Origin of the sequence: Fibrobacter sp. UWB1 (assembly GCF_002210325.1) — a bacterium.
Taxonomy (GTDB): domain Bacteria; phylum Fibrobacterota; class Fibrobacteria; order Fibrobacterales; family Fibrobacteraceae; genus Fibrobacter.
On the sequence record NZ_MWQL01000020.1, the window covers coordinates 1 to 48,260 of the forward strand.

The window sequence follows — 48,260 nt, forward strand, 5'->3', positions numbered from 1 at the left end:
TCCAGCTCCAGCGAAGAAGAAATTGAAAGCTCTTCCTCCGAAGACGAAGAACTCTCCAGCTCCAGCGAAGAAGATGAAGAAGTGAGTTCCTCTTCTCCAGAACCTGATGACATTTAATTTTATTCTCTAAGATTTTTCAAAATTACTTTCGTTATCTACGATGCAAAAAACCACCGGATTTACCCGGTGGTCTTCTTGTATCTAAATTTCTCAACAACCGATTACAGATCGTCGTCAGCGTCTTCGATATTGTACTTCACAGCCTTGGCACCTTCGATATCGGCTTCTACGCCATCGGAGTTGACCGGAAGAACGATAGCGTAAATTGTCGTTACACTTGTGGAGAAATCGTCAAGGTCAAACCTGTAACTCGTTCCGCTTGTATAGGTGCGATAAGCAAAGTCGTTATCGAGATTGGTCTTCACATAAATGTTGTAGCGGGTAACGTCACCTTTTTTGGGTTCATCCCAAGTCAGGACTGCGTAGTAAGAGTAGTCCGGATCAGTTGCGAACATGAGGTCTTCGACCTGGCCCGGCTTATCAGAGCTAGAATCACTGCCGCCAACCGTAAACGAAGAATTGACCGTAGAAGATGCGCCGTCGACAGAGTAAACCGTTCCACGCACGGTGTAAGAGGCATCCTCAGTCCACTTGCCAGAATACGGGGAAATAGAAACGGTACGCTTGTCCTTGCTCAGGGACACCGAGATAAGGACGTTGCTGCTGCCCTTGGACACGCTCCACTTGGTGGTATTCACGGAGTCGCTTTCCAGTTCCGTTGCATACGTGAAGGTAATGTCAGAAGACACATCGATGCTGTTCGTATTGTCATCGATCTTCACGATCTGAGCGGAGCTCTTCACGAGGCTGATGGAGGAAACGTTGATAATATCGCCAGCGCGCATCGAAGTGCCGCCCACGAGTTTGACATCGTTACCCATATAGGTCTTGGACTTGATCTGTTCCTGGCCCACGGAAATCGTCACTTCGACGCCTTCCGGAAGCTTATCGAACGAGTATTCGCCGTTTTCGCTGGTCTTCGTGGTCAGCTCGCACGGCACGAATTCCTTCGGCAGGTTGGCATAGACCGTCACGCCAGAAGCGCCGTTCGTCTTGCCCTTGTCGTCGGTGAACAGCACAATGCCCTTGGCCTGCACGCCGACCTTGTACATCGGGACAGTCTGGATGACATCGCCCACGCGCGGCACATCGCCGGCGCCCTGTTCTGCAAGATTCACGAGAGCATGGACCGTTGCGTAGCCATCCTTGGAGATCTGGTAGCTATGGTCGCCCAGAGCCTGATTCTTCCACACGGAAAGACCCAGGGAATCCGCAACGACGGCCTTGTCGTCAACTACGGAATAAACGGTCACGCCAGAAAGAGCGGCTCCAGAATGATTGTCTACAACCTTGATAGTGATAGTGCCTTCGGCCTTAGCATCGTCGTTGATGTTAGTGACAGTGCTATCGCAAGCCGCAAGGAAAGCCGCAACGGCGGCAAAAGAAAATGCATATTTAAGCTGCATTTGTCCTCCTCTATAAATATTAATGCAAACAAAATATAACAAACAAGACATATAATGTCAACAACGCTTTACAAGAAAAATATAAGCGGCCCATAAAAAAACTGCCCCGTTCGGAGCAGTTTTTCACATTCAAATAGAGAGATTTTTAAGCCATTACCAAATCCGGACGGACCTTCATTTCGTCCAGTTGAATCTGGTGAAGAACCACGTGACCCTGCATAAGACTTTCCTGCACATCGATAATGCGCTGGTTGGTCGAACCTCTGAACTTGATTTCCAGGGACTTCTTCGCCATAATAAACGGACCGTCAATCAGGATATCCGCAAAAGTCAACAATTCGAAGAGTTCCGGGCGTTCATGCATCAAGTCCATGAGACGTTCATAGGTGTAACCCGTGAAAATCACCAGATTCATGCCACGTTCCTTGATTTCGCGGGCAAGGGGAATTAGCGCCTTAGCCTGGTCCATCGGGTCGCCTCCGCTAAACGTCACGCCATCGAGCAGCGGGTTTTCGTCGATCATGTCAAGGATTTCTTGAATATCGATAAAATGCCCACCCTTGAAATCGTGGGTTTGCGGATTGTGGCATCCAGGGCAATTGTGATGACAGCCCTGGGTAAAAATCGTCATGCGGATTCCGGGGCCGTCGACAAACGATTCGGGTTCGATACCCGCAATGCGCAGCCTCGGAGTTTCTTCTTGTTCCATAACGATTTACACACCGTGCTTCACGCGATCGTTCACTTCGGCACGCTTTGCGTTATTGAAGCGATCGACGGTACCGACGAGGTAACCCGTGATGCGACGGATACGTTCGAATCCGATACCTTCACCGTATTTGTTCAATTCTTTTTCAGACATTATTGATTCTCCTTGCTAGAAAATTGTGATTTCGGATTTCAGAATTCAGAATTATTTTTCAATTCCGAAATCTGAATTCCGCATTCTAAACTTACCTGATTCCTTTGAATGCGGGCATTCCCGGATAAAGTCTACGCAGTTCCTTCAGTTTTTCTTCGGAAATGGCGTGGCCTTCGCTACGTCCGCAACGCGGGCAGCTGTCACCGATCACACCCACGAATCCGCAAACCGGGTCGCGGTCCACCGGGTGGTTGATGGAGCCGTAACCGATACCCACCTTGGCCATGTGCTGCACGATCTTTTCGAAGGCATCCAGGTTCTGCGTCGGGTCGCCATCGAGTTCGACGTAGCTGATGTGACCGGCATTGGTGAGTGCGTGGTACGGGGCTTCCAGAGAAAGTTTCTTGAAAGCCGAAATCTTGTAGTACACCGGAATATGGAAAGAGTTGGTGTAGTAATCGCGGTCGGTAACGCCCGGGATAATACCGAACTTTTTCTTGTCCATGCGCACAAAGCGGCCAGAAAGGCCTTCAGCAGGCGTTGCAAGCAAGCTGAAGTTGAGGCCTAGGCGTTCGGATTCCTTATCGCAGAATTCACGCATGTGGCCGATAATCTTGAGGCCGAGCTGCTGGGATTCTTCGGATTCGCCGTGGTGCTTGCCCGTAAGCATCACCAAGGTTTCGGCAAGGCCGATAAAGCCAATGGAAAGCGTACCGTGCTTGATGACTTCGCCAACGGTGTCTTCCCAACCGAGCTTTTCGGAATCGATCCAGACGCCCTGTCCCATGAGGAACGGGAAGTTCTTGACCTTGCGCTTGCTCTGCACGGCAAAGCGTTCCATGAGCTGGTCGCTCACCAACTGCAGCATGCGGTCGAGTTCCTTGAAGAACAGGTCCACGGACTTCATCTTGATGGCGATACGCGGAAGGTTGATCGAAGTAAAGCTCAAGTTGCCACGGCCGAAGCTGATTTCGCGGCTCGGGTCGTAGTGGTTACCGATCACGCGGGTACGGCAACCCATGTAGGCAATTTCGGTTTCGGGGTGGCCCGGCTTGTAGTACTGCAAGTTGTACGGGGCATCCTGAAAGCTGAAGTTCGGGAACAGGCGCTTGGCGCTCACGCGGCAAGCGAGCTTGAATAAGTCATAGTTCGGGTCGCCCGGCTTGAGGCTGATGCCGTCCTTGACGCGGAAAATCTGAATCGGGAAGATTGCCGTTTCGCCACCACCCAAGCCTTCTTCGGTGGTGAGAAGCAGGTTACGCATAGCCATGCGAGCTTCGGGCTCGGTACACATACCGTAGTTGATGCTGGAGAACGGAGTCTGGGCACCGGCACGGCTGTGCATGGAGTTCAGGTTATGAACGAAAGCTTCCATAGCCTGGAAGGTTGCCTTGTCGGTTTCTTCGTAGGCCATCTTTTCGGCAAACTTCTGGGCGTTCTTCACCGTTTCTTCGCCATAGGTCTTGGAGAGTTCGCGGGCTTCGGCTTCCACGAACTTTTCGTTCGGCACGAGCGTTGCGACCATGCCCATTTCAGCCATTTCGGTATGGAGCTTCTTCACAATCGGCAGGATTTCTTCTTCGGTCTTGCCGGCGAGAAGAATGAGAGCCTTGACCATGTTGGAAAGGTAAGCCTTGCGGTAAGTGATGCGCACGCCGTCGGCCATGGCATAGTCAAAATTCGGAATGGACTGACCGCCGTGCTGGTCGTTCTGGTTAGACTGAATGGCAATAGCGGCCAAAGCAGCGTAGCTACGGATATCCTTGGGTTCACGAAGGTGACCGTGACCGGTGTTGAAGCCGTTCTTGAAAAGCTTCTTGAGGTCGATCTGGCAGCAGGTCATGGTAAGGGAATAGAAATCCAAATCGTGGATATGGATATCGCCTTCCATGTGGGCGCGGCTGTGCTCGGGCTTGAGCATCATCATGGTGTAGAAATGCTTTGCGGATTCGGAACCATACTTGAGCATGGTACCCATGGCGGTATCGCCATCGATGTTCGCGTTTTCACGCTTGAGGTCGGATTCCTTAGCAGAACTGAAGGTAATGTCGCGGAGCGTATGCATGAGGCGAGTGTTGACTTCGCGCACGCGGGTACGTTCGGCACGGTACAGGATGTAGCTCTTGGCGGTATCGGCATAGCCACCTTCGGTAAGAGCCTTTTCGACAGCGTCCTGGATTTCTTCGATTTCGGGAACATTCTTGCCTTCGGATTCAAGTCGGCCCACCACATCGGCGGACACCTTGAGGGCCGTGCTCGTAAGCACGTCGTCGTTTCCCAACAAATTCAACTGACTCTGGGCGGCCTTAATCTGTTCGTCGAGCTCGCCCGATGCGCGGAATGCCTTGACAATGGCGTCGACAATCTTTTCAATGTTGAACGGCATCTCACGGCCGTCGCGCTTCCTTACAGAAACTATCATCTACCAATCCTTGCTGCCCGGCGAATCAGCCCCGAATTGCATAATTGCAGGCGAAACTCGTTTCGAGCATACTTTTTTCTTTCATTTCCGGTATTTACTATATCTTGTGTCTCAAAAGAAGCTCGAAGCACAAGATATGGAAAACAATATAACAAATGTATCTGTCATTGGAAGACATTTTTCAAAAAAACAGCGCTTTTTATGTAAATTTAAGCTTACAAAAACTAGACTTATCAACAATCCAGAAAACAGGCTTTTAAAGCGGCTTTATACAAAGTAAGCAAAATAAAAGCTAACGCCTTTATTTATAAGCAGTTAGCGAATTTTACCCTTCCGGACACTTATCAACATAAAAATGAAAGTTTTTTATAAACTATGTCTTGACAAACACAGGCCTTGTGATTAGCCTGTATTATTGGAGTAATTCTACCACCAAATGAACCGATGCAGAGATGCTTACGGAGTCCGCGATAGACGAAAGAAGGGCGTCTTCGCTATAGTCGTTGAACTTGGCTACCCCCAGGACTTGCCGTCCGTGCATAAGGTCGCTACCGCCGTTTTCGCTGACCGAGATTACCTTGCCAAGCTTGCCGCCAACGCTTTCGGCGTAGCTTTCTGCCTTGTCCATAGCCTTCTTGCCCACCGAGAGTATGATTTCTTTGCGCAAGGAATCTTCGCCCTTGAGACGGGCTGACGTGCGATCGATTTCGACATCAAGTTCTGCAGAAAGGACAGCGACTGCCGCGGCAGCCACAGACCTGGAAGAACAACGAATTGCAAAGGACTGGCTCACCACATAGCCCGTAAGACTGCGGGTACCCTTGTCGTAGGACCATTCCTTACGCATATCAACACTGTTCTGTTCGATATCCGCATTCTGGATATCGAGTTTACTCATTTGTTCAAAAATCGCCTGGCGACGGGTTTCGAGCTGTTTGAAAAGCAGTTCCTTGTCGCGACCGCGCAATTCAAGCATCGCCACCGTCACGAATTCGTTCGCCCCGTACTTGCGGGATTCCGATGCAGACACCTTTACCGTAGACATCTGCGCGTCGCTTACCACAGACGGGACCTTCAAGGATTTCGGCATTGCATTCTGCATTGCATTTTCCTTGTTGGTCGTAAGCAGCAAGAAGCCGAGCAACACGACTAGCAGGACGAGTCCCAATGTAACTTTGTTCATATTCAACCCCTATGACAAGTTCATTTATTTGTTGAAACCAGGTTGGTGACCGTATTAATAAGCAAAGCCATCACGATTGTCGTCGTCATACTGATAAAGGGCAGCCAAGGCCAGCTAAAGATACCACCCAATACAGCCGGCACCCCAAAAGCAGGAATGCCTTGAACAAGAATCAAACTACCCATGCCGCAAATCACGGCAACGACAACAACCCAGCCGCGGAGTTTACCCGCCCCCGTACCGAAGATTTTATCGGCATAGAAGGCAAGCAGGAACATGCCGAGAAGCGGCCCCGTGAAAAGCCCCGTAAAGAAGAGAGCATTCTTGAGAAGGCTCCCCTGCTGGGTTGCTGCAAACAAGGCAAAGAAAATGCCCAGCACACCCCAGACTACCGTCCAAATCTTGGCACGCTTGAGTCCACCGATTCCGGCGTTTTCGTCCCAGCCCAAAAAATCACGTTCAGACGTATTGCCCAAGGAATTGATGGCGCTCGAAAGGCTACTCATGGCAGCCGCACAAATGGCTGCAACAATCAGCCCCGTCACGCCCACCGGAAGTCCATTTACAATAAAGTAAGGAAACACATCGTTCTGTCCCAAGCCTTCAGGAAGCACCGCCGCATGGGCTTTCTGGTAATAAACATAGAGAGCGGCACCTACCCAGTAGAACAAGATAGAAACGGCACAGCCAAGCACCATCGAAAGAATGCTTGAACGGTTCGCCGCCTTCACGTCTTTACAGCTCAGGTAGCGCTGCACAAACTGCTGGTCGCAACCGCGAATGGCAATTTCAAGAACCGCATAGGCAAAGCCCGCCGACACAAGCGTGCGCGCATTCGAAATATCCATCGAGGCGTCCCACCACTTGGTCTTGCCCGCTTCGCTTGCAAGGGCCGCCATTTCGCCAAAGCCTCCGACCGCATTCGAAATCAGAATCAGCACCAGCACGCCGCCGCCAAAGAAGACGACAAACTGCATCACGTCGGTCCAAATGACCGCCTTGATACCGCCAAACCAGGTGTAGAATATTGCCACCGCCGCCGACACGATAATTGCAAGTTTCAAGTCGATATGCAAAATCTGCGCAAGCACAAGCGACGGCGCAAACAGGAGGATTCCCGTACGCAACAGCAAGTGCAAGCAATAGAATATAGCGGCAAGCCTGCGCACCGGGCGGGAGAATCGGACTTCGAAAAGTTCGTAGGCGCTGTTAATGCCAGAAGTCCGGAACTTGGGGATAAAGACAAGCCCCACTACCACAATGCTAATGAAGGCGCCAATCTGGAACATGAGGAACGTCATGTTGTCGCCATAAACATCGGCAGGTGCCCCCAAGAAGGTCGTCGCACTCACGGACGTCGCAATAAGGCTAATGCCCACGGCCACCCACGGAATGGAGCCGCCGCCCAACATGTATTCCTTGAGATTCTTATTACCGCGCGAGACAAACAAGCCGATCGCGATTGAGAGTAACAAGTATGCGACTAAGACAATCCAATCGAGCGCGGTAAACATGCTATACACTCACGGGTTCAGATTCTTGTTTTTCGAACTGCACGACCTGGTTGCGACCGCCTTCTTTAGCGCGGTACAACGCCTGGTCGGCATTGTTGATGGCCTTTTCCAAGTCACCGTTAAAGTTCTGAGTCAGCAAGAACGCGCCGATACTTACCGTCACGCGCAAGGGTTCTGCCTGGTGTACATCGAACACGAGCTTTTCGACCGACTTGCGAATGCGTTCAGCAGTTTCGATCATGCCGTCGGCATCGGTATCGATCAAGGCGACCACGAATTCTTCGCCGCCAAAGCGGGCCACCACGTCAATTTCGCTGCGGATTTCTTTACTGATGGTGTCGGCAATCCCCTTGATGACCACGTCACCAATCGGATGGCCATAGGTATCGTTCACATGCTTGAAGTGGTCGATATCCATCATCAAGAGGCCAATGCTGTACTTGGCGCGGTCTGCACGAATTTTTTCGGAGCGCAATTTTTCAAACATGGTCTTCTTGTTGATGAGACCCGTATGTCCGTCGCGCATGGCCTGGTCGCAGCCCAGTTCAAACTTGCGGGCGCGATTGTAGGCAAAGCCTGCTACGCCGGCAAAAGCCTTGAGCAATTCCTTTTCATGATCGTTGTACGGCATGGAGCTGCTGCTTTCAAGGCAAATCGCAATTTCGGCGGTATCGGAACCATGTTCAGCCGCAATAGGCATGACCAAAATCTGGCGCAGGTTCAGGTTCTTGCGTTCCGAATCGTTCAAGCGCGGCAGGTAATCCTTGAAGCCCGGCAAGAACGAGCGTTCCATGGGGCGGTTGCGCATCAGGGCCAGCACAAACACACCCTTGTCCGAAAGCGTAAACTTCTTGTTCGCAAACTGCTCGGCATCTACACCGTCGCAGTACACCACGCTACCATTCATGTCGTCGCCCGGATCCATGGCAAGAATCGTGAGGCGGTCGTAGGCCATGTTCGCCTTCACGTAATTGATAATCTGCTTGTAGATGTCCTTGACCGACATGTTCTGGAAGAACTTGCGCAGGTAGCTGTAAAGTCCGCCATACTGCTGCAGGGCAATATGCTTTTGTGCCGAGTAGAAACCCTTGTAGTCGAGCATCGAAATAGCGCTTGCGATAAACTTGAGCGCATTAGCCGTCATGTCGTTAAACGCATTCGGGTACACGGAATCCATTACAAGTGCACCTACGCGAAGTCCAGAGGCATGATCAATCATGGGCACGGCCACCACCGACTTGATGGCAGGATTGTCCACATAGTACATCACGCTCTTCGCACCCGGAAGGTCACCTTCCAGAAGGCGGTTCACGTTACTGCGGAACAGCTGGCCCAAAAGACCGGACGTTTCGGTAATGCGCGTGCGGAGGTTCACCGAAATTTCCTTGTCATTTGCAAAATTGCGAATACCCCATTCCCTCTGGTTTTCCATCTGCGTAAACACGATGACAGAATTCACATGCGGAACCACGATCTTGAGCGCAAGCAGCATGTCGGTCATGGAACGGTTGATGTCAGCGTTAGCGCGGGCCCAAACCTGGCTCACCTTGAGGGCGGCTTCGGGTTCATTGGCCATACCCCTAGGCGCATTGGAAAATTCGTTCTGCAAGGTCGGCGTAATAATCGGGTTGTTCGTCGTCGAACGCTTCTTGAAAATCGTCGGAATGGGAGCTGTTGGAGGCTGCTGGGAATTCGGGCCGGCAAGGCGCGGGCGGTTCATGCAGGCAAGCACAAACGCAACGACGGCGAAGGGAATCAGGAACAGGAACATTCCCCCCTGGAATGCAAGGCCAAGCAAAAGGCCCGCGACCACGAATAAAATTTCAGCAACAGACATATCTTTCCCACTATAAACGGAAGGAACGGTACAGCATTACGACCGAGACGCCGCCATATACAAAGTGGCTAATCCATGCCGCCCAAAAAGGCGAAAGCGCACCATTTTCTCCCATCTTTAAGCCGATTCTTTCAAGAATATAATAGCTAAAAACAATCAAGAGGCCAACCCCGAACTTCTGGGAAAGGCCCCCAGAGCGACTATAGCGGTGGCAAAGCGCTGCTCCGATGAGTAGCACAATCAAATTCATCCAATGGGCGGAACGCTTAAACTGGAGCGCGGTTTCCATAGCCCGGGTATCTTCGCCCGAACGGCGCAACACGTTGATTCTAGCCATGACCATCTTGGAATCCATTTCATCGGCGGTCTGGCGTTCGTTAATCAAGTCGCCCGGATAAGTCGTTACCTTGTCGCACAACTTTTCGCGATGAATCGGGTAAACGTTAACTGTACCGTCTTTATGGAATTCACGGCGGAGCCCGCGTTCAAATTGCCAGCAGCCCGGCGGCGGGTCTATGCTAGAAAGCCTTGCAATCGAATCGAGCGAATCCTTGGGAGCATCTTCAATCCAGCGGACCAGTTTTGCATCGTAACGCTCTACCAGGCGGCCATCTTCGCGAAGGAGCAAAACCACGTCGCGGCCAAAGCGGCCCTTGCCGGAATAATGCCTAAAGAACCAGCTGGCCCGTTCGCTGTCGATAAAGGTAAAGTCGCGTTTTTCCTTGATGCGCGGATTCTTCTTTTTCTGGGCGTTGGTCTCCATGGTTTCAAGGCGCTTGTGGTTCGCGTCAGGGAGCCAAAGTTCGCTCATTTCGTAAGAGGCAATCGATACGATCACGCCGAACACGAAAATCGGAATCAACGTCTTGAACGGCGCCTGGCCGGAACTCTGCATGGCACTCATTTCCAAATGACGCGTCATGTTACCGATCGAGGCCAGCACAGCAATGAACAAGGCCACCGGCGAAATCAGGTAAATCATGTAAGGCAGGTAGCTTACATAATAGTCTATCGCATCCTTGGTGTCGCGGGCAAGCCAAGTCTTGATGTTACCCACAAAGTCAATGACCGCAAACATAAGAATCGCGCCCAAGAGCACCAGCAGGAACATCTTGAGAAAATTCCACATCATGTACCGGGAGAATTTCATCCAATCCTCCTGGTAAAGAATCCGAATATCTTCTTGAAGAACCCGCCCACCGCGCGAATCGCCCTAAAGAACTTGGAATCGCCCGAGAAACGGTCGCGCACCATGGCCACCGTAATGAATATGCCGAAGGTGCCTATGATAATGTTCGACGCCCACATAGCAAGCACCGGATCTATCAAAAGTCTATCGGCCATGTTTTCGCCGCCAATCAGGCAAATCCAGTAAATCACGAAGAACGCAAGGCTATAAAGAATACCCGTACCGATACCGCCCTTGCGCGCCATGATTCCAAGGGGGGCGCCAATCAGAACAAAGATAAAGCAGGCAAAACCGGTGCTGTACTTCTTGTGGATTTCGACCGTGTACTGCGCCTTGCGCTTGAGTTCCGTTTCCATGCGGCTGTATAATCTTTCGGTTGTGCGAAGCGCCGCAATTTCTTGCACGCGGAGTCGCTGCAAGGACCGCCTACGCTGGATAGAATCAATCTTTGTCCCGCTTTCGACCGATTTCGGAACAATGGAATCGCCCATGATATCTTCGCGCAACGTCACAAGCGTGTTCAACCTTTTTTCGAGCGCCTGATCCCTGAATTCGACATAGCGTTTTTCGGCATCTTCCACCACCTCGGTCATCATCTCGATAGGCATTTCGCGGTCGCTACGGTAACTGCGGCTACGGCGTTCCAGGCGGTCATCCACGTTCTTCATGGCGAGGTCTTGCGAGAAATAACGAATGCGGAAGTAGTTTTCGGGGTTATCGGCATCGGTCATGTGCGTTTCGCCACTGCGCAAGCGAAGCATAAGGGTTGCACCGTTGTCTTCGTATTCCATGGTCGCACTGTCGGCATACACAATACGGGGCGCCCCCTTCTTTTCCATTTCGAAAATCTGGATTCCGTACAAAGTACCCGATACCGGATCGATGCGATTCACCCACAATTGAACATCGGGGAACTGCGTAATGAGCCTGCCCGCATCAATAAACACGTGCGGTTTTTTACGCGACACGGCATTCATGAGTTCGACCGAACGGTGGTTCGCTTCGGGCAGCACCCAGTTGTTGAACACCACCATCAAAACCGAAATCAGCATCGATACCAAAAGTACCGGACGCATGAGCGAAAGCGGAGAAATGCCCGCCGCCTTGCAGGCCGTAATTTCCTGGTCGCCCGAAAGTCGACCGAAGGCCATGAGGCTTGCCACAAGCACGGCCATCGGAATAGACAGCGAAAGCATCCACGCCAGGTTTAGTGCGAAGATTTCAAGAACAGTCGAGGCAGGAAGCCCCTTGGAAAGCACATTATCGAGGATTTTGACTAAAAAGTCCACCACGAACAGGAACGTGATTCCAAAAAGAGCCGCCAAAAAGGGGCCTATGAGCTCTTTCAACACGTAGCGGACTAAAATCATTTTTCTGAACTTACAAAATTTTCTACTTTACGGGGGTAAAATTAGAATTAACCAAAGAAAAAAAATGAACCTGTTCAAAAAGATTCCCCTATTCCTTTATCTTTTGGCCCTTGCAATCGCTTTTATAGGTTGTTCGTCTAGCGGGCAGACCAAGATGAAACACACCGAATGGTGCCGAATTCGCTATGAAGGCGCAGAGGAACTTTTCAAGAAAGAAAAATACGGCCGAGCAACAGACAGGCTCGAAGAAATCCTTTCGACATGCGCCGGCACGGGCTACATGGAACAGGCCCAATTCTTGATGGCCGAAAGCTACTTCAACATGGAAGACTGGATCGAAGCCCGCGGTGAATACGGCAGCTTCATCTTGAACTTCCCGGGTTCGCCGTTCATTGAAACCGCCGAATTCCGCAAGGCTATTTCTTCGTTCAACATGGAATTCCGCGTGAGCCGCGACGAAGCGAACACGACGATTGCCATGAGGGACTTTGAACGCTACCTGTCGAACTATCCCGATTCCCCGCTGCGTGACTCGGTGAACTACTACTACGACCTGCTTGTCGAACGCTTGGCCGAGAAGGAATTCCAGACCGCAAGACTTTACCTGCGCATGGACAAGTACCAGGCCGCCGTGATCTACTTCAAGGAATTCCTGGAAACCTACCCCAAGAGCAAGCGCCGTACCGAAGCCTTGTTCATGATTGCCCAGGCCTACAACGAACTTGACCAGTTCGAAACCGCCAAACTCTACTTGAACATCGCCCGCAACGAAGCAAGCCCCGACGACAAGAAAATCCAGAAGCAGATTGCAAAGACCGAAAAGAAAATCGACAAGGCCGAAATTGCATTTGCCAAGCGCATGAAAAAGGATTCCCAGAAGAAGCGTTTCTTCAAGGAAGACCGCGAAATGCAGAACTAGTGAAAGATGTGAGATGAGAGATGTGAGATGTGCAATTATTCATTTCACATTACACATCACACATTGTGTCAACCTAAGTGGAGTGAAACGGAATCGAAGGATCTGAATAGGTGAAACATCTTTTGCACATCCTCCTTGTGGCGATTCTTGCCGCATCTGCCATGGCCGCCGAAGAGACTTCGACCCGCGACCGTTCCAGGCTTTCGATCTTTTTGCAACCCGCTGTTTCCTTCTTGGATTTTCCGGAACGCAAATACTTTCAGGATGCAATCGACACGCTCTATTACAGCTTTAAACAAGACGCCGTGACCGAAAGCGAATCGCTGAGTGTCGCCAAGCAGGACTTCCAGAAGGTGAACTTCTGCTTCCCGATTTCGGCTGGGCTCCAATACCAGCTTTTCAAGGACAACTTCATTAGCGCAGGCGTAAGCTTTATTTACGACAACGAATCGGTGGTGCTTACCGACCGCAAGAACCGCACCCACAATTACAGCTACACCATTCAGGGCATGCCGCTCTTTTTGGAATACAGGCTCGGCATTCCCCGCAACTTCATGACGCTTTCGGGCGAAAGCCTGTTCAGCATTGCCGTGCGCTGGTACTGGGTATTGCCCGGCACCGAAATCTATACGACCTGGGGCCAAATGGATGCAAAGACTCCGCTCCTTGGCGCAGGCTTTGGCGTAAGCGTCGGCTACCTGATTGCGAACTGGAAAAATTTCAACATTTACGGCGACGTCGGATTCAGCAGCATCAAGGTGGAATCCGAAAAGAAGTTCTCTAAAATTGTCCCCGACGGTCCCGATAAAAAAGCCAAGTGGAATATCGGTGGACTCACCATGCAAGTGCGCATTGGCTTTGGGCTGTGGAACGAGCCTGAGAGCGTCGAAGATAAAGATGACGATGACGACGATGATGACAAGAAATCCCCGGAGGAATAATGAGCTTTATTCCGGGCGAAAAGTTGCATTACGCCGAGACGCATTTCAAGTTTAAACTCCCGTGGTCGCTGCTGTATAAGCCGTGGCCCGAAATTTTGGTCGATGTCCCATTCCAGTTTGTACCGGGAGTCGAGCCTACCGTTTGGATTGTGGTCCGCGACGCGCATCGGTTCCCGACGCTTATCGAGAAGGCGGAAATCAACGGCAAGACCTTTGAATTACAGATACAGGCGAAGGAGCAATTCGGCTTTTACCCCGTGAAACTCGGGAATCTGGAGCCAGGCGTACATGAACTGGACTGCAAGATTTACGCCAAGCGGATTAGCGAAAACGGCGAGCACACCGAGACGAAAGTTTTTACCCGCTGGAATTACCCCGGATTAAAGCCCAAGCCCTTAAAAATTCAAGTGCTTGCCGAAGAGCCGCCGAAAGCCCCAGGATTTGTCGCCGGCGAAATGCATTGCCACACGCATTATTCTGCAGACCATGTGGAACACGGAGCCTCGCCTGCCGTATTGCAACAGGCGGCCAAGGCCGTCGGGCTTGACTTTGTAAGTTGCACCGACCACGCCTACGATTTTGCCTACACCACCGAAGACTATACCAAAGAAGCGGACACACCGCTCACCCGCTTTGACGCCTTGCGCGAAGAAGTCCGCAAACTGAATCAGAATGCAGATATGCCACTTATGATTGCCGGCGAAGAAGTTTCGGCAGGCAACTCCAAAGGCGAAAACGTGCACATGACGGTACTCGGGCCAGAATGCTATTTGCCCGGTCTCGGCGACTGCGGGCGAAACTGGCTCGAAAACAAGCCTACCTTCAAGATTCCAAAACTTTTGGAAATGACTGCGGCGCATTGCTTTGCAGCCCACCCGATGCAGCCCATGGGCTACCTCGAGAAATTCATCTTCCGTCGCGGCTACTGGAGCCACAAGGATTTGAATCTTGAAGCCAACCACAAGATTCGCGGCATCCAATTTTGGAACGGCATTCGCGACGAAGGCTTTAAGCTTGGAAGACAGTGGTGGATCGAGGAACTCGGCAAAGGAAATTTCTTGCTCCCGATTGGCGGCAACGACGCTCACGGCGACTTGAACGACACGACCGCCGTCGCGACCCCGCTGGTTTCGCTGAAGCATAGCCGAGACCATGTTTTCGGGAAAGTCCGCACAGTTGTGAAATTGGACTCAAGTGTCATCCTGAGCGAAGTCGAAGGATCTAAAAAGAATCTTTCATTAGAAGCTTTAAACGAGGCTTTCGCGGGCGACAACTGCTACATTACCGATGGCCCGGCTCTCTGGTGGGAACGCGGCGAAAAAACCGTGACTTTCCATGCTCGCAATACGCAAGATTTCGGCGGAGCCTTCCGTTACATCCGCATTTTCGGGCGCAAGCGTTCTGCAGGCGGCAAGCTCGCCAAGAACGAAACCGTCTGCATAGAAAGCCTGGTATTGCCGCCCGCCAGCACAGACATTACCGTCAATAAAGATGACTTTGCGTACTTGCGCGCCGAATGCGAAACCGCAACCGGCAAGTTCGCAATGACTTCGGCCGCCGTACTTTAGGAGGGACTCATGCCACGCTTTATATCGCCCATGCGCCCCCGCTACATGCGTTCCCCGTCGGATATACCTAAAGAAGGCTTGCAGGTACAATCCATAACGCCGACTCCCGAAGCATCGAAAAATGCAGAAACGAATGCGGCTTCGGTGAGTGATACGCAGGATTCGCCCGAGGCGCAGGAGCCTGAATACCCTGAAATCGTGTGCGTGTCCGAAGGCACGTTCCGCCAGATTCGCGACGACAGCCTGGTACTCCTTTCGCAAGGAATTTCTCACAGGCTCTTGCGCAGTATCGAAGGCCCTTTTTTGATTTTCGTTTTGCCCGAGCACGAAGAATTTGCACGCCTACAGTTGGCTCTTTACCGCAAGGAAAATCCGCCTAAAGAAGAAAACCCGCCGATTCCCTTGAGTTTTAGCTTGCAGCCGCTCTGGATTTTGCTTGCTCCCGTGATATTCACGCTAATCGATTTTTCAGACAAAGTAAGTCTTCATTCACGAGGAATCTCGGATGCTGGCAAGGTCCTTAAAGGAGAATGGTGGCGCGCGCTCACGGCACAGACCTTGCACGGCGACACGCGGCACCTAGCGTCGAATTTACTCTGCGGCTACATCGTGATGAACATGATTACCTTCCGCATTCCGCTGCTACGGCTTGCGCCGTTTATCGCCGTCGCGGCCGCGATTGCAAACATTTGCGTCTCGCTTACGGTAAAGACCGACTTTCGCTCGCTCGGTTTTTCGACATTCGTATTCGCCGCCATCGGTTGCCTCTCGGTAATTGAATTCAGGCTCATGCCCAAAGAAACCCACGGCCTGCTCCGGCGATTCGCGCCGCTCTGCGGCGCGGCATCCCTTGCCGTATTCCTCGGGCTCGGCGAAAACGCCGACATTCTCGGACACGCCTACGGATTTATTGCCGGACTTTTCTGCGGATTCATTCCCAGCAAAAAAGCGCTCCGCTGGGGAACGCCGCTTTCTTCCGTCGACGGAATCGGGCTATTGCTTTACTACGCGTTCTACGTAATCGCGTGGAAAATGGCGATGGCATGAAAAGCCGCACGAAGACCCGTTATTTACACATACAAAAAGGCGGTCTTAGACCGCCCTTAAAGTAAATTTCAATTTCTTTAAATAATTCCGAAATCCGAGTTCCGTATTCCGAACCAACTAGATGTTCAGGAACTTCTTGGCCTTGTCGGCATAAGCCTGGTTGTCGCCGTAGACCGTGAGAATGCGTTCTGCAGTCTGCTTGGCCTTGTCGGCAGCACCGAGCTGTTCGTAAACAAGAGTGAGCTTCCACATGGCGTCAGCAACCATCGGGACCTCGTCCACCGGTTCGTCCTTCTGGAAGCGGTCTTCCTGGTCGCCCGTGCGCTTTGCAAATTCAGAGATGTACTTTTCCAACAGACCGGCAGCGGCAGAGTAGTCACCCTTTTCGATCTTCACAGAGGCAAGACCGTGCATGGCAGCCGAACGGACTAAAGCAACAGAACCGGCATTGTCGAGGCTCTTCTGGAAGAACACAGCAGCGGCGTCAAATTCGCCAGCCTGGAACTTGATGTTGCCAGCGTAAAGAGCTGCCTTGGCCAGAGCCACACCGGAAAGCTTACCGGAATTGATCTTGGATTCGAATTCCACGAAAGCGGAGTCATTCTGATTCGCATAAAGGAGCGTCATGCCCGGACCAAGGAGTTCGGCCTGTTCGGCAGCAGCAGCCTTGCGATAATCACGGAACTGCACCACGCCCACCACAATGACCATCACAACTACGATAGCAGCAATGACCTTGGAGCCGTGTGCGACAAAAAATTCCTTAATTTCAGAATTGTTGGTATTCGATTCGTTTGCCATATTAAACGTCCATGTTAAATTTCGTGCTCCAATCATAGAAAATTTTTAATGTATTGTCAGCACACCTTGACAAATTAGGGCCGTTTTGCTAATTTTGGCCTACCATGCCACTCTAGCTCAGCTGGTAGAGCAGCTGATTCGTAATCAGCAGGTCGGCAGTTCAAATCTGCTGGGTGGCTCGAAAAAATCCCGCTCGTTGAGCGGGATTTTTCAATTTTTAGGGTACTTTGTATATCTTGACCTTAAAGGTGTAATCGCCATCATTGCCTTCGGTTGCATTGGTAATCGCGAAGGCGTAGAAGCCTTCACCCGTTTCAGCATTGTAGGTTGGGGTCTTGGCGACGTAAATTTGGTTGAAGTTCTGAATCATGTTCGTCAGTCGTTCAGCATCGATAGTCTTGAACTTGAAGTCGCTGACATAGGCAGTCGCAGGGACACGATCTGCATTTATGTCTTCCGGCCAGATATCCACTTCATAGTCATCGGTGTAAGGCGCAAAATCTCCGTTAATAATCGGGGAGAATAAGAGACCCGAGCCGCTTTTCGCAGAAAGTTCCGGATTGTTCCTGTCGCCGGCCTTTTCGAAGATTATGTCTGCCGTTGCAGCTCCTGCGGCAGGCACTGCAACGCAGTAAACTAGGTCACCCCCCGGATTCACGTTCGTAGAAAGTTCAACCTGACAAGTTGTCATCGGGATTTCTTTAACCTGAACGGCCGAAGAAGAGGAACGCACATCGCCGCAATAATCGTATGCATCACGTTCAAACGGAATGATTTCGGTTCTCTGGAAAACTCTGTCGCCGGAACTAGCCGTCACAGTAACGATTAGACTGTACGTGCCACATTCCGTAAAGCCCGGATCCAGCAGATCAATGGTCACAAAAGCAGAATTCTTGGAAGTCAGGTCAATGGCATTTTGCGTTGGGAAAGTGATTTTGTTAGAGTTGACAGGTACGTTAACAGCGACCATGTTACCCGGATTACCCTTACCGATCAGATATTCGATTCCGATAAAGGCTATGTTGAAAGAGCTGTCCACGGCGGCAGAGTCGCCGACAACGTCCAGACTGAATTGGCCTTTGAAACGCGCTTCATCACCAACAATACGAGAAGAAAGCTCCGAGGCCGTGATAGTAAAGTCGCTCTGATCAGGAACAACAATCACTAACTCACTGCTACTGGATTTTTCAAAAGAACTACTAGAATCCGTCTCATCATCCTCAACAAAGCTACTGGACGATTTTTTCTCTTTCTTCGAAGAACTAGACGATTTTTCCACAGCAGAACTGCTTGAAGCTTTCTTTGAAGAGCTGCTAGATTCGGCTACAGACTCATCCGAAGACGACAAAGCTCCCGTTCCATCTTCCGTCACAACAGGAGAAGAATCGTCAGAGCATCCAAAAAACATAAACGCTGCTACAAGACTCACTGCAGCAAAGCCACGAATAGATAGACTTTTCATTTTACAATTCCCCACAGGTTAGTTACCTTCACAAAGGTAACTAAAATTATAACAATGCGGAATTACTTTTATACTAGATATGAAAAATCCCGCTCGACGAGCGGGATTTTTTTTCATTTATTTTCTAGCAGCTAACTCTTCAGGAGTGCGAGCAAGGATATCCCAATCGCCGCGCTTGATAATCTTGTAGGCGTAGCCCTGTTCGGTAAGGAACAGCTGGCGGTTCATGGCGAATTCCTGTTCCTTGGAATCCTGCGTCACGATGCTGTAGAAATGCGCCGCGCCACCGTCGCTCTTCGGGCGGAGCACGCGACCGAGGCGCTGGGCTTCTTCCTGTCGGCTACCGAAGGTACCCGAAATCTGGATGAGCACGTTGGCATCGGGCAAGTCGATGGCGAAGTTCCCCACCTTCGAGACCATCAAGTTCTTCTGCGTTCCGTTACGGAAGGCGGCATAAAGCTTTTCGCGGTCCTTGTTCGGCGTCTTACCCGTAATCAGCGGAATCTGCAAATCTTCGGAAAGGGCTTCGAGCTGGTCGATGTATTGGCCAATGATCAGCACGCGGTCATCGGGCTTGTCAAAGTACTTGAGCAGGCGTTCCACGATGTCCGTCTTTTCGGGATTTGTAGATGCCAGCGTAATCTTTTCGCGGACAGGCGCAAGCGCATACTTCATCTTGAGTTCCGGTTCCATCGGAATGCGGATTTCGTTACAGTCGGCGGTTGCAATCCAGCCCTGGGCCTCGAGAATACGCCACGGAATGTCGTACTTTTTCGGGCCAATCAAGCTGAACACTTCGGTTTCCTTGTGGTCTTCGCGCACGAGCGTTGCCGTAAGGCCCAGGCGGCGAGTGGCCTGCATTTCAGTACTCAAGCGGAACACCGGAGCCGGCAGCAAGTGCACTTCGTCGTAAATCATCAGGCCCCACTTCTCCTGGCTAAAGAGCGGGAAGTTTGCAAGTTCCTTCTTGACTTCTTCCTCGGTCAAATCGTCAATATCGGCATCGGCTTTTTCGTCGGCCTTCTTGGCACGCTTGCGCTGCGTCAGAATCTGGTAGGTCGCCACCGTCACGGGGCCGATTTCCTTGACTTCGCCGGAGTATTCCTTCACCTGGTCGAGCGTCAAGTCCGTCTTGTCGCAAATTTCGCGAATCCACTGACGGCTAGCCGAAATGTTCGGCGTCAAAATCAAAGTCTTAGTTTGTACCAAAGCCATCGTGGCAAGGCCAATCACCGTCTTACCCGAACCGCAAGGCAGCACAATCACGCCCGAACCGCCCTTTTCGGAACCGCTCGCGTAGAACACCTGGGCAGCTTCCTTCTGGTAGTCGCGCAGGGCAAAAGGCTTGCCGCCTACCGTCGTTTCGCGCAAGTGAATCGGGAGCGGATCGCCCACGGTATAGCCGGCCAAGTCTTCGACCGGGAACCCAGCGTTGGTAAGCGCCATCTTCAAGTGGCCGCGACGTTCCGGATCTACTTCGGCATGCAAGTCATCGATAAAGTGAAGCACGTACGGCTGCACTTCTTTAAGGTTGCAGATTTCGGTGAACATGTACTTGTCATCGGATTCTACAATCAGCTTGTCGCCTTCTTTTTTCAGGCGAAGCAGCCCGTAACGAGACATGTAGTCTTCGATTTCGGTCACCACGGATTCCGGAATCGGGAACCGGCTCTGGCTTTCGAGACGTTCCAAAACTTCCGGTGCACGAAGTCCCGTTGCAGCCGCGTTCCACAAGCTTAGCGGGCTAATCTTGTAGGTGTGTAAATGTTCTGGGCTCTTGACCAATTCGGTAAACGGTGCAATCGCATCGCGAGCCGCTTCATAAGTGGGGAGATCGACCTCCACCATGATTTCCATATTACTCTGAACAATAATGGCGCCATTCGGATTCATAGGCGCCAAATTTAGTAAAAGTTACGTAATTAGAGTAGTGTTGTAGGGTTAATTTTATATATCTTTATATTGTAAAAAAAGAGGTTTTTTTGAGCCAGTTAAAATTGAATGGAAAGACCGAGACGCTTTGCATTTTCGGTCATCCTGTTGGTCATAGCAAGTCGCCTTTGATGCACAATGCCCTTTTCGAAGCATTAGGCATCAATGCGGCCTATTTGCCCTACGCCCCGGAGCCCGAAAACCTGGCCGACGCCATCAAGGGTTTTAGGGCCATGAAGTTCCGCGGGGCAAACGTCACAATCCCCTACAAGACCCCCGTGATGGACCTTGTGGACGAACTTTCGGACATTTCGAAGTTTACCGGCAGCGTCAATACGCTGTACTGGAAAGACAGTATTGTCGGGGGCACATTATGCGGCACCACAACCGACCCCTACGGATGCATCCGCAACCTACAGGAATCGGGCGTAGAACCTTCGAACAAGAAGGTCGCCCTGCTCGGAAACGGAGGAGCAGCCAAGGCAATCGCCTACACGCTCGCCGAAATGCAGAACCAGCTCACCATCGTGTGCCGCAACCGCGAAAAAGGGACAGCGCTCGCCGACAGCCTGAACCAGTTCTTTAACGGCAAGGCTCCCCAGGTCCAAGTTGCCACGTTCGATGAATTTCCGGTCGTATCCAAGGATATCGAAATCATCATCAACGCAACCTCCGTGGGCATGACTCCAAACGAAGACCAGTCTCCCCTGACCGAAGAATCCTTGCACCAAGGTCAGGCCGTGATGGACATCGTGTACACGCCGCCCATGACCAAGCTTTTAAAGACGGCCCAGGCAAAAGGCTGCAAGGTGGTGACCGGCGAAGGAATGTTGGTGCACCAGGGCATCGAAAGCTTTAGAAAATGGTTCCCCGAAGAAACTAAAAACAAGACGAACGACGAACTCGCACAGATTATGCGCAAAGGAATGCAGGGCTAACATGAACAAGCACATCTTTTTCACCGGATTCATGGCAAGTGGAAAATCCCGCACCGGACGCGCCCTGGCAGAACGGTTAAACCGCCCCTACGTGGATACCGACGCCGTTATCGTCGAACGCGCGGGTAAAACCATCAGCGAAATCTTTGAACAGGACGGCGAAGCCAAGTTCCGCGAAATGGAACGCGATGTCGTCGCCGAATTTGCCAAAAAAGAAACCCCGCACATTATTTCTTTGGGCGGTGGCGCACTCACGCAGCCGGACAACCTCAAGGTCATCCGCGAAAACGGCACCATCATTCGCCTGTGGGCAAAGCCCGAAGTGCTTTCGGAACGCATTGGCCGCAAGAACACGCGCCCGTTGCTTGCAAACCTCTCCGACGAAGAACGCCTTGAAAAAATCAAGGTGATGCTCAAAGAACGCGAAAAGAATTACGCGAACGCCGATTTTAGCGTGGAAAGTTCCGACGAATACACCGAAGACCACGTGATTGAACGCATCCTGTACATCCTGAATTTCTGGAACAGCCATGCGCTGGACGTGTGCCCGAGCAGCGGCGGACGCTACCCCATTTTTATCGGCAAGAACATTATTCCCGAAACAGGCGTATTGCTTGAAAGCCTCAAGCTCATGCCGAGTCATGATTTCTTGGTCTGCACCGACACAAACATTGCCAAGGTGCAAAGCCAGATGATTGGCGAACTGAGAGGCCAGGCCGGACGTTGCCCGATTTTCAAGTTCCAAGCCGGCGAAAAGAACAAGACACTTCACAACCTGAACCAGCTGTTCAGCTTTATGCTCCACCGCGGCTACACCCGCAAGAGCTGCCTGTTGCAGTTTAGCGGCGGCGTGGTCGGCGATATGGCAGGCTTCGGTGCTGCCACCTACCAGCGCGGCATTCCGTTTATCCAGTTCCCGACAACGCTTTTGAGCATGGTCGATAGTTCCGTGGGCGGAAAGGTTGCCGTGAACCACCCCGAAGGCAAGAACATGATTGGCGCATTCTACCAGCCGAAAGCGGTGGTCTGCGACCTCGCGGTGCTCAGCACCTTGCCCGAAACGGAATACCTGGCGGGCCTTGCCGAAATCGTGAAGTACGGCGTGATTTACGACGAAGAATTCTTCCGTTATATGGAACAGAATGTCGAGCGTATCAAGGCTCACGACCTCGACGTATTGAAGCACCTGATTTACCGCAGCTGCGCCATTAAGGCCGAAGTCGTCGGCATCGACGAAAAGGAAGCTGGCCTGCGCGCTATTTTGAATTACGGGCATACCTTCGGGCATGCTATCGAAAACTTGACGCACTACAACATGTTCACGCACGGCATTGCCGTATCGCTTGGCATGCGCGTGGCCGCCCGCGCGGCAGTTCTCCTCGGCAAAATCAGCGCCGAAGAAGAAGCTCGTCAGAACAAACTCTTGGACGACCTCGGATTCCCGAAGAAATACGATATCGACGTGGATGCCGCATGGGACGCCATGGCTGTTGACAAGAAGGCAGAAAAGGGCAAACGTGTTTACATCCTTCCCACGAAGATTGGAGCCGTGGAAAAGGTCGTGAACATCGATAAAGATATCATTACTCAAAGCTGGGGAGCTATTAAATGAATTCGGAATTAGGAATTCGGATTTCAGAATGATTTTGCAATTCTGATTCCTTATTTCTAATTGCCAACAACTATGGACTAAGGACGAATATATGAGTATTCTTGTAACCGGTGGAACAGGTGCCCTGGGCTACCACATTCTGTCGAGCCTCGTGGGAACGACGCACGATCTGTACAGCTTTAGCGACGAACAGCCGCAGCCCTGGCAGAAGGTCGATGGCGTCGAATACCTGAACGGCGACTTGCTGAACTTCAAGCACATGCAGGACGTGATACAGTTCGTGCAGCCCACGCACATTTACCACCTGGCGAGTCAATCGTCGGTGGGGCTCAGCTACAAGAAACCATACGAAACGCTGAACATCAACTTGCTCGGCACGCAGAACTTGCTCGAAGCCGTGCGCCAGAATTGCCCGAAGGCAAAGGTGATGCTTTTAAGTTCTAGCGAAATTTACGGCCGCACCGATCATCAGCTTACCTACTTGCACAAAGAATCGGACGCCCCGAATCCGCTTACGCCTTATGCAACATCGAAAGCTTGCATGGAACTTTTGGGCAATCAGTTCAAGAACGCTTACGGACTGCACGTGGTTTTCGCGCGTCCCTTCCACTTTACGGGCCCGCACCACAGCCGCCGTTTCGTGATTCCCTCGATTACTTACCAGCTTGTCAAAATCAAGTATTACGGTGCAGAGCCGACCATTTATTCGGGCAGTCTCGACATTAGCCGCGACGTGATTGACGTGCGCGATGTGGCACGCGGCATGATTCAACTTTTGAACCAGTCCGAACCGGGCGAAGCTTACAATCTTTGCTGCGGAAAATCCTACACGTTCCGCGAACTCACCGAAATGCTGGTGGATATTTCTGGCGTGAGCGTGGACTTCCGTTTCGATCCGGGTTACGAACGCAGTAACGACATTCCGCTCCTTATCGGAAACCCTGAAAAAGCCATGAGCAAGGGCTGGAAACCAATGATTAGCATCGAAGACTGCCTTACCGACTTGTTCAACGAAATGGTATTACGCCGCCGTACAGAGCTCAAACTCGGCATGGGACAGGATTTGAGACTCTAATTCGGATTTCGGAATTCTGAGTTCGGAATAGAATATGAAAAAATGAATTGTCATTGCGAGGAACGAACGTGACAAAGCAATCTATACTGATAGCGATTATGGCAACACTCTGTGCATCGTTTGCTTTTGCAGGTGATGTCGTGGCGCCACAAGGCTCTGTGCGCAGCGTGTCAGTCGAGGACTTTATGCCGCACCAAAATAACGCTAAAGAATTCAACGAAACATGGAGCTATCAGTTCGTTTTCGACAACGGCACTCGCGCCTTCATCAACTATTCCACACTCCATATTCCGGGCTCCGGCAAGAAAGTCGCTTGCGACATGAGCTTCTGGAATTTCAAAAGCAAAACGTACACCGTAGGCCGCCAGTACCCGCCCGAACGCCTTAAAGCCGACAAGGCCTCGGCTACAATCGACATCAAGGGCGAATACAAAATGGAACACAAGCCGGGCAAAGATCACCGCGTGTACTTTACCGCCGACAAGGGTGGCAAATTCCTGCTTGACGTGACCTTTGAATCGGCCGAAGTCGGGAAAGTCCCCGGCAACGGCGTGTGGAAAATCGGCAAGGAAAGTTTCGGACAATACGTGCACATTCCTTACGGCCGCGTTAAAGGCAAAATCGCCTACAATGAAGACACGATTGCCGTGAAGGGATACGCCTACATGGACCAAACCTGGCAAACCGTGCAGGCAACTGACCTGGCCGTACGCTCCATCAACTTTAGCACAAGTGCAAAGTCGCCGCTGTTTGCAGGCCGCATCTCGCTCACCGAAAAAGGCGAACCCTTCGGATATGCGCTCTACAAAGACGAATCCGGAATCAAAGTCGCGCACCCCAAGACAATCAAGGACGGCAGCGACAACTATAGTGGCAAAAAATTCGCAAAGAGCGACTTGACCTTCGAATGGCAAGACGCAAGCGTTCCCGCACTCAAGTTCAGCGTGGCAAAGACGCTCCAGAAGGCAAGCCTTTTGGACAAAGTAGACGGCTGGTTCGCCAAGAAGGCCTTCAAGATTGCAGCTGGCGGCGAAGTTCTATTTTACAGGGGTAGGAGCGACGCAAGCCACGGAAAAAAGATTGACTGGTGTATTACCGGAGTTAAAGACTAATGACTAAGTTTCGCCCATGCATTGACCTGCACGACGGACGTGTAAAGCAGATTGTAGGCAGCTCGCTGAATGACAGCGGCACGGGTCTCAAGACGAATTTTGAAACGGACCGCTCCCCCGCCTGGTTCGCTGAACTCTATAAGAAAGATGGCATTAAGGGCGGCCATGTAATTATGCTCGGCAAGGGCAACGCAGACGCCGCAAAAACAGCACTCGCCGCCTACCCCGGCGGACTGCAAGTCGGCGGCGGCATCACCGCCGAGAATGCGAAGGAATACCTGGACGCAGGCGCTAGCCACGTGATCGTGACGAGCTGGATTTTCCCGGAAGGCAAGCTGGACCGCGAACGTTTGGAATTGCTCTCTAAAACGGTCGGCAAGGAACATCTGGTGCTCGATTTAAGCTGCAAACGTGTGAGTTCCGCGAAGAAAAAGCAATTTGTCCCCGACGACGAAATCGACGATCCGGACGAAGCACACCCCCGCTGGAAAATCGCCACGAACCGCTGGCAGACATTGATAGACATCGAAATCAACGAGGAAACGCTCGAAGACCTTTCGCGTTACTGCGACGAATTCCTGATTCACGCCGCCGATGTCGAAGGAAAGCAACAGGGCATGGATGACGAACTGATTATGTTCCTCGCCGAGCACAGTCCCATTCCTTGCACCTACGCCGGCGGCGCCAAGTCGCTTGAAGACTTAAAGCACTGCAAACAAATTTCTAACGGAACGATTGATCTCACCATCGGATCGGCCTTGGACCTGTTCGGTGGCAAAGGAGTGAAGTATGCCGACTGCGTCAAATTCAACAAAGCTTAAAGCCTCCGACGTTTTAGATACGCGTCCGGCTATCTTTGGACGCACCGTCACGAGCACCTTCAAGAAGATGTTCGGTTTTAAGCACCAGCCTCCCGGAAACCTGCGCACCGGCATGATTCCGCCCATCGTTTTCGGCTCGCTGTTTCTTAATTTACCGAAACTCTTGAAGTTACGATTCTATTTGAAAAAAGAACGCAAGCAACACCCTGCCGATGATGTGCGCATTCTTTTTTATTCCGACAACCTAGACGAAACCAACGGAATTGCAAACAACTTAAGAAACGTGATTCCCTACATGCGCGCCCACGGCATGCATGCCTTCCTCGCCGGAAACGCCTTCAACACGCGCCCCTGCGGTGTCGTCGAAAACGGCTACTGTATTTTACTCCCGCGCCTATTCAGCATGGAACAGCTCGGGTATGCGAACAGCGAACTGGCCATTCCGCGCGTGGGTCCGGTACTTAGGCTGCTCAAGCGCTACCCCGTCGACTTGATTGAATTTGAAACGCCAAGCCCAGGAGCATGGCTCGTATGCTTCTGCGCCAAAGTTGCCGGCATCAAAGTCTTTAGCCATTACCGCACCGACGTTCCGACTTACACCCGCACGCTCGTGAAAGCAAAATGGATGTTCCACTTTGTGCTCTGGCTCATGAAGATTTTCTACGGCATGACCAAGCCCGTGGTAAGTCCCTGCAAGGACTACGCCAAGATTCTCACGACGCAGTTGAAGATACCCGAAAACAAGGTGCAGATTTTGCCCCGCGGTCTCCCGCTCGAAAAGTTCTCGCCGGCCATGCGCGGCAAGGGCGTCTGGGAAAAGTACAACGGCGCAACCGAGGCAATCCAGAACGAAAACCGCAAGGTGCGATTCTCGTTCATCGGGCGCATTTCTAAAGAAAAGAACTTGGAATTCTTGAACGGAGTCTGGAAAAAATTTGCCGCCAAGCACAACGACGTAGAACTCATGTACGTGGGTTACGGCTGGTACCTCGAAGAAATCAAGAAGTTCTTTGAAGGCGACAACAGCGTGCACTTTGCAGGCGAACAGGGCGGAGAAACACTCGCAAGCCTTTACGCCGATTCCGACTTCTTCTTGTTCCCGAGCGTTACTGACACATTCGGAAACGTGGTCGTCGAAGCCATGTCTACAGGCACGCCCGCGATCGTGAGCAATTACGGCGGCCCGCACGACATCGTGATGGATGAAGCCGCAGGCCGAATCTTGCCGATTGACGAAGGCGCCTGGCTGAACGCTTTGGAAGAATGCCGCAAGCTTTACCTCGAGCAACCCGAAACCTACGCCAAGATGCGCGAAACGGCCCACGAACGCAGCCTCAAGTACACCATGGAATCTTCGACCAAGGCCCAGTTCGAATTCTTCAGGAAACTCAAACGCGAAGCATACGGAATATGAGCAATGAGCTCGGTGCCACGCACCTCTGAGGTATGAGCGTCGCTATTAAAAACATGGATAAGGCGATCTTAAAATATTTGCGAGATTGGTTTCGTAAGAATGCGGCTGAGTTACCGTGGCGCTTGAGCGATTTAGACGCCCCCCGCGACCCGTATGCGGTGTGGATTAGCGAGACCATGCTACAGCAGACGCAAGTGTCAACCGTCCGCGAATATTTCGTGAGGTGGATGAAGCGCTTTCCCGATATAAAAACGCTCGCCGTCGCATCCGAAGAAGAAGTCTTTAAATACTGGCAAGGTTTAGGCTATTACAGCCGCGCAAGAAACATTTTAAAGACAGCAAAAATCGCCGCAGAGCGCAAGGATTTCCCCCGCACGCGCAAGGAACTGGAGGCTTTGCCCGGCATCGGTGCTTACACCGCAGGCGCAATCCTAAGTCTCGCCTACCACGAGCGCGAAGCGATTCTCGACGGCAACCTGGTGCGCATTTTTTCGCGACTTTACGCCCTCGATTTTTTACCGACGGAATCCAAGGACGCTCAAAAAATCTACTGGGATTACGCCCGCGAAGTCACCGACTCGCCCAAGGCTTACATGCATAACGAAGCCCTGATGGAACTTGGCCGCACCGTCTGCAAAATCAAGAACCCCGATTGTGCGAACTGCCCGCTACAGGAATCTTGCCGTGCCGCCAAAGAAAATCGCACCGCCGACTTTCCTCCCGCCAAAAAACACATTCAAAAAGACTGGCACGGCACCGTACTCGTCATCGAAAGCGCCGACCACAAAATTCTAGCCATTCACGGCGGGCAAAAATTTTTCAAGAACCAGTTCACGTTGCCGCATTTTGAATCGCCGCGCAACGCCACCTCGGGCCTCCCCGCCCAAGCCGAAGACTACATCAACGCCGACAATGTCTGCGCAGTCAAGAACATCGGCAAATTCAAGCACAATATCACCGTGCATAAAATCGAATGCGATGTCCTGCACATAAAGCTCCGCGAAAAGGCTCCCACGCGCAAAGCATCTGCAAATACGACACACGAAATTCAGTGGATTAAGCGTGAAACAGCCCAGGATTTTTTCGCGAACAGTTTCTGCCTAAAAGCATTGGCGAAACTTTAGGCAAATGTGAAATGAGTAATGTGAAATGAATAATTCCTCATTACACATCTCACATTTCACATCTTTAATTACTTCTTCTAAAACGTCTTCTTCGCCTGGCAAATAAAGCGGATGCGGTCATAGCCGCCGTTCACCGTTTCCATCACTTCGTCGGCAAGCACATGCATGAGCGTGCCCGTCAGGGAAATACCATACTTCGGGAACATCTGCGAGAACGAGGCGTCCCAAGTCCAGTCGCCCTTCACGACCATCGGGTTCTTGCTGCGCAAATTCCACTTGGCATCGCTCCTGTAGCGAATCGAGTGTGAAATCTTGAAAGTCTTGTTCAAGAGCCAGTCGCCCATAAAGCCTGTGTAGAATTCCGCCGGAGTCACTTCGGCATTGTCCACCGGGCCTTCAATGTGTTCAAAGCCCGCCATCGCCGTAAACTTGAACATGTCGCGGTACCAGGTATTCAGCCACAATTCCGCCGTCACGCCTTTAATCCAATCATCGATACGAGAAACATCGCCATAGCGCGTGGTCAAATCGTATTTTTCACGATAGCGGATTTCCTCGACATCAAAAGTTTCGGCCCCATGTTCTGCCCACAGGCTTCCGCGACCACCGATAGAAACAAAGCCACCCAACGTATCCACATACGAGACATAAGCCTGAATCAAGTTCATCTGTCCATCGGCTGTCAAGTCAATTTCGCGGCCATCATAAAATTCTTTCGTATCGGCAAGCGGATTCAAGCGTGAGCCCGAAATATTCTTGACGCCCACCACGACACCCATGTTTTCGGGCGCCGGAGCCACAAACTGGATACTGTCCTGCACAAGCCAATCGCGTTCATTCATGCCAAAAGTCACATCGGCCGTCAAGCGCCCTACCGGTTGCACGCGCAATTCCATAAACGGCCACGCCACGCGATCTTCTTCAAGTTCGGTGTATACCGTCCCCTCGTCATCCACCGCGCGGAAAGCAAGTCCTGCCGCCACCTTGAAAACTCCCTTTTCGCAAGCCTTGCCGCACTTGTAGTAAACGGAGCCGTTCACTTCTTTGCGGCTACCCTCTTCCTTATCGTGCAGGTTTTCGAACTCGATATCTTCGTAGGCGACAGTCATCGACAAATCCTTGATGTCGGCGCGCGCTTCTACACGGGGTTTGTAATGCGAAGGAATCCAGCGAGAAGTCGCCGTATACGTCCAGAGGTATTCTTCGCCCGCCAAGACCGAGGCGTTCACGAGCGAATTCGTGTAACCGAGACCGCCGTAGGCCGAACTGAACATCGCCCAGTTTGCACCCAGGTGAGTGTAGTTGCCATTTACCATATCGCGGCGGTAAGCGTAGGCGCCACTACAAAAGTGGTCATCCTGGAAAAGCCTCGCCGTTGCCCATAAGCCCTTGTAAGTCGGACTGCGGAAACCGCCTTCCAGAATCGGCGTTCTATTTTCAGGTCTATTCTCTTCAGTGATAAAATCCTGGTAAATCAGGTCGCCCAGTTCATTACCCGTCTTAAGCCATACACCCGGTTCAAGCGGAGTCCACGAAGGCGTACCCGACATGCGGTTAAAAATCAAGCGGTCGCGCAATTTTGCAGGCGACCAAAGTTCGCTTTCCGAATGCACGCCACCAGCGCCCATCACTCTATCAAACGCAAAAGTCGGGCCACCAATCAAAAAAGTTCCGTCGGCGCGCGTTTCATATTCCATGCCTTCCATTTCGGCAGGCACCTGAGCCACGGCAATACCCGAAGCCAAAAGAAGCGGCAAGGTCAAAGAACGATATTTCATTACCAAAGCTTCCTTTCTACATAAATGCCTGCATACAACATATCAGAACGCTTAGGCAAGGTCCAAATTTCTTCCCACATGAAGTTAAAACCCACGCGGAATTTTTCAAAACTCCAAAGAACCACGTTCAATCGGGCAAACCAACCGAATTCCGTTTCGTTGTCGCCCAAAGTGCCACCCGGTTCATCATAGATTTCATCTTTCACGATGTCATCATCTAAATCGGCACGAGTCCAGTTACAAGCAAAACCGCCACCAAGAACTATCGGGTGAATCGCCGGGAATCGCCAATCGAGTCCAAGCTTGCCCGAAGCCTGGTGCACGCCGTCATACGGTACCACATCTGGACGCGGCTTGAAATACGCGTAATGGAACATCACTACGCCATCGACATTTTTCCAGTACGAATAGCGAAAATTGAGTCCGCCATACATCGTATTGTAAGTGGCATCAATCAAGTCGCCAAACGGATAAACCTCGCCGCCTTCAATTCCAAGATACACCTTCGAAAACGCGATATCTTCTACTTTGGTTGAATTTTCTTGGGCCAGTGCAGCTAGCGCAAGGCTCGCAACCAGCAATAAAAGTTTTTTCAGCTTCCCCATAAAATCCTTTTTATTTTCGGCGCAATGCCTGAGCAAAGAACCCATCAAAGCGTAAATCTTCGGTGCCCGGGAACACCGACTCGCCCTTTTCAAATTCCGGATTTTCCTTCACGAACTTGTTCACAATCTTGGTCGTTTCTTCCGGGTCCGGACTGCAAGTTGCATACACCAGAATTCCACCCGGCGCAAGCCTTGCCGAGGCGGCCTGCAAAATTTTGTACTGCAGTTCTGCCAGTTCCTTGATCGATTCTGGCGTCATGCGGTATACCGATTCCGGACGGCGCGCAATCACGCCCATGTTGCTGCAAGGAACGTCGAGCAATATCCTGTCAAAGGGAGAAGCCTCTCCCTCGCTCGCACGATTCCGTTGCTCGCAACCCTCTCTAGCGGGGGTACCCGCAACGCCCCCGAGTAGATCACGGCATTCCACGCGCACATTCGTAAGGTCCAGGCGGTCCACGACATCGCGCATCTTGAGCACGCGAGATTCCGACACATCGCTTGCTAGAATTTCAAGAGAAGAATCCATTTCGGCCATGAGCGCCGCCTTTCCGCCAGGGGCCGCGCATGCATCCCAAACCTTAAGGCCGGGCTTCAAGTCCAGCAGTTTCACGACTTCGTAAGCCGAGGGATTCTGCATGCTGAATTCGCCGTTCGCAAAGGCTTCCGATTCCAGAATCGTCTTAAGTTTCGCATCCGCGGGCACTTGAATGTAGCGGTCGTAAAGAATGCTTGCGCCCGTGAGCCCGAGCTTTTGGGCAAGCACCGGCGCAGAAGTCTTCTGCAGATTCACCCGAATCCATTCCACGGGGCGCTCAAGCGTCGCCTTGGCGAGCGCTTCGGCGCGTGTACCGCCATAAATGTCGAACCACCTGCGCACCAGCCATTCGGGCACCGAATTCTCGATGGACACGCGCCGCACCTTTTGAGGTGGGAGCGCCGGCAGCCCGGACTTGCGCGCGGCATGCAGCACTGCATTCACCAGCCGCGCGGAACCTTCTTGAAGGTTCGCCGCCTTCGCAAGCTCCACGCTTGTCGAAACGGCGGCATGGTCCGGGATTTCCATAAAGAACATCTGGAATATTCCCATTTCAAGCACCGTCGCCACTTCAAGCGAGGGCATTTTCTTTACGAGAGTCTTTAAAAAGTATTGCAGGTACAAATGCCTACGGCATACGCCCAAGGCAAGTTCCATCGCGAAAGGCGAAAGTCCGCTTTCCTTGATAAAGCTACCGTCCTTCTGCCAAAGCACAAGGACGCGGAATGCATCCATTCTCTCTTTCAGCGATTCATCTAGCAAAAGCAAAGTCCTTCGCGCTTCTGGATTCCGCGCATAAAGTCGGCCACCGGCATCGGCTTCTTGCCCTCGGCCTGAATCTCAATCACTTCGAGCACGCCTTCGCCCGTGCCCACGTAGAATCGGTCATCCTTGAATTCCACCGCGCCCGGGGCGAGTTTCGGGCCATTCTCCGGCGTATCCGTCTTGCGCAGGTAAACCATACGGCCACCCAACTTTCCATAGCCACCCGGCCACGGATTGAAGGCGCGAATTCTGTTGTGGATTACTGCAGCGGGCAAATTGAAATCGATCAAGCCTTCTTCTTTTTTCAGCTTCGGGGCGCCACTGGCCTGGGCATGGTCCTGAGTCAAGTCCTTTTCGCGACCTTCCAGCAACTGGTGAATCGCATCGTCCAGCGCTTCGCAGCCAGGCGCAACCATCTTTTCCAAGAGGCTTGCCGTCGTATCCTGATGGTCAATCACCACCGTCTTTTGGGCAAGAATCGGGCCATGGTCCATCTTTTCATCCAGGCGGAACACAGTCACGCCCGTTTCTTTAAGGCCATCAGCAATCGCACGCTGCACAGGGGCAGCTCCGCGGTACTTGGGCAACAAGCTGCCGTGTACATTCACCGCGCCATGCTTAGCAACCGCCAGAATATTCTTCGGCAAAATCGAATAGGCAACGACCACAAAGAGGTCCGCATCGTAGGCGCGCAGGGCGTCCTCGAATTCGGGCGCTTTCAAGTCGGTCGGCTGGAGTACGGGCAGCCCGTATTCGAGGGCCAGTTGTTTCACTGGCGGCGGCGTTAGCACACGCCCACGCCCTGCCGGTCTGTCGGGTTGCGTCACCACAGCCACCACGTCAGCAAATTCCGATTCCTTGAGATGCTTCAAAAAACAAGCCGCGAATTCCGGCGTTCCCATAAATACGATTTTCATAACATGAAATATAGAATATACTTTTCTACATTTGCACCCGTCATGAGAATACCGCTCCAACTTGCCGTGATTTTCGCCATTTGCGTCGCCGGGGAATTTCTCCACCGCATCGTAGGCGTGCCCCTCCCGGGGAACATTATCGGCATGGTCCTGCTCTTGATTTTACTTTGTTCAAAAATAATCAAGCCGGAGCAGATTTCGGGCGTTTCCAGTTTCTTCCTGAACCACCTGGCGCTTTTCTTTTTACCGCCGAGCATTGCCATCATGGCCGTCGGCGACGAAGTCCTTTCCAAGTGGCCGCTTTTGCTGTTCCTCTGCATTGCCTTCACACTCGTCACCATCGCTGTCGGCGGCCGTGTCACGCAATTGTTCATCCGTAAGCAAGAATACCGTGAAAACTTAGCCTTGCGTGCAGAACGTCTCGCCGATCGAGCATCCCATAACAAGGCAAACGGGGGGCAAAAATGAACGCCATCATCAATTCTCCCCTGTTCGGAATCTTGCTCACGCTAGTCACCTTCGAAATCGGTGTCACCATCAGCAAAAAATTCAAGTATTCCTTCCTGAATCCGCTCCTAATCGCAAACATCCTGATTGTAGGATTCCTGCTCATTACAGGAATCAGCCTCGAAAGTTACAATGTGGGCGGCGACTACATTTCCGTCATGCTCTCCCCCGCCACCGTAGTGCTCGCGGTTCCCCTCTACAGGCAGATTTCCAAACTCAAGCAATTCTGGAAACCGATTCTCGCCGGAATCTTTGCAGGTAGCCTCACCTCTCTTGCCTGCGTCATTGTCGTAAGCAAGCTTGTCGGTCTCAGTGAAACACTCATGCTTTCGCTCTTGCCCAAGTCCATCACGATTCCCATGGGTTCCGTCGTGTCGGCTCAAATTGGCGGCATCCCACCAGTCACCATTATCGCCATCACCATTACAGGAATCACGGGGGCCGTTTCCGCCCCTGCCGTATGCAGGTTCTGCCGCATCAAGCACAAGGTCGCCCAAGGTATCGCTATCGGCACCGCAAGCCATGCGCTTGGCACCACCAGGGCTATGGAAATGGGCGAAGTCCAAGGCGCCATGAGCAGCCTTTCCATCGGAGTCGCGGGTCTATTTACCGCTATCGTCACCCCGATTATCATTAGCCTTATTTAAAAGATTTTAGGCCTTTCCCACCAGAATTTCGGCGACAATACTTTCGCCTTCAGGAATTTCGCACAGTTTTTTCAGCTCATCGTGATAGAAAAACCGCTCACAGCGAGTCTCCTTGCGAAGCATTTGCCCCGACAACTTCATCGATTGCGCTATATAGCCCGCATTCAAATTCATGTAACGGTACGCGCGTTCACCAAGCAAGTTGCAAGATTCGTTCAAATCCGCCGTAAGCAAGAGCGCAAATGCAGTATTCTCGGCCACTTCGGGCACCGCATGACACTTGGCAAATTTCTTGATGTTCAATATCGCCGACTGCATAAACACCGACTTGCGAACAGGCACATAGCGATAAACACCCGGGTACACAAACATCACGTCAAAGGAGATCACCCAGATTTTTAGAAGCCCTGCACCGAACAAATTGATTTGCCCGACTTCAAGCCAGCGGAGCATACTCGAAAAATCATCCAGGTCAAAACCCACTTTTCTAAACGGGTGCTGATTCCTCGAAGACATTTCAATATCTTCAAGCTTACCCAAGTAGCTTGCCGCATCGTACTTGGCAGGCGTCAGTGGGAATTCTTCGCCCGGATACGCCTGGGCCGAAAGTCTACGAATGCGAATACATTTCGTAAGATCAGTAATGTTTTCGGCGCGGTTCTGACGCATGAACAAAGCCGGGTATCGGGCCGGATCGTAACCGATTTCCGTTTCCATCTCGCTACGGTTCGAATAAGCCGTCTCGCCGACACCTTCGTCCACAGAATCAAATGCCAGTTCGCTGTATTCCGGAAACACAGCCAAAGCTGCCAGCGGAATTTCCGTTACAGGCAAGTTGAGCGTCACCGCAATTTCGTCATCGACAAAACCGCCCAAAGCAAAGACCTTTGCACCCTTCGATTTCGAATGGAGCATGACACTTGCGGCACAGGCACCCACGTCTTGCATCACCTGCGCATAAGCCGCTTCTCTATAATGCCAGACAGAGCGTTCCAAAAGGCCCGTAAAAATATAAATCAGCGGAGCTTCTTCTGCAAAATCCTTGTCCGGGAAGGCGGCCACAATCTTTTTCATTTCTTCGCGGCCACCCACGCGAACCAATTGCCCCACCACATCGGGAACCTTGCTTTTGCCTACAGCATCATAAGCATAAACGCCATCGGGCACCTTTCGGCCTCGCACGACAACGTACACGCCCACCGGTTTTAAATTATCGCCAGACACGTAACCGAATGCAGGAATTTCACCTTGATGTAAGTCGATTCGATTGCAACCTTTATAACGGCGATCCGGATTTTTCTGTGATTCCCAACACACATCCACAGGCTTTTCCTTACGGACAAGGCAAATGGATTCGTGGTATTTCTCAGAAAAAAAGCGCATTTAAACGAAATAATAGCAAAAAAAAAGCCCAAAAAGGTGCAACACACCCGATACACCTACGCAAAAACAAGCCAATTTACTAAGTTCATTTTGTCTATTTAATAATAGATTTAAGGCAAAAAGGGAATTGGGACAACCCAAGGTTTCAAACACAATGAGGTTCACATGAATTTCAAAACTAAATCAAGTTTAGCACTCTCTGCAGCAGCGCTTCTTTTCTTGAGTGCCTGCGGCGACGATTCCAGCAAGACGGCTGCCCCCGACGAACCAGCAGTAAATCCGACTGATTCGACGACTATACCCACCCCGCTTCCGACGGATTCCACCACGGTTCCGACAGATTCTGCCGCCAATCCAACCGATTCATCTGCAGCGACAAATCCGACAGTGGATCCGTCTACCCTTCCGGCTGAAGGCCCCATCACGCTTCCCGAAGGCAAGGGCCTCCTGGTTGACGACTTCGAAGACGGCGACAATCATTCTGCAACCATCGACAACTATTGGTACACTTACAGCGATAACGACAACGACGGTGCCTCTGTCATCACGACCCCAGTAAACGAAGACGGAGACATAATCGCCGGCGCCGTCAACAACGGGTCCAAATACGCCCTGCAAGTCAACTACACGCTCGACAAGGGCGAATACGCATACGACCCGTATGTGGGTTGGGGCATTCAGGTTGCCGAAGACGATGCCAACGGTCGTTTCGGTGGCATTACCTACTGGTACAAAGGTGGCGCACACGAAGTCCACATCGAAATTTCCGATGTCACGGACTACGACGTTCACCTGGCAAAGGTCAAGGCCTCTCGCACCTGGACCCAGGCTGTTATCCGCTTCAAGGACTTAGTCCAAGGCGGCTGGGGCACTGAAGTTCCATTCGATGCCAAGCACATCAGGGCTATCAGCTTCCAGGCCAAGGGTAACGCCAAGGTCACTAGCGATTCGCTCTTTATCGACAACATTTACCTGCAAGACACTTCTGAAGTCGAAGCGGACAAGCCCGACATGACCATCAACGATCCGGTCATTCCGACGGTTGAATTCACCGAAGCCGAAATCACAGTCACGAGCCCGCTGCAGGCAAAGGCCATGAAGTACCTGAACAAGGGTATCAACTTCACGAACTGGCTCGAAAATGCCGACGGCAAATTCAAGGAATTCGTCTTTGACGAAACCGACATCAAGCTTTTGGCCGACAACGGAATCAAGAGCCTTCGCTTGCCCATTGACCTTGACCTGTACGCCACCAACCGCGACGCATTCGTCAAGGACACCACGGGAACCGTCGCACTCGACTTTGACGACAGCACGCTCTTTACCGTTCTCGATTCCTTCGTGGAATGGACCGGCAATCACAACATGTCGTTCGTGATCGACTACCACGAATACGACAACAGCTACAACGCCACCAGCGCCAAGGATAACAAGTATATCCAGATGATGGCCGAAACCTGGAAGCACGTAGCCACCCACTATGCCGAAAATACCCGCGAAGACATCTTCTTCGAATTGCTGAACGAACCCGACATGAGTGCCGGCAAGGTGACCGCCGCCCAGTGGACAGTCGCCGCCCAGGCCATGATCGATTCTATCCGCAGCGTCGACAAGAAGCACACGATTCTCTTCGGTGATGCCCAGTGGTATTCGATCAGTTTGCTCGCCAAGCGCACCCCGTTCACCGACGACAACATCGTCTACGTGATTCACACCTACGAGCCGTTCGCCTTCACCCACCAGGGTGGTTCCTGGACCGACTACGCCACCATCAAGGGAATCCCGTTCCCCTACAATCCGGCCAAGTGGTCTACAGTTTCTGGCGACTTCGGTGTCACCAAGAGCACTCAGAGTTACGTGAAATCAAATATCAAGAACTACTACAAGACCGGCAGCAAGGAAGCCATCATGGAACAGATTCTCAAGGCCAAGAAGTGGGCTGCAACCAACAATGTTCCGGTCATCATCAACGAATTCGGCGCATTGAACCTCCGCTCCACTGCTCAGGATCGCTTGAACTACCTGACCGCCATGCGCGAAATCTGCGACACGCTCCAGATTCCTTGGACACACTGGGGTTACACCGGCAACTTCTCGCTGTTCGAAGGTGATCTCAAGGGAACCAAGCTCATCGACGGTATCGACAAGGCCCTTGGCCTCGGCGCCGCTGAATAATAAACTTCAACATCATTAGCTCCTTGGGCCGCGCAACCATTACAGGATGCGCGGCTTTTTTACCCCCCCCTTTTTTGTATATTTTAAACACTATGCGTGCGTCTATTTCGAGCCTTTTATTTTTATGTGTTGGAGCAGCCTTTGCCAATGGTTTTTATGGCAACAATAGCGACATTCGCTGGAAGGCCGCAAGCACAGACCACTTCAACTTTATTTACCCGGCCGAATACAGTTCGCATGCTGCAAAAGTTTCCGCCTACGCCGAGGCGGTCTACGATTCTGTCGTCACCCGTTATCATCGCGACTTGCCTGGCCGCGTGAGCGCGACTCTCAACAATGCCCTTTACAGTAACGGTAACGCCATCCCAAGCGAAAACTCCATCAACCTTTGGCTAACCAACTGGGACTTCAAAATCCGCAGCAGCCACGGTTGGCTTTCGGACGTAGTCACGCACGAATTCAGCCACTTGGTCAGTATCGAAAACGCGAGCAAGTTCAAACCGAGTATTTACGGTTTGCAAATCAGCTATACCGACTACTACAACGAACGCACCACGCAAGATTTTGCGAGCATGATTCCCTTTACGCTGCAGCCGCTTTGGTTTGCCGAGGGTACGGCCCAGTACGAATCGAGCCGCATGGGTTTCGACGCCTGGGATACCCACCGCGACATGTTACTCCGCGTGGCAGCCCTGAACGATAGTCTGCTCACGCTCCCCTACATGCACGAATTTTCGGAAAATTCGCTGTTTGCAGAACTTGGTCCCTACACGCAAGGCTTTTCGCTGGTGCGTTACATCAGCCAGAAATACGGCGAAGACGCCATGCCGAAAATTTGGCACGAAATGTCCAAGTACAACCGCATGACTCTCGATGGCGCTATCAAGAAAGTGCTCGGCATAAGCGAACAGGAGCTTTACGACCAATGGAAACAGGAAATCACTGAAGCCTATAAGGCGCAGCGTGACAGTCTCGGCACTCTCGTCGAAGGCACCAAGATGACCGAAGGCTCCTTCTGGCAAGACTTCCCGATTGTCGCAGGCAAGAACCTGTACGGCGTTTCGAATTTTGGCGGCCCCTGGTTTGACGGCGGACTTTTCAAGATGCCGCTCAGCCCTAAAGACACGAGCAAAAAGGACGAAGTCATCGATGGCGTCGAAATCGGCGAAATCACCGTCGAAAACGAAACCGCAGACTCCACGATTGAAATCGGCGACTACGCCAAGCACGCATTCAAACTCAAGAAACCTTGGCTCGACAAGGGTATCGATGTCCACGAAGACAGCGTGCAAGGCCCGATGCTTGCCTACGTGAGCTACCAGAACCGCGACAAGGATGGCCACGCCCACTTTGACATCGCCGTAAGCGACACCAACAAGAATTCTGTTTCTGTCACCTACCTCGCCGACGCCGTGTATCCCGCCATCGATGCTCAAGGCACCACAGTCATCTTCGCCATGCGCGAACCTTACAGCACGCGATTCAAGCTCGCCAAAGTTCCGTACCCGAAAAATATCAAGGATTACACCTCCGAAGATCCGGTTGACCTCTTTGTTCCCGATTCCAAATTCAACTACTACAACATTTACAGCCCCAAGTTCAGCCCCGACGGCAAGCGCATCGCTTTCGGATTTTTTGACGACAAAACCCGCGGCATTGCCATCATCGATAGCGACGGCAAGAATTTCAAGATAGTCAGCACCGAAGGTTTTGATGAACGCGACGTAAACTGGATTGACAACGACAAGATTGTCTTTGCCAGTAACCGGAACGGCATTTTCAACCTAATTGAAAAATCGCTCTCCAGCGGAAGCGAACGCCCGCTCACCAACGTAGTCGGCGGCGCCTTCACTCCGGCCCTCGCAGGCGACACACTCTACTTTACCGAATACGACAAAGACGGTTTCTCGCTTTATAAAATGCCCTATGGCGCAACGCCGATGGTAAACGACACCGCCGTTACCGTAACCGAGCGCGACAGCGTCATTCAAATCGCCGACACAAGCTGCGTTGAAACGGCAAAAGATACAAACGTCATTGCGAGCGCCGAAGAAGCGAAGCAATCCACAGACTCTGCGCCCTGCGTTCCGCAAATCGTCCTCCGCGATTCCGTTCTGAAAATTGCAGACACCACGCGCACCGTCTCGCAAAAGCCCGCCGATGCACAAATCACACTCCGCGGTACACTCCCGCCCCGTATCGAAAAGCCGCTTGAAATTGCAGACATCGAATTCGCCGGCATCGAGCGCGACTACAAGCCAATCCCCTATATTCCGCTGTTCGTTCCGATGATAGTCTTTAGCGAAAATGCGCCCGACCTTACCGTGTTTGGCGAAGGTCAGCTCAAGGCAAAGGCAGGCCTTGCCGCTATCCTTTCGGACCCGCTCAAAAAGAACACTGTCCAAATCGGATTCTTGCTCGAAATCGGCAACGGCATTGACTACATCAACGGAGACGGACTCAACCCCAGGCAAGAAAAAGAATTCTTCGTGTCTTGGGAAAACCACAGCACTCCGCTCGACCTCGGACTTTCGTACACTTACGCAAACTATACCAGCAAAGACACCATACGCTACGAAGACGTTCGCGCCAACAACGGAGACAGCCTCGGCGTCAGCCATTACGCTATTTCGATGCAGTCTATCGTCGCAGGCGCCGGTTACAGTATTTTCAAGAGCATCGACACCTTGCAGGTGGCCGCCGGTTACGACTGGGCAAACTTCAACCTGTACGAAGACAATTTCGACTGGACATACCAGAACCGCTTTACCACACTCGTCGCACTCGGTCTCTACGGCGACCACGCCGAAGACACCGAAATCAACGGTCAGGGCAACGGGCTTAGGCTCTTCTACCAGTACAGCAATTCCGACTTGTTCCGCCCGGGTACCTTCGCCGAAAGCTTTACCGTTAACGCAAACGGCAAGATTACGCCCAAGTACCGCAACTTCAACATTCACGAAGTCGGCATCAATCTTTACGGCAGTATCCAGAGTCCGCTCACCGGCGCCCGCCTAGCGGCCGGCGGCAAACTTAGCGGCGTGTACAAGTGGAATACCGACGCCAAGCAGGACACGCTCGATTCGTACTACTACAATCCTGTATTCATCGAAGGTTACCCTTACTTGCGCAATTCCGAAAACTACACGCTCGCCGGCATGCGCACCGCCATTGCCGAACTCCATTACCTCTACCCCGTTTACGACGACTGGCGCAAGAGCGCATGGATATTCGAGACCCGCAGTTTCTACATCGACTTGTTCTCGCAGATGGGCGCCGCCTGGAACGGCAAGTGGTTCGACACCGACAAGTTCACCGACCACCGATTCTGGGACCGCTCCGTGGGCTTAACCTTCCGCATGAGCAACCGAATCTTCTACAGCGTGCCGTTCGACATCTCGCTCACGCTCGCCCGCGGTCTGAACCGCATCGACGAAGACGAGAATTTGCATGGGGGTAAAAAGCTTACGCCCATTGACCTTCCGGCAATACCCGAAAGCATCGCCCCCACCCGCATCAAATTCGCCATTGGAATGGGATTCACAAATACATGGCAGTAAGCCATGTATTTGTAGCTACATCTGAGGCTCGGTCATGTACAAACCTTCGGTTTGTCCGCGACTCTCGCCTTGCGATGTAGATCCAAATAGTTGGCAGTAGCCAAGATTTTAACGCACGTTTAACCTGTGGACTTCGGAACCAATCTTTACTAGATACATTCCCGAGTTAGGAACTTTAACATTCGTAATTCCATTTACGGTTCCGCGAGTCATTACTTGCCCCATTGCATTGAATACTGCAAATGGTTGCAATTTAGAACTTGACATTTGAATAGCAGAGCCTATACTTTGAACATAAATTTGCGCAGCCATGCGAACAGGGCGCAATTCCATATTATAGTAATATGGTTCAAAATCATCTTTTAAGCAATCATAACGCAACTGGCATGCAAGACGGACATCATAAGATTTCCATCTAACTTTTTCATAGGCACTGCAATAACACTTTTCATAAGCATTGTTACAAAAGCATTCAACATCAGGAATCGCACAATCATATCTCAAATCAGGATAGAAGAAAATATTCAGCGTATTCTCAAACTTCAAAGGAACCAAATCCGTTTCTCCATATGCAAAACCTGATTCTCCAACAGGAGCTAGCCTTGTGGAATCAGTCTTTTTATACAAATAAAGTGAATCCGGTGAAATAGAACAATGATTCCATGAATAACTAAACCATCCTTTATTTTGTTCATCCGGTTTCATTTCCCAATATTTCAAGGAATCTTTAGCATCTACAAGAATAGGGATTTCATCAATCCATTCCTTATAATCTGGAACCAACACATACATTTTCTTTGAATAATATTCAAAGGAATCATCTTTTGAATAATAAATATCTTGACGAATATCATTATATGCAAAACCATATTCATCAACACCATCAACGATTCTCCAAGACAATTCCGAAACGAAATAAACCGTGTCAACTAAATCGCTCATCATTTTTAATGGGAACGAATCATTCGTCTTGGAACAAAAACCGTCACTAGCTATAGGATCTTCAAAAGAAGTATCACGAGAAGAATAAATTAGCACCGAATCTGGAATAGAATCTTTTTCCCATGTATAATGATACCAACCATAATATTCCTCGGCATCACGTTCCATAGGTATGACATCACCATTTGCCAAATTTTTAATAATTGGCGGCGTTTCAAGCCATTCCCTATATTCGGGCACAAGCAGATAAAACGTAAATGATTCTGCCTGCAGAAAGGCTATCGCGGACAATACCAGCAGGATTATTTTTTTCATTATAACCCTAAAGTTCGCCGTATTTTTGTTTGGGCTTGATTTCGCCGGGAAGCAACTGTCCCGGACTTGTGCGCTGGCCGTCCTTACCCGTAAAGTTCGGATTGTAGGGTTTGACCTGCGCCTTCTTCTGTTCGGCCTGCAAGTCCAGCATATGCCGCTCCCATTCCTGCATGGCCTGGTCCAGTTCCGCGCGGGCATTGAGCATCAGTTCTTTCAACTGCATCAGCTCCAGCATCTTGTCGCGCTTCATGATCCACAGCTCTTCTTCTTCGGGCATGCGCTCAATGTTAAAGAGCAAGTTCATGTATTCTTCTTCGGCTGCGCGGTATGCCTTCTCCATTTCCTTGTAGACCATGTAGCGGTCATCCACCATCGTCTGTTGCGGCGACGGATGCGACGCACACCCCACCATGGCGAGAGCCACAAGGAAAAACAATTGTACACAAAAAAACTTACGCATAGGCCATTAAAATGTGCAATGTGCAATGTGCAATGTGAAATGTGAAATGTGAAATGAATAATGAACAATTAATAATTACACATCTCACATCACTAATTATTCATTCTCTTCCGCTTTCTTGAGCGTATAAAGTCTTTCGAGTGTAATCTGGCTCTTGAAGGTCGCGGTGTCCTTCGTGTCGGGGTTCACCATGGTATGCGTTCCGACCTTGACTTCACGTTCCTGGCAAGGCACGCCCGTCGTCGGGTCAATCATGACCTCGAACTGGGTCTGGTATTCCGCCTTAAGGCCCTTGTTGTACTTCTTGAACTGTTCGGGAACAATGCCGCTATTCACGTGCTGTTCCCAAATGTAGTACGGGAAGTTTTCCTTTTCCTGCAGGTACACCACATAGTCCAGGCAGCGGCGATGGTCGCGGTTTTCAAAGCCCTTCACCACCACGGAATCCACCTGAATCAAGGCAAAGTTCAAGCGGCCCTGGTCCTTGAGCATCTGCGTAATGTTACCCTTGGTCGGCACTTCGCCCAAAAGCATGTGGTCCATTTCCCAGCGGTGCTTTTCCAAGCGTCTCAAGTGCGGCTTGTAATCCGGATTCAAAAGCTGCTTGCGCCACACTTCGGGCATCGGGATACGTGCAAGCAGGGAATCGTAGCCGTCTTCAAGGCCTTCGATAGTCTTTACTTCGCGATCAATGGCAGCCATATCCACAGACTTCACGCGCCAAGCCAGTTCCGAAGGCATGTAGTTCTTCAAGTAACCGCGCGACTTGTCCATCACGTAATCGCGGTGCACCTTCAAGGTATCGCCCGCATTGGAATACGTCAGGTTCACATAAGCGGCCGTCACCGTCCCCATCTGTTCGTTACCCTTCAAGTCAATTGTCGAAAAATATCCTTCGGCATAAAGTTCCACCACAACAGGGGCGTCCACCTTATAGCTCACGTTCACTTTGGATTCACCGCAACCGCCGATTACAAGGGCAGCTGTGACTGCACATAGAATTTTCTTCATGAATTACCGATTTTTAGTAAGTAGAATCTGTTTGGACAAAAGCACCTTGCCATCGCCACTGACTTCAATGACAACCGGGCCCGGTTCCTTTTTGCGGCACAGTTCGCGGGCCGTCATCACGCCCATATGATGGCGGGACTTGCCCTGCAGCGTATAGACCCACTGCTTGTCGCTAACGGCCACTTCGTGGTCCCAAATCTTTTCGCCCTTGTGGGCAATCGTGCCTTCGTAAAAGGTCGTCTTAAGCATCGAAAAGTCAAAGCTCTTTCCGTAACGGAACTGCACAATCAGCGGGTCCCTCATTTCGAACTCGCTCATGGTATCGGCCACGACATCAAGGGCCGGATTCCATTCTCTTCCGCATACGATAGCGGTATCCTCAACCGAACATCCTGCAAACAGGCTAGCCATCGCCGCCACGAATGCAACGAACCATTTTTTCATACTTGCCTCCTTGTATGCGCTTTTAAACTAGTAAAATACCAGTTTGTCGGCTATCTCGAAAGCACAAACAACATTTCCAAATGGGGTGTCTGGGGGTAAAAGGCGAAACCTTCGGCCTTTTTCAGGGCAAAACCGCCCTCCCGGAACTTCGCAAAGTCCCTTGCGAGCGTCACCGGATCGCAAGAAACATAAATCAGGCGGTTCACCGAGCTCTTGATGATGGCCTCTAATGCCGTTGCAGGGAGCCCTGTCCGCGGGGGGTCCACAATCAAGGTTGCAGGCATGTCCACCACGTTCTCGGCAAGCCAATCTTCTGCGGGGGCAGACACGTTCTCTATGTTTATAGGGACGGGGGACACCCCCGTAACGCCCCCGTTCAAATTCACGCGGGCATGCGTCAAGCAGCCATCGTCACGTTCCACGGTCGTAATCTTTTTAAAGCGGTCCTTCAAAATCGCCGCAAAGAATCCGACTCCGCTGAACAAGTCAATGAGCCAGGCGTCACTCGCCTCGCCGCTTGCAATACCCTCATCAACTGCATTCTGCACGGCGGTTACAAGCTCCGGCAGCAAAGCCAGATTGCTCTGGAAAAACACCGAAGCGTCCGAACGGATTTTCTTGCCGGCCATTTCGACAACACTCACGGCATTCTTTTCGAAGTCGGCGGCAGGCATACCCTTGTAGTAATAGCTGACCTTGCCCGCACCGTTATCGAACAAATTCACGTCCAGCTCAAAATTTCTGGGCGGGCGCTTGGACGCCTTCATCGATTCTTCAAAAATTTTTGCCGCATTTTCTTTCAGGAACGCATTGAGTGCGGGCGTTAGCACCGGACAATTTTCAAACGGAATAATCCCATTGCTTTTTTGCATACGGAATCCGTAGCTGACCTTGCCGCTCTTGGCGCGGGCAATCACCACGCGGGCGCGGTTCCTGTAGCCCCATGCAGGCCCGGTATGAATCCTGAAGTCTTCCGGCAATTCTACGCGGGCGATTCGCCTAAAGTTTTCGCGTTCTACAAGCACAGAGCAAGCGGCCTGTGCAGAACTTTCCAGATGTTGCAAGCTGCACCCGCCGCACTTGCCGTAAAGCACACATCTCGGCTCCGCGCGGTCTACACTTTTTTCCGTGACTTTAATCACCCGACCCCGCGTAAAATCTTTCTTATTCTGCAAGATTTCCACTTGGCAAAGTTCGCCCGCAAGCGCCCCTTGCACAAAGCACACGCGTCCATCAGGCAGGCGGGCCATGCCTTCGCCACCCTGCACCATCTTTTCTATGCGGAGCTCATAAATCACAACGCAAATATAGTAATGAGTTGTGAGTTATGAGTTGTGAGTTGTGAGTTGCGAGTTATGAGTTGTGAGTTATGAGTTTAAGTTTTCAGCCGTAACCACTTTCTACCTTCCGCCCCCTACCTACTAATCTTCAAAAGGTCTAGATTTATAGAAAACAAACAAGGATGTTATTATGGAGTTCAGAAAAATTCTTTCCCCCGTTCTCGCGATGACTGCTCTTGGTGCGAGCAGCCTCTTCGCAGCAACAGCCTACATGAACCAGGTCGGTTTCTTGACCAAGGGCCAAAAGCAAATGGCCGTTGTCGGCGCTGAAGGTAAAGAAATCGTTTTCAAGACCTCTAGCGGCACCGAAGTTCTAAAGGTCACCGCCCCCGAAGCCCAAGTCTGGATTCCTGCAGGCGATACCGCCGCATCCCTGGTCGATTTTTCCGAAATCCAGACCGAAGGCAAATACCAAGCCTATATCGATGACGAGCCGATTGGCCACCCCATTACCATCGGTGACAAGGCTCTCGAAGAGGCCGGCAAAGCCTCTATCAAGTTCTTCTATTTCCAGCGCGCCTCTACCGCTCTTGAAGAAGAATACGCCGGCATTTACGCCCGCGCCGCAGGCCACCTCGATACCGCCGTCAAGTACCACCCCTCTACCGGCAAGACCGACACCGAAGCAACCTTTAACGGTTCCAAGGGCTGGTACGATGCCGGCGACTACGGCAAGTACATCGTGAACTCCGGCATTTCTACCTACACGCTCCTTCAGCTTTACCAGCAGAACAAGGAATACTACGACACCCTCAAGCTGAACATTCCCGAAAGCAGCAACGACATCCCCGACCTCCTGGACGAAATCCGTTGGAATCTGGACTGGATGCTCACCATGCAAGACGATGACGGCGGTGTGTTCCACAAGCTCACCACCAAGCAGTTTGCCGGTACCATCATGCCCGAAAAGGGAACCGCACAGCGCTTTGCAATCGGTAAAGGTATCGAAGCTTCCTGGGATTTCGCAGCCGTAGTCACTCTCGCTTCCGAAATCTACAAGCCCTACGATCCTGAATTTGCCCAGAAGTGCATTGACGCCGCACAGAAGGCTCGCATTTGGGCATTGACACACCCCTACGAAATTTACGAACAGCCCAGCGACGTGGGCACGGGAACTTACACCGGTTCTGTCGAATGGGCATCCAAGCTTTGGACCAACATCGAAATGTACCGCGTCAGTGGCGACACCTCCGTGTCAAGCATTATCAAGTCCCTTCCGATCAGCAACAAGAAGGCCGTTCTCCAAAGCTGGCAGAACAACTACATGCTCGGCATTTTCACCATCGCTATGAGCCCCGACGCCTTTGAAGCCGAAATGGTCGACTCCGCTACTTCCATCATCACCACAATGGCCGATAACTATGTCAAGTCTCTCGACAACAACGGCTACGGCGTAGCCCTTGCCAAGGGTGACTTCTACTGGGGTTCCAATGGTGTTGCCGCCAACAAGGGCATGGTTCTCATTCACGCCTACATTCTGACAAAGGACGAAAAGTACCTGAATGCAGCCCTGAGCATCGTGGACTACATTCTGGGCCGCAATCCGCTCGACAAATCTTACCTTACCGGCTACGGAGTCAATCCGGTCATGAAACCGCACCACCGTCCGAGCCAGGCTGACAGCATTGACGCTCCTGTTCCGGGTATGATTGCCGGTGGTCCGAACGCATCCGCTACTGACTGCGCCAAAAAGTACAACAACCCCGACGCCGTCGCAAGATCTTACTACGACAACTCCTGTAGCTACGCCACTAACGAAGTCGCTATCAACTGGAACGCCCCCTTCGCCTACGTGATCGGCAGCATCCAGGCAATCGCAGCCACTGGCAAGTCCTACGACATCAAGACTCCGGTCTCGGCCAAGTACGAACTTACCTCTATTCCGGCAGCCCGCAACCGTATCAAGGCCGCTCCGCAGGCAAACAGCAAGCGTCTCGTGCTCCGCGGCAAGAAGGTTCAGGTGGAATACACCGACAGAAACGGAATCAAGAGCTACTTCAGTATCGGCGGCAAAAAGGTCCGCTAACTGAAACAAGATCCTCCCAATCCCACCCAATACAAAACGAATGCAGCATCATTTGATGCTGCATTTGTTTCATACTCAAGAATCTTTTTTGTCACACTGATTCGAATTTGCTAACGCAAATTCAGGTAACGTATATTTTCTTTCGCAAATTCCTCTAAGGGGGTAAAAAAATAGGATG

General features: G+C 51.5%; 38 protein-coding genes and 1 tRNA gene. 17 read left to right on the plus strand and 22 right to left on the minus strand.

The features are described 5' to 3' along the window. Positions 1-221 precede the first annotated feature (221 nt). The 9 genes from B7988_RS12815 to B7988_RS12850 form a co-directional block, all read right to left on the minus strand. Positions 222-1,526, minus strand: coding sequence for a hypothetical protein (locus tag B7988_RS12815; protein ID WP_088658230.1), 1,305 nt, complete (start codon positions 1,524-1,526; stop codon positions 222-224). 145 nt (positions 1,527-1,671) lie between these two features. Continuing rightward, positions 1,672-2,235: an anaerobic ribonucleoside-triphosphate reductase activating protein gene (gene nrdG, locus B7988_RS12820; protein WP_088658231.1), complete on the minus strand. Its 564-nt coding sequence runs from the start codon at positions 2,233-2,235 to the stop codon at positions 1,672-1,674. Between the two features lie 6 nt (positions 2,236-2,241). Then, the gene (gene nrdD, locus B7988_RS14960) at positions 2,242-2,388 is read right to left on the minus strand and encodes an anaerobic ribonucleoside-triphosphate reductase (RefSeq protein WP_072798566.1); all 147 of its coding nucleotides are present in this window, start codon (positions 2,386-2,388) and stop codon (positions 2,242-2,244) included. 91 nt (positions 2,389-2,479) lie between these two features. Further along, on the minus strand, positions 2,480-4,810 hold the full coding sequence (locus tag B7988_RS12825; protein WP_088658232.1) for an anaerobic ribonucleoside triphosphate reductase: 2,331 nt from the start codon (positions 4,808-4,810) through the stop codon (positions 2,480-2,482). A 412-nt stretch (positions 4,811-5,222) separates the two neighbouring features. Further along, positions 5,223-5,993: an SIMPL domain-containing protein gene (locus tag B7988_RS12830; RefSeq protein ID WP_073320008.1), complete on the minus strand. Its 771-nt coding sequence runs from the start codon at positions 5,991-5,993 to the stop codon at positions 5,223-5,225. A gap of 20 nt (positions 5,994-6,013) precedes the next feature. Next, positions 6,014-7,507, minus strand: a complete 1,494-nt coding sequence (locus tag B7988_RS12835; RefSeq protein ID WP_088658233.1) for a sodium:solute symporter — start codon at positions 7,505-7,507, stop codon at positions 6,014-6,016. Position 7,508: 1 nt separating this feature from the next. Then, positions 7,509-9,344, minus strand: coding sequence for a sensor domain-containing diguanylate cyclase (locus B7988_RS12840; RefSeq protein ID WP_088658234.1), 1,836 nt, complete (start codon positions 9,342-9,344; stop codon positions 7,509-7,511). Positions 9,345-9,354: 10 nt separating this feature from the next. Next, positions 9,355-10,494, minus strand: a complete 1,140-nt coding sequence (locus tag B7988_RS12845) for an LptF/LptG family permease (RefSeq protein ID WP_073319998.1) — start codon at positions 10,492-10,494, stop codon at positions 9,355-9,357. Next, entirely contained in the window at positions 10,491-11,903 is a 1,413-nt protein-coding gene (locus tag B7988_RS12850; RefSeq protein WP_088658235.1) for an LptF/LptG family permease, read from the minus strand. Before B7988_RS12850 ends, B7988_RS12845 begins: the two co-directional genes overlap by 4 nt. 64 nt (positions 11,904-11,967) lie before the next feature. On the opposite strand from B7988_RS12850, the gene bamD reads away from it, so the two are divergent. From bamD to B7988_RS12870, 4 genes are all read left to right on the plus strand, one after another. Continuing rightward, positions 11,968-12,822, plus strand: coding sequence for an outer membrane protein assembly factor BamD (bamD, locus tag B7988_RS12855; protein ID WP_088658236.1), 855 nt, complete (start codon positions 11,968-11,970; stop codon positions 12,820-12,822). 110 nt (positions 12,823-12,932) lie between these two features. Further along, positions 12,933-13,763, plus strand: a complete 831-nt coding sequence (locus B7988_RS12860; protein ID WP_139261040.1) for a hypothetical protein — start codon at positions 12,933-12,935, stop codon at positions 13,761-13,763. Next, a complete protein-coding gene (locus B7988_RS12865) occupies positions 13,763-15,331 on the plus strand; it encodes a PHP domain-containing protein (protein WP_073319986.1) in 1,569 nt (522 codons plus the stop codon). Before B7988_RS12860 ends, B7988_RS12865 begins: the two co-directional genes overlap by 1 nt. A gap of 9 nt (positions 15,332-15,340) precedes the next feature. After that, positions 15,341-16,378, plus strand: coding sequence for a rhomboid family intramembrane serine protease (locus B7988_RS12870; RefSeq protein WP_249268998.1), 1,038 nt, complete (start codon positions 15,341-15,343; stop codon positions 16,376-16,378). Positions 16,379-16,495: 117 nt separating this feature from the next. Here B7988_RS12870 and B7988_RS12875 read toward each other — a convergent pair whose 3' ends face one another. Further along, positions 16,496-17,179, minus strand: a complete 684-nt coding sequence (locus B7988_RS12875; RefSeq protein WP_088658238.1) for a tetratricopeptide repeat protein — start codon at positions 17,177-17,179, stop codon at positions 16,496-16,498. A 106-nt stretch (positions 17,180-17,285) separates the two neighbouring features. Between B7988_RS12875 and B7988_RS12880 the strand changes: the two genes are divergently transcribed. After that, positions 17,286-17,358 (plus strand) — tRNA-Thr (locus B7988_RS12880). A gap of 38 nt (positions 17,359-17,396) precedes the next feature. Here the strand turns inward: B7988_RS12880 and B7988_RS12885 are convergent. Together B7988_RS12885 and B7988_RS12890 are read right to left on the minus strand one after the other, a co-directional pair. Further along, positions 17,397-18,641, minus strand: coding sequence for a hypothetical protein (locus B7988_RS12885; protein ID WP_141225675.1), 1,245 nt, complete (start codon positions 18,639-18,641; stop codon positions 17,397-17,399). Between the two features lie 117 nt (positions 18,642-18,758). Next, the gene (locus B7988_RS12890) at positions 18,759-20,534 is read right to left on the minus strand and encodes a DNA repair helicase XPB (protein ID WP_073319975.1); all 1,776 of its coding nucleotides are present in this window, start codon (positions 20,532-20,534) and stop codon (positions 18,759-18,761) included. A gap of 89 nt (positions 20,535-20,623) precedes the next feature. Between B7988_RS12890 and aroE the strand changes: the two genes are divergently transcribed. From aroE to B7988_RS12925, 7 genes are all read left to right on the plus strand, one after another. Further along, the gene (gene aroE, locus B7988_RS12895; RefSeq protein WP_249268999.1) at positions 20,624-21,511 is read left to right on the plus strand and encodes a shikimate dehydrogenase; all 888 of its coding nucleotides are present in this window, start codon (positions 20,624-20,626) and stop codon (positions 21,509-21,511) included. A 1-nt stretch (position 21,512) separates the two neighbouring features. Further along, a complete protein-coding gene (gene aroB, locus B7988_RS12900) occupies positions 21,513-23,123 on the plus strand; it encodes a 3-dehydroquinate synthase (RefSeq protein WP_073319970.1) in 1,611 nt (536 codons plus the stop codon). A 91-nt stretch (positions 23,124-23,214) separates the two neighbouring features. Next, positions 23,215-24,198 (plus strand): GDP-mannose 4,6-dehydratase, encoded by a 984-nt coding sequence (locus B7988_RS12905; protein WP_073319967.1) that lies wholly within the window; start codon positions 23,215-23,217, stop codon positions 24,196-24,198. 98 nt (positions 24,199-24,296) lie between these two features. After that, complete coding sequence (locus B7988_RS12910; RefSeq protein ID WP_073319964.1) at positions 24,297-25,310, plus strand: hypothetical protein; 1,014 nt, start codon at positions 24,297-24,299, stop codon at positions 25,308-25,310. Then, positions 25,310-26,131 (plus strand): phosphoribosylformimino-5-aminoimidazole carboxamide ribotide isomerase, encoded by an 822-nt coding sequence (gene hisA / locus B7988_RS12915; RefSeq protein ID WP_073319961.1) that lies wholly within the window; start codon positions 25,310-25,312, stop codon positions 26,129-26,131. Before B7988_RS12910 ends, hisA begins: the two co-directional genes overlap by 1 nt. Beyond that, complete coding sequence (locus B7988_RS12920) at positions 26,100-27,545, plus strand: glycosyltransferase (RefSeq protein ID WP_088658240.1); 1,446 nt, start codon at positions 26,100-26,102, stop codon at positions 27,543-27,545. The genes hisA and B7988_RS12920 overlap by 32 nt, the downstream gene beginning before the upstream one ends. Before the next feature lie 122 nt (positions 27,546-27,667). Beyond that, on the plus strand, positions 27,668-28,669 hold the full coding sequence (locus B7988_RS12925) for an A/G-specific adenine glycosylase (RefSeq protein WP_249269000.1): 1,002 nt from the start codon (positions 27,668-27,670) through the stop codon (positions 28,667-28,669). Positions 28,670-28,746: 77 nt separating this feature from the next. On the opposite strand, the gene B7988_RS12930 is transcribed toward B7988_RS12925, so the two are convergent. Genes B7988_RS12930 through fmt form a run of 4 tightly spaced genes read right to left on the minus strand, consistent with a single transcriptional unit; the run spans position 28,747 to position 33,272 of the window. Continuing rightward, entirely contained in the window at positions 28,747-30,447 is a 1,701-nt protein-coding gene (locus B7988_RS12930) for a hypothetical protein (protein ID WP_088658242.1), read from the minus strand. Continuing rightward, entirely contained in the window at positions 30,447-31,052 is a 606-nt protein-coding gene (locus B7988_RS12935) for a hypothetical protein (RefSeq protein ID WP_141225676.1), read from the minus strand. Before B7988_RS12935 ends, B7988_RS12930 begins: the two co-directional genes overlap by 1 nt. A gap of 10 nt (positions 31,053-31,062) precedes the next feature. Next, positions 31,063-32,358: a transcription antitermination factor NusB gene (locus B7988_RS12940; protein ID WP_249269001.1), complete on the minus strand. Its 1,296-nt coding sequence runs from the start codon at positions 32,356-32,358 to the stop codon at positions 31,063-31,065. After that, positions 32,346-33,272, minus strand: a complete 927-nt coding sequence (gene fmt, locus B7988_RS12945) for a methionyl-tRNA formyltransferase (RefSeq protein ID WP_088658245.1) — start codon at positions 33,270-33,272, stop codon at positions 32,346-32,348. Before fmt ends, B7988_RS12940 begins: the two co-directional genes overlap by 13 nt. A gap of 42 nt (positions 33,273-33,314) precedes the next feature. On the opposite strand from fmt, the gene B7988_RS12950 reads away from it, so the two are divergent. Further along, positions 33,315-33,740, plus strand: a complete 426-nt coding sequence (locus B7988_RS12950) for a CidA/LrgA family protein (protein WP_088627525.1) — start codon at positions 33,315-33,317, stop codon at positions 33,738-33,740. Continuing rightward, a complete protein-coding gene (locus B7988_RS12955) occupies positions 33,737-34,426 on the plus strand; it encodes an LrgB family protein (RefSeq protein ID WP_170930661.1) in 690 nt (229 codons plus the stop codon). Before B7988_RS12950 ends, B7988_RS12955 begins: the two co-directional genes overlap by 4 nt. Before the next feature lie 6 nt (positions 34,427-34,432). Here B7988_RS12955 and B7988_RS12960 read toward each other — a convergent pair whose 3' ends face one another. Beyond that, entirely contained in the window at positions 34,433-35,809 is a 1,377-nt protein-coding gene (locus tag B7988_RS12960) for a nitroreductase family protein (RefSeq protein WP_088658246.1), read from the minus strand. Between the two features lie 165 nt (positions 35,810-35,974). Between B7988_RS12960 and B7988_RS12965 the strand changes: the two genes are divergently transcribed. Both B7988_RS12965 and B7988_RS12970 read left to right on the plus strand, forming a co-directional pair. Continuing rightward, positions 35,975-37,984 (plus strand): carbohydrate binding domain-containing protein, encoded by a 2,010-nt coding sequence (locus tag B7988_RS12965; protein WP_088658247.1) that lies wholly within the window; start codon positions 35,975-35,977, stop codon positions 37,982-37,984. A gap of 92 nt (positions 37,985-38,076) precedes the next feature. Then, positions 38,077-41,544, plus strand: a complete 3,468-nt coding sequence (locus B7988_RS12970) for a PD40 domain-containing protein (RefSeq protein WP_088658248.1) — start codon at positions 38,077-38,079, stop codon at positions 41,542-41,544. A gap of 108 nt (positions 41,545-41,652) precedes the next feature. Here the strand turns inward: B7988_RS12970 and B7988_RS12975 are convergent, their stop codons facing one another. From B7988_RS12975 to B7988_RS12995, 5 genes are all read right to left on the minus strand, one after another. Beyond that, positions 41,653-42,801, minus strand: a complete 1,149-nt coding sequence (locus tag B7988_RS12975; protein WP_088658249.1) for a hypothetical protein — start codon at positions 42,799-42,801, stop codon at positions 41,653-41,655. A 7-nt stretch (positions 42,802-42,808) separates the two neighbouring features. Then, on the minus strand, positions 42,809-43,261 hold the full coding sequence (locus B7988_RS12980; protein ID WP_141225677.1) for a hypothetical protein: 453 nt from the start codon (positions 43,259-43,261) through the stop codon (positions 42,809-42,811). A gap of 96 nt (positions 43,262-43,357) precedes the next feature. Beyond that, positions 43,358-44,272 (minus strand): hypothetical protein, encoded by a 915-nt coding sequence (locus B7988_RS12985; protein WP_088658251.1) that lies wholly within the window; start codon positions 44,270-44,272, stop codon positions 43,358-43,360. 3 nt (positions 44,273-44,275) lie between these two features. After that, the gene (locus B7988_RS12990) at positions 44,276-44,716 is read right to left on the minus strand and encodes a hypothetical protein (RefSeq protein ID WP_073319903.1); all 441 of its coding nucleotides are present in this window, start codon (positions 44,714-44,716) and stop codon (positions 44,276-44,278) included. Between the two features lie 50 nt (positions 44,717-44,766). Continuing rightward, positions 44,767-46,014 (minus strand): TRAM domain-containing protein, encoded by a 1,248-nt coding sequence (locus B7988_RS12995; RefSeq protein ID WP_249269002.1) that lies wholly within the window; start codon positions 46,012-46,014, stop codon positions 44,767-44,769. 172 nt (positions 46,015-46,186) lie between these two features. Between B7988_RS12995 and B7988_RS13000 the strand changes: the two genes are divergently transcribed. Then, complete coding sequence (locus tag B7988_RS13000; RefSeq protein WP_088658252.1) at positions 46,187-48,082, plus strand: glycoside hydrolase family 9 protein; 1,896 nt, start codon at positions 46,187-46,189, stop codon at positions 48,080-48,082. Positions 48,083-48,260 lie beyond the last annotated feature (178 nt).

Excerpts from the sequence above, each read along its gene's own strand:
- bamD (WP_088658236.1), top strand. The coding sequence starts at position 11,968 with ATGAACCTGTTCAAAAAGATTCCCCTATTCCTTTATCTTTTGGCCCTT.
- nrdD (WP_072798566.1), bottom strand. The coding sequence starts at position 2,388 with ATGTCTGAAAAAGAATTGAACAAATACGGTGAAGGTATCGGATTCGAA.
- B7988_RS12930 (WP_088658242.1), bottom strand. The coding sequence starts at position 30,447 with ATGAAATATCGTTCTTTGACCTTGCCGCTTCTTTTGGCTTCGGGTATT.
- nrdG (WP_088658231.1), bottom strand. The coding sequence starts at position 2,235 with ATGGAACAAGAAGAAACTCCGAGGCTGCGCATTGCGGGTATCGAACCC.
- B7988_RS12980 (WP_141225677.1), bottom strand. The coding sequence starts at position 43,261 with ATGCGTAAGTTTTTTTGTGTACAATTGTTTTTCCTTGTGGCTCTCGCC.
- B7988_RS12870 (WP_249268998.1), top strand. The coding sequence starts at position 15,341 with ATGCCACGCTTTATATCGCCCATGCGCCCCCGCTACATGCGTTCCCCG.
- B7988_RS12910 (WP_073319964.1), top strand. The coding sequence starts at position 24,297 with ATGGCAACACTCTGTGCATCGTTTGCTTTTGCAGGTGATGTCGTGGCG.
- B7988_RS12950 (WP_088627525.1), top strand. The coding sequence starts at position 33,315 with ATGAGAATACCGCTCCAACTTGCCGTGATTTTCGCCATTTGCGTCGCC.
- B7988_RS12975 (WP_088658249.1), bottom strand. The coding sequence starts at position 42,801 with ATGAAAAAAATAATCCTGCTGGTATTGTCCGCGATAGCCTTTCTGCAG.
- B7988_RS12845 (WP_073319998.1), bottom strand. The coding sequence starts at position 10,494 with ATGAAATTCTCCCGGTACATGATGTGGAATTTTCTCAAGATGTTCCTG.
- B7988_RS12920 (WP_088658240.1), top strand. The coding sequence starts at position 26,100 with ATGCCGACTGCGTCAAATTCAACAAAGCTTAAAGCCTCCGACGTTTTA.
- B7988_RS12965 (WP_088658247.1), top strand. The coding sequence starts at position 35,975 with ATGAATTTCAAAACTAAATCAAGTTTAGCACTCTCTGCAGCAGCGCTT.
- B7988_RS12830 (WP_073320008.1), bottom strand. The coding sequence starts at position 5,993 with ATGAACAAAGTTACATTGGGACTCGTCCTGCTAGTCGTGTTGCTCGGC.
- B7988_RS12990 (WP_073319903.1), bottom strand. The coding sequence starts at position 44,716 with ATGAAAAAATGGTTCGTTGCATTCGTGGCGGCGATGGCTAGCCTGTTT.
- B7988_RS12955 (WP_170930661.1), top strand. The coding sequence starts at position 33,737 with ATGAACGCCATCATCAATTCTCCCCTGTTCGGAATCTTGCTCACGCTA.
- B7988_RS12875 (WP_088658238.1), bottom strand. The coding sequence starts at position 17,179 with ATGGCAAACGAATCGAATACCAACAATTCTGAAATTAAGGAATTTTTT.
- B7988_RS12825 (WP_088658232.1), bottom strand. The coding sequence starts at position 4,810 with ATGATAGTTTCTGTAAGGAAGCGCGACGGCCGTGAGATGCCGTTCAAC.
- fmt (WP_088658245.1), bottom strand. The coding sequence starts at position 33,272 with ATGAAAATCGTATTTATGGGAACGCCGGAATTCGCGGCTTGTTTTTTG.
- B7988_RS12985 (WP_088658251.1), bottom strand. The coding sequence starts at position 44,272 with ATGAAGAAAATTCTATGTGCAGTCACAGCTGCCCTTGTAATCGGCGGT.
- B7988_RS12885 (WP_141225675.1), bottom strand. The coding sequence starts at position 18,641 with ATGAAAAGTCTATCTATTCGTGGCTTTGCTGCAGTGAGTCTTGTAGCA.
- B7988_RS12865 (WP_073319986.1), top strand. The coding sequence starts at position 13,763 with ATGAGCTTTATTCCGGGCGAAAAGTTGCATTACGCCGAGACGCATTTC.
- aroB (WP_073319970.1), top strand. The coding sequence starts at position 21,513 with ATGAACAAGCACATCTTTTTCACCGGATTCATGGCAAGTGGAAAATCC.
- B7988_RS12890 (WP_073319975.1), bottom strand. The coding sequence starts at position 20,534 with ATGAATCCGAATGGCGCCATTATTGTTCAGAGTAATATGGAAATCATG.
- B7988_RS12840 (WP_088658234.1), bottom strand. The coding sequence starts at position 9,344 with ATGTCTGTTGCTGAAATTTTATTCGTGGTCGCGGGCCTTTTGCTTGGC.
- B7988_RS12960 (WP_088658246.1), bottom strand. The coding sequence starts at position 35,809 with ATGCGCTTTTTTTCTGAGAAATACCACGAATCCATTTGCCTTGTCCGT.
- B7988_RS12935 (WP_141225676.1), bottom strand. The coding sequence starts at position 31,052 with ATGGGGAAGCTGAAAAAACTTTTATTGCTGGTTGCGAGCCTTGCGCTA.
- B7988_RS12850 (WP_088658235.1), bottom strand. The coding sequence starts at position 11,903 with ATGATTTTAGTCCGCTACGTGTTGAAAGAGCTCATAGGCCCCTTTTTG.
- hisA (WP_073319961.1), top strand. The coding sequence starts at position 25,310 with ATGACTAAGTTTCGCCCATGCATTGACCTGCACGACGGACGTGTAAAG.
- B7988_RS12970 (WP_088658248.1), top strand. The coding sequence starts at position 38,077 with ATGCGTGCGTCTATTTCGAGCCTTTTATTTTTATGTGTTGGAGCAGCC.
- B7988_RS13000 (WP_088658252.1), top strand. The coding sequence starts at position 46,187 with ATGGAGTTCAGAAAAATTCTTTCCCCCGTTCTCGCGATGACTGCTCTT.
- B7988_RS12835 (WP_088658233.1), bottom strand. The coding sequence starts at position 7,507 with ATGTTTACCGCGCTCGATTGGATTGTCTTAGTCGCATACTTGTTACTC.
- B7988_RS12815 (WP_088658230.1), bottom strand. The coding sequence starts at position 1,526 with ATGCAGCTTAAATATGCATTTTCTTTTGCCGCCGTTGCGGCTTTCCTT.
- B7988_RS12905 (WP_073319967.1), top strand. The coding sequence starts at position 23,215 with ATGAGTATTCTTGTAACCGGTGGAACAGGTGCCCTGGGCTACCACATT.